Here is a 51227-nt window from a genome sequence, read left to right on the forward strand (position 1 = left end):
ATGTACGCGAAGCAGGCCGAGGAGGTGCGGGACATGACACGTGTGGTCAGTCCCAGCCGCCGTACCGTCCTGCACTCCCGGCCGCACATCGACCTGCTGCGCGTGGCCGGCGCGCTCTGTTGTTCCTGACTCTCCTCCGCCGCGCCCCACCTCCGGCGCGCCCTCGTACGGACCTCAGGAAGGCACCACTGTGTCCTCATCTCCCGCTTCCCACCTGCACCTCGCCGTCGCCCTGGACGGCACCGGCTGGCACCCCGCGTCCTGGCGCGAGCCGGTCGCCCGCCCCGGCGGCCTGTTCACCGCCGGCTACTGGGCCGACCTCGTCGCCGAGGCCGAGCGCGGTCTCCTCGACTTCGTCACCATCGAGGACGGCCTGGGCCTGCAGTCCTCGCACTACGGCGAACCGGACGACCGCACCGACCAGGTCCGCGGCCGCCTGGACGCCGTCCTGATCGCGTCCCGGATCGCGCCCCTGTCCCGCCACATCGGCCTGGTGCCGACGGTGATCGCCACCCACACCGAGCCGTTCCACATCTCCAAGGCGATCGCCACCCTGGACTACGTCAGCACCGGCCGAGCCGGGCTGCGGGTGCAGATCTCCGCCCGCCCGCACGAGGCGGCCCACTTCGGCCGACGTGTCTTCCCGCCGATCGACCTGGCGGACCTGCGGTCCCCGGCCGGTCAGGAACGGCTCGCCGAGCACTTCGACGAGGCCGCCGACTACGTCGAGGTGGTGCGCCGGCTCTGGGACAGCTGGGAGGACGACGCCGAGATCCGGGACGCCGCCACCGGCCGCTTCATCGACCGCGACAAGCTGCACTACATCGACTTCGAGGGCAGGCGGTTCAGCGTCAAGGGCCCCTCCATCACCCCGCGCCCGCCGCAGGGCCAGCCGCTGGTCACCGCCCTCGGCCACCAGACCGTCCCCTACCGGCTGATCGCCCGCCAGGCCGACGTCGGCTACATCACCCCGCGGGACGGCGCCGACGCCCGCGCGATCCTCGCCGAGATCCGCACCGAGCAGGCGGCCGCTGGGCGCGCCGACGACACCGTGCACGTCTTCGGTGACCTCGTGGTCTTCCTCGACGACGACCGGGCGGCGGCCGAGGCCCGCAAGGACCGCCTCGACGCCCTCGACGGCGGCACGTACACCAGCGACGCGCGGATCTTCACCGGTACGGCGGCCGAACTCGCCGACCTTCTGGAGGAGTTCGCCGCGGCGGGCCTCACCGGCTTCCGGCTCCGCCCCGCCGTCCTCGGCCACGACCTGCCGCGCATCACCGCGGACCTGGTCCCCGAACTCCAGCGCCGCGACCGCTTCCGCACCGCCTACGAGGCCGACACCCTGCGCGGCCTGCTCGGGCTCGCCCGCCCCGCCAACCGCTACGCCGCTGCCACCGCCTGAGCCGGAAGGACCGCACCTCTCATGAGCAAGCCGCTGAAGCAGATCCACCTGGCCGCGCACTTCCCCGGTGTCAACAACACCACGGTGTGGAGCGACCCGGCCGCCGGCAGCCACATCGAGTTCAGCTCCTTCGCGCACTTCGCGAGGACCGCCGAACGCGCCAGGTTCGACTTCCTGTTCCTCGCCGAGGGCCTCCGACTGCGCGAACAGGGCGGCAAGATATACGACCTGGACGTCGTCGGCCGCCCCGACACCTTCACGATCCTCGCCGCGCTGGCCGCCGTCACCGAACACCTCGGCCTGACCGGCACCATCAACTCCACCTTCAACGAGCCCTACGAGGTGGCCCGCCAGTTCGCCAGCCTCGACCACCTCTCCGGCGGCCGGGCCGCCTGGAACGTGGTCACCTCCTGGGACGCCTTCACCGGCGAGAACTTCCGCCGCGGCGGCTTCCTCCCGCAGGAGGAGCGCTACTCCCGCGCCAAGGAGTTCCTCGCCACCGCGGGCGAGCTCTTCGACTCCTGGCACGGCGACGAGATCATCGCCGACCAGGCCACCGGCACCTTCCTCCGGGACGCGAGCGCGGGCTCCTTCGTCCACAAGGGCCCCCAGTTCGACATCCACGGCCAGTTCAACGTGCCCCGTTCCCCGCAGGGCCGCCCGGTGATCTTCCAGGCCGGCGAGTCCGACGAGGGCCGCGAGTTCGCCGCGTCCAGCGCCGACGCGATCTTCAGCCGGTACGCCACCCTCGACGCCGGCCAGGCCTTCTACACCGACGTGAAGTCCCGCCTCGCCAAGTACGGCCGAAGCCACGACGAGCTCCTGATCCTGCCCGCCGCCAGCTTCGTCCTCGGCGACACCGACGCGGAGGCCGAGGAGATCGCCCACCAGGTGCGCCGCCAGCAGGTCAGCGGGGCGACGGCCCTCAAGCACCTGGAGTTCGTCTGGAACCGGGACCTGTCGTCGTACGACCCGGAGGGCCCGCTGCCCGACGTCGACCCCCTGGTGAGCGAGGACCACATCTCCCGGGGCCGTGCCCAGGTCCGGATGTACCGGGACCCGCTCGCCATCGCCCGTGAGTGGCGCGAGCTCGCCGAGGCCAACAAGTGGTCCATCCGCGACCTGGTGATCAACACCGGCAACCGGCAGACCTTCGTCGGCTCCCCGGCCACGGTCGCCAGGACCATCAACGACTTCGTGCAGGCGGACGTCTCCGACGGCTTCATCCTCGTCCCGCACATCACCCCCGGCGGCCTCGACGGCTTCGCCGACACGGTCGTCCCGCTCCTCCAGGAGCAGGGCGTCTTCCGCACCGAGTACGAGGGCACCACCCTGCGCGACCACCTCGGCCTCGCCCACCCCGACGAGCCCCGGTCCGAACGGGCCGCGTCGTGAGGTTCCCGGCGATCGTCTTCGCCACCAGCTCCAGCAGCCGGTTGCCCGCGCCGTGCGCGCACCGCTCGGCATGGCCGACGTAGTACTCGCGACCGGGATCGCCTGCGAGGCGGGCAGGAGCGGGTCAAGGCCCGGCGGGCGGGAGGGGGGAGCGGGGCGGTCAGGCCCGGCACGGATGTCCGGTCGGCGACATCGTCAGCCGGGTGCCGGGTGCCGGGTGCCGGGTGCCGGGTGCCGGGTGGCTCGGCTGTGGGGCTCCTGTGCTGCCCTTTCGGCGTGGTCGCGGCACGTATCCCTCCCCCGAAGGCTACGTGCCGCGACCGCTTCCCCCCGCCGGTGCCGGACAGTGGTCCGACCTCCGCGCCGCGGTCCGTGCCGGTGTCACCAGCACATGACCGCTGTCTCCCCCGACCCCCACGTGGAATGGAGACGGACGCGGACGAAATAGCGGCGGCCCTTGACGAGCCGGACCCTGATCTCGGCGTTGTGCGGGGTGCCCCCGTCGTCCTGGCCGGCGAGGTAGCGCGGTTCCCCGTCGCGCTCCTCGAAGACCACCACGACGGAGTCGCTCGCTCCGAAGGTGCCCACGCTGTAGAGGCGGGTCTCCGGCGGCTCCACGGTGAAGTCGGCCTGCTCGCCCGGCCCCAGGCTGAGCGGCGCCGAGCGGAACGGCACCAGCGTGGCCGGCGGATCGGCGGGCGGGTACCAGCGGAGCACGAACTCCTTGTCGGCCGGTGACAGCGAACCCGGCGGGTGGAGACCGTTGTGGTACTGCTCCGGCTCCAGGATCAGCCCCGGCCCGAAGGGGAACTGCATCACGGACTGGGGGTCCCACACCGAGCCGTTGGCCTCGCACGGGTCCAGCCGGCGCAGGATGTTCCGGCGCGTCCGCTCCCTGCTCCAGTGGTTCGGCGGTCCGGCGAGGTCGGCGTAGACCGCCTCGTCGTCCCAGTGGACGCCCGCGAACGGGCTCTGGTGCTCGTGCCGCATCCCGAGCGCGTGCCCGATCTCGTGCAGGGCCGTCCAGCGGCCGTCCGGCCCGGTCAGGTCCCAGCCCAGGTTCATGGTGCGCTCGCCGGCCCCCACCGCGAGCGCGTCCCGGCCCACCGCCGACCAGGAGCCGTTCCCCCGCTGGAACCCGATCCGCAGCTCCGCCTCGCACCGGTCGAGGACCTCGGCGAACCGCACCCCGATGCCGAGGTCCTGCCACTCCCGGAAGCAGTCGCGCACCACGTCCCGCTGCTCCCCGGCACCGGCCCACGGCACCCTGCGCAGCTCCCCGGTTCCCGGGACCGGGATCACCGAGGCGTCCGTGTCGGCGTCGAGGAAGCAGTAGTGCAGCACCGTGCCGTTGACCCACATCCGCCGCCCGCCGACCAGCGCGCCGAGCCGCTCGGCGGCCAGTCCCGGCGCGAACGCCGGGGCCGACTGCCGCGGAAGCGAGCAGTAGCGTCGGGTCATGGGCCCAGACTGCCGTCCGGCCCGGCCGGGCGCCTGAGTCGGAAGCTACTCAAGTCCCCCTGTATCAGAGCTGAGCAACGCGACTCATACTCACGTGACGAGTTGCGAACAGGACGCACGGACCCTCGGACCGCCCTGGCCCTTCACCGGCCGGGAGGACGAACTGGAGCTGGTCAGGCGGTCGTCGGTGGCCGGACGGCAGGGTGTGGTGGTGACCGGCCCGGCCGGCATCGGCAAGACCCGGCTGCTCAGGGAGGCCGTACGGGGCACCGACAGCGCCCTGGTGACCGGCACTCCGGAGACCAGCGCGCTGCCCTTCGCCGCGTTCGCGCACCTGCTCCCCGACCGCGTCTCGCTGCCCGGCGCGGTCCGTCAGCTGTCCGGGGTACGGCTCCTGGTCGTCGACGACGCCCACCTCCTCGACGAGGCCTCGGCCGCCCTCGTCCACCAGCTCGCCGTGCACGGCCGGACCCGGCTCGTGGTGGCCGCCGCCGATCCGGCACCGGTGCCCGGCGCGATCGCCCGGCTGTGGACCGGGGAACTCCTCACCCACCTCAGCCTGGCACCGCTGCCGTACGACGAGACCGCCGCGCTGCTGGCAGACGGCGGGCTGGAACCGCTCACCGTGCGCCGGCTGCACCGGTTGTGCCGGGGAGACCTGCGGCTGCTGCGCGAACTGCTCGGCGCGCTGCGCGAGTCCGGCCCGCTGACCCGCGTCCCGGACACCGGCGAGTGGGCCTGGCGCGGTCCGCTGCCGCTCACCGCGACCGTGCGGGACCGCGTCGCATCCCTGCTGGACCGGCGCGGTCCCGGGGAGCGCGACACCCTCGAACGCCTCGCCTTCGCCGAGCCGTTGCCACCCCACTGCGACGAGGACCTCGACCTGGCCGTCCTCGAACGGCTGGAGGCCGAGGGCCTGATCCAGGTCGACGACGGGGGCCGGGTCCGCCTCGCGCATCCCCTGCACGGCCCGGCGCTGCGCGCCGCGGCGGGCCGGCTGCGTGCCCGCCGGCTGGCCCGCACCCCGGACCAGTGCGAGCCCGCTCTGAAGGACGAACAGGAACAACTGGCGGAACACGTAGAGGCGTTGGACGTACGGGAGGTGCCGGCCCCGGTGGGGGAGTGGCTGGCGGCGGGGGGCCTGCCCGTACCGGCCGGGTACGCGGCCGTGCGTGCCCGGTACTCGTGGCTTCGGGGGGAGCTGCGAGAGGCGGCGGCGTGGGCGAGGGAGGGACTGCGGGCGGCGCCGGGGGATGCCGCCTGCCGTACCGAACTCGCCCGCGCCGCCGCCGAGTCGGGGGAGGGCGCCGTAGTGCGCGGGGACGGGGGTCTCGCGCACTACGGCGCCGTACGGCTGGGTGAGCCGGCAGGCGCCGCGAAGGCCGTGCGGCGGCTGGACGGCGTGCTCGCCCGGCACGCGCAGGCCCTCGCCCGCGGCGACGGACCCGCCCTCGACCGGGTGGCCGCGGCGCTGGCGGAGCGCGGCCTGCTGCTGTTCGCGGCGGAGGCCCACGCCCAGGCCGCCGGCGCCCACCGCGACCCGCGCGCCGCCCGGATGTCCCGCACCCGCGCGGTCGCCCTCGCCCGCCGCTGCCAGGGCGCCCGCACCCCGGCCCTGGCCGGCCTGGTGCTGGGCGAACTCACCTCCCGCCAGCGGCAGATCGTCACCCTCGCCGCCGCGGGCCTGAGCAACCGGCAGATCGCCGAGCGGCTGACCCTGTCCGTACGGACGGTGGGCAACCACCTCTACAGCGCCTACACCCGGCTCGGCGCCAGCGACCGCACGTCGCTGCCCTGGCTGCTGGACCAGCCGGACCGGCGGTCCGCGTAGCGGATCCCGGCTCAGGCCGCCCCGAACGCGGCGAACGCCCAGCCCGTCGCCTGGTGGAGCGCGTCGTTCGGCAGGGCGGCCCGGGCGTCGCGCAGCGCCTCCGCCAGCGACAGCCCGGCGCCCAGCCCCTTGTGCAGAGCCAGCATCAGCGGCACCACGGCCGCGTCGTTGACGGGCGCGCTGCTCGCCACCACGCCGGCGGTGCCCAGCGGCAGCAACGCCGTGACCAGGCCGAGGAGTTCGTCGGCGCCGACCGAGGCGAGCCGGGCCGTGTCGCAGCTGGAGAGGATGATCCGGTAGGGGCTGCGGGCGAGGCGTTCGAAGTCGTGCACGATCAGCGGGCCGTCGGCCATCCGCAGCGAGGAGAAGAGCGGGCTGTCCGCGCGGAAGGTGCCGTGCGCGGCGATGTGGGCCAGCGCGGCACCGTCCAGCTCCTCCAGGACGCGGGGGACCTGGGCCTCGTCGTGTTCCAGGATCCGCGCGGTCGCGTACTGGCCCGCCACCTCGGGCACCTCCGCGCCGCCGGTCGCCAGCCCCGGCCCGCGGACCAGCACATGGCGGCCGCCCGGCGGCGGCTCGGTCTCCCGGGCCCGCAGCCAGCTCGACGCCGACGGCGACACGCTGAGCACCCGCTCCCTGAGGGCGGGGAGCAGCGCCCAGGGCACCTGGTGCAGCGCGCCCGGCGGGACGATCACCACGGGGCCGGAGCCGAGCTGGTCGGCCGCCGGGCCCAGCAGCAGCTCCTGGAGCCGCCGCCCGGCGGCCTCCACCAGCGGCAGCCGTGCCTCCGCACCGGGGTGGGCGAGCCGGCGCAACCCCGCCTGGACGTGCTCCGCCTCGGCGACCGCCTCCGCCAGCGGGCCGCCCGTGAACCGCCGCACCCGGCCCTGACCGCACAGCAGGATGTGCACCCGCCCGTCCAGGACGGCGAGTTCGACCAGCCGCGCGTCGCCGAGCCGGTCCAGGAGCCGGGCCGGTTCGAAACGGTCGCCGCCGCCGGGCGCGTCACCGCGGGTGTGGTGGGTGCGGGCGCGGATCTCCCGTTCCAGGCGCCGCTGTTCCCGCTCCAGGGCGGGCACCGGACGCCTTTCCCGGCGGGCCTCCTCCGCGCGGGAGGCGATCTCCCGGAACGCGGTGAGCGAGGCGAGCAGAGCGGGGTCGGCGGGTGGCCGGGCCGGGGGAGTGGACAGGACCGTGGCCCGCCACCGCTCGCTCCACTCCAGCAGCCGGCGCGGGCCGCCGTGCGCGAGGCTCGCCTCCTGGGCCAGCGCGGCCAGTTCGGCGCCCTGTGCGGTGGCCCGGGCCCGCAGCTCCGAGGCGCCCAGCGTCATCCGGTGGTCGTCCAGGACGTCGAGGCCCCGTCGGCAGGCCTCCAGGACGCCCCGGCCCGAACCGGCGGCCCGCGCGCGCAGCGCCTGTGCGGCCCAGCCGGTCATCCGGGCCAGCGGGGGCCCGAGGTGCCTGCTGCGCGCGGCCACCGCGAGATGCCGTTCCGCGTCCGCCGTCCAGCCCAGCGCCAGCGCGATCCGCCCGGCCAGCAGCGAGGCCTCCGGTGCGGCCGGCGCGCCGAAGGACGCCAACTGGTCGGCGACCGCCGCCGCGTCCTGCACCAGCCGCCCGGACGCGGCCCCGCCCGCCACCCGTGCCTCGATCAGCACCAGCCGGGCATGCGTCTGCCACCAGCTGCGCCGCTGACCCGAGAACAGCCGTACGGCGACGGCGGCGCGGGCGACCGCGGTCCGCGCGTCCCCGGTCGACAGCGCGGACCGGGCGGCGGTCAGCAGCAGTTCGGCCTTGCGGGTGGACTGTCCGCCGATCCGGTCCAGGGTCGCGATCGCCGCGTCCGCCTCGGCCAGCGCCTCCGGGGCCAGCCCGGCCGCCATCAGCACGTCGCAACGCGCGATGTACAGCATGAACGAGGGCGTGTCCAGCTCGTCGTAGCGCTCCTTGGCCTCGGCCAGCAGCCGCAGCGCCGCCGGGATGTCGCCGGACCGGTACGCGGCCAGGCCCCGGTTCTCCACGGCGACCGCCTTGTCGTGCTCCTGGCCCGTGGTCTCCCACAGCAGCTCCGCCGCGGTGAAGTCCGCGTCCGCCCGCTCCACCGCGCCCATCGCCAGATGCACGGTGGCCCGCACGCTCAGCGCCCGCGCGGTCCAGATGACGTCCCCGGCCTGCCGCAGCACGGGAATCGCCCGGCGCAGGTCCTCCAGGGACTCCTTGTGCCGGCCCAGGACCCACGAGGCGTACGCCCGCCGGTACAGCACCCGCGCCCGGGTGTGCCCGTTGCCCCGGGCCACCCCGCGGTCCAGCGCGGCCAGGCCCTGTCGGGTGCGCCCCGCGTGCACCAGGGCGACGCCGAGGGTGGCGAGGACGTCCGCCTCCCGCTCCGCCGAGTCGGCCCGCGCCGCGAAGTCCCGGGCGCGCCGCAGATGGTCGAGGGCGACGGTGAGATCGCCGAAGTCCCGCTGCCAGATGCCGATGACCTGGTGGGCGACGGACGCGTCAAGCGGCGGCGGATCGGACCGCAGGACGCGCTCCGCCCGCGCCAGGGCCTCGCCGGGGGCGGCGAACACCATCGGCAGCAGTTCGGTAACCGAGTCGCTTCGCGCAGTCACCCCTCGCATGGTAGTGGCCTGGGCATACCTGCCCACAGGTTTGACGCTGTATCAAGCGGCGACCGTGCGACTCTGACTGGAGTACGCCGTTGTCGGGGGAAGGACAGGCCATGGCACCCCAGCGATTCCATGAGCAGTTCGATCAGATCCAGCGCTCCATGCCGGACGTACCGCTGGCGATGGGACCGGACGACGCCGCCGAGTTCCTGTACGAGAAGGGGGTCGTCCTCGCCCGCGACGGCCGGGAGGCGCGGATCGTCGAGGACGCCGTGCGCGCCCACTTCACCGCCACCGCGGACCTGACCGCCGACCAGGTGCACCGGGCCGGTCCGGAGACCAACCGCACCGGCGTCACCCGCATCCGGGTCGGCGACCCGAACCACGGCGACCGCACCGGGGACCGCGCCGTCCGGCACGCCCTGCGCGCCTTGCGGGAGGCCGAGGGCCGCGCCGGACGCCGCCTGGTCAGCCGCAACCACATCGTCTCCACCACCGGGAACGCCAACTCCTGCAACCCCTGCGAACCGCTCCCCGCCCTGCTCACCGAGACACCCAACCCGCAGGCGGTCGACGGGAGTTACGACCCCGAGACGGCCGTCAGCGTCCTGGTGATGGACACCGGCCTGGTGCACGACTACCGCTCCTACCCGCTCCTGGACCGCGTCCGGGGCGACCTGCAGATCAGCGAGACCGACGCCGACGGGATCCTCCAGCAGTACGTCGGCCACGGCACGTTCATCGCCGGCCTCGTCGCCGCCCTCGCACCGAACACGGACATCACCGTCACCAACACCCTGAACGACGCGGGCGCCATCCTGGAGTCCGAGTTCGGCGCGAAACTCTTCGAGGCGGTCGACCAGCACGGCTGGCCGGACGTCATCAGCCTCTCCGCCGGCACCTCGAACGGCAGCGCCGACGGACTGCTCGCCGTCGAGGCCTTCATGGACGCCCTGCGCGCCCAGCGCACCCTGCTGGTCGCCGCCGCCGGCAACAACGGCAGCGCCACCCACTTCTGGCCCGCCGCCTGCGCCGACCTGCCCGGCTACGAGAACACCGTCCTCTCGGTCGGCGCGCTGCGCAGCGACGGCGACTACGGGGCCTGCTTCACCAACTACGGCGGCTGGGTCAAGGTCTACGCGCCTGGCGAGCACCTCGTCGGCGCCATGGCCGGCTTCGACGCCCCCGTGCCGTACGTCTACCAGCACACCACCTACGACGCCTGCCGGTTCGGCTTCAGCTACGCCTGCACCTGCCAGTACCCGCGCCACACCGGCGTATTGACCGACACCGGGACGACCGGCCCCGGAAAACCGGACCAAGTGATGTTCGAAGGGTTCGCACAGTGGAGCGGAACATCGTTCGCCACCCCCATCGTGGCCGGCCTCGTCGCCGACCGGATGACCACGCACCAGGAGAGCGACCCGCGTACCGCGGGCGCCCGGCTCCTGCAGGGCATCTCGGACCACGCCGAGGTGCGGGGCATCCCGGTGCCGGCGCTCCGCCCGGCGAGCTGGCAGCCGGTCCCGGTCGTCGGGCTCGCCCCGACCGCCTGAGTTCCGGAACACTCCCCTCCGCGGCGTACGATGACTTGCCGTACACGAGGGGTGGGACCGTGGACCGAGCAGAGGTCGGCGCGCTGGTCCAGGCAGCCGTCGACGGTGACGCGGCCGCCTGGAAGGCACTCGTCGAAGGGCTGAGCCCGCTGGTGTGGTCGGTGGTGCGCGCACACCGGCTCTCCGACGCCGACGGGCACGAGGTGTACCAGACCGTGTGGTTCCGGTTCGCCCAGCACCTGGGCCGCATCCGGGAGCCCGACAAGGCGGGCTCCTGGCTGGCCAGCACGGCACGCAACGAGTGCCTGAAGGTGATCCGGGGCCTGACCCGGCTGCTGCCGACCGACGACCCGCAGGTCCTCGACCGGGTCAGCGAGGACCGTACGCCCGAACAGTCCCTGATCGACGCGGAGGACCAGGCGGACGAGGCCCGGCTGATCCGTCTGCTGTGGCAGGAGTTCGAGGAACTCGGCGACCGCTGCAGGCAGTTGCTGCGGGTGCTGATGGCCTCGCCGCCGCCCAGCTATGTCGAGGTGTCCGTCGCGCTGGGCATCGCCGTGGGCAGCATCGGCCCGCTGCGCCAGCGCTGTCTGCGCCGGCTGCGGGCCCGGCTCGACGCGAGGGGTGCGAAGTGAGCGACGAAGAGTTCCCGGCCGCCGAGGCCACCGACGACACCTCCGCCTATGTCTCGGGCGGCATCTCCGCCGACGCCTCCGCCGGCGACGGCCGCGACGCGGACCTCCTGGAGGAGGAGCTGCGCCGCGCGGCCGCCGTCCTCGACCCGCTCCCGGCCGAACTGCTCCAACTGGCCATGGACGCCTACGTGCTGCACGACCTGGACGCCCGGGTCGCCGAGCTGACCTTCGACTCCCTGATCGACGCGCTCCCCGTCAGAGGAGCCGAGGACCCGCCGCGGATGCTCACCTTCCAGGCGGGCGAGCTGACCGTGGACGTCGAGGTCACCGCCGACGGGCTGCTCGGCCAGCTGCTTCCCCCGCAGCCCGCCGGCATCGAGGTGCTCGACGGCCCGGCCGCGGCCCGCCCCCTCACCGTCGACTCCATGGGCCGCTTCGCGAGCACCACCCCACCCGTCGGCCCGTTCGCCCTCCGCCTGCGCACCGGCACCGACGTGATCCTGACGGAGTGGCTGCGGGCCTGAGCGGCTCACCAGGTGACCGGCAGCGTCAGCGGGCCCCGGATCATGGTCCTGCGGCGCCACCGCACGTCCTCGGCCGGCACCGCGAGCCGCAGCGCCGGCAGCCGGTCGAGCAGGGTGCCGACCAGCAGCTCGGTCTGCAGCCGGGCCAGGATCGCGCCCGTGCAGTAGTGCACACCGTTGCCGAAGGCGAGGTGCGGGTGCGGATCGCGGTCCGGGAGGATCCGGTCGGGGTCGGGGAAGACGGCGGGGTCGCGGTTGGCGGCCAGGTAGGAGACGTACACCGGATCGCCGGCCGGGATCCGGGTGCCGTCGCTCAGCTCGACGTCCTCCAGGGCGATCCGGGCGAGCCCGACCGTGCTGCGGTGCGGGATCCAGCGCAGCAGCTCGTCCAGGACCGGCCCGCGCTCGGCCGGCCGTTCCCGCAGCCGCGCCATCAGCTCCGGCCGGGTCAGCATCAGGAAGAGCATCTGCCCGCAGTTGTGGGTCACCGCCTCGCCGCCGATCTGCAGCGGACCGGCCAGCCCGACGGCCTCCTCCTCGCCGATCTCGCCGCGGGCCACGGCGCCCCCGAGCAGGGCGTACACGTCCTCCCCCGGGCTGTCCGCACGGGCGCGCACCGTCTCGGTGATCCACCCGTACAGCCCTTGTTTGGCCGCCTCGGCCGCCTCGACCCCGCCCGAGGTGGAGATGATCTGCCGGGTCCAGGCGTGCACCCGCTCCCGGTCCGCCTCCGGCACCCCCATCACCTCGCTGACCACGGTGATCGGGAACGGCTCCAGCACCCGCTCGACCAGATCGACGGGCGGTCCGTCCCGCACCACCCCGGCCACCAGCCCGTCGAGGATCTCCTGCGCCCGCGGCCGCAGCCGCTTCATCGCGCCGACCGTGAAGGCACCGGCGAGCGGCTTGCGCAGCCGGTTGTGGTCGGGCTGGTCGGCCCAGGCCAGCGAGCCCGGCCGGGGTCTGAAGTGCGGGGCCAGCCGGGTCACCTGGCGCCGGGTGACCTCGGCGCGGCTGAACCGGGGGTCGTTGGTGACGGTCCTGACGTCCTCGTACCGGGTGGCGAGCCACGCCCAGCCCTCGCCGTACGGCAGCCGGATCCGGGTCACCGGCCCTTCCGCCATCAGGGCGGCGAGGACCGGGTCGAAGTCCGTGCCCTCCAGGTCGTTGGCGGGCCAGTCGCGCACCGGCGGCGCGGTGTCGCGGACCGGCGGCAGCGGCTCGGCCGCCGCGGGCGTGGCCGTCTCCGGGGTGGTGGGCGCGGTCGTCTCCGTGGTCATGCCTCCACGGTGGTACGGCCCTCACCCGGTGTCCTGCCGGAGTGCTCCAGCCGGAGGGTGCCGGCTGATCAGCGGCCGGCGGCGTCCACCAGCGCGGCGAGGGCGGTGGCGAGCCGGTCCGCTCCCGCGCCCGCCGGACCGCCGGGCTCGGTCATGTACAGGTCCCGCCGGATCTCCACCATCAGCGCGCCGACCCGCGCGTCGGTCCCGTAGAACTCCAGCGGCACGTACGTGCCGCCGAACGGACTGTCCAGCCCCGTCCCGCCGCACCGCGCGAACGCCTCGCGGGCCGCCTCGGTCAGCGAGGCCGGGGTGTGGAAGGCGTCCGTGCCCAGGCACACCGCGGGCCGCGGCCCCGCCCCGTGCAGCTCGTAGGGCAGCGCCTGGCTCGGATAGGAGTGCACGTCGATGACGACGGCCCGCCCGGTCGCGGCCAGCCGCCCGGCGACGGCCTCCGTCATCGCCCGCGCGTAGGGCCGGAAGTACCGCTCGACCAGCGGCCCCGGATCGAACCCCGCGTGCCGCAGCGCCGCCCGGTGCGTGGTCCGCGTGTACACGGCGCCCATGCCGACGGCGAGCATCTCCTCCCGCTCGTCCGGGAACCGCTCCGGATCCACCACCAGCCGCGAGAGCCGGTTGACGAACCGCCAGGGGGTCACCTCGGCGCGTTCCGCCGCCGTCCGGGCCAACTCGGCGGTGTGCGCGTCCGTGATGTGGTCCAGTTCCCGCTCCAGCGCGGCGTCGTCGAGCACGATCCCGGCCCGTACTCCGGCCGGGATCGACCGCGCCGAGTGCGGCACGTGCAGGATCACCGGCGACTCGGCGGCGCCGGGCAGCAGGTCGTACGACGGCTGGGACACGGGCGGCTCCCGGGGGTGTCGGCGGTGGCAGGGTGCGGGATCAAGGTAGCGCCGGGAGCGGCGAGTTCTCAGGCCAGCAGTTCCCGTACCAGTGCGCCCACCTGTTCCGTCTCGATCAGGAAGCCGTCGTGGCCGTACGGCGACTCGATCACCCGGAGCCGGTCGGCGGCCGGGATCAGCGCCGCCAACTCGGCCTGCTGGGACAGCGGATAGAGGCGGTCCGAGGCCACGCCGGCCACCAGGGCACGGGCCGTGACCCGGCCGAGGGCGGCGCGCACCCCGCCCCGGCCGCGTCCGACGTCATGGGCGTTCATCGCCTCCGACAGCACCACGTAGCTGCCCGCGTCGAACCGCCGTACCAGCTTGGCGGCCTGGTGGTCGAGGTAGGACTCCACCTGGTAGCGGCCGCCGCCGAGGGGGTTCTCGGCGCCCTGCGGGGTCCGGCCGAAGCGGATCGCGAGCTCGGGTTCGCTGCGGTAGGTGACATGGGCGATCCGGCGGGCCAGGCCCAGGCCGGTGTGCGGGGCGCGTCCGGTGCCGTGGTAGTCGCCGCCCCGCCAGTCGGGGTCGGCACGGATCGCGGCGAGCTGGGCGGCGGTCCACGCGATCTGCTCCGCGCTCGCCGCCGCCGTGGTGGCGAGCAGCAGCAGGGCCCCGACCCGCTCCGGGTACGACACCGCCCACTCCACGGCCCGCATCCCGCCCATCGAGCCGCCGACGACCAGCGCCCACCGCTCGACACCGAGGGCGTCGGCCAGCCCCGCCTCGGCGGCGACCTGGTCGCGCTGGGTCAGGAAGGGGAAGGCACCGCCCCAGGGCCCGCGCCCGTCGGCGCGCGGCGCGGCCGGTCCGGTGCTGCCCTGGCAGCCGCCCAGGACGTTCGGGGCGACGACGAACCAGCGGTCGGTGTCCAGTGCGAGCCCCGGCCCGACCAGCCCGTCCCACCAGCCCGGGGTCGGGTGCCCCGGACCGGCGGCCCCGGCGACATGGCTGTCGCCGGTGAGCGCGTGCAGCACCAGCACGGCGTTGGAGGCATCGGGGGTGAGCCGGCCCCAGGTCTCGAACGCCAGCCGCGCGCCGGAGAGTTCGCCGCCGGTCTCCAGCCGCAGCGGGTGCTCCGCGAGATACCACCGGCGCCGGCCGACCGGATCCCCCTCCCGCCAGCCCCCGCCACCGGGCGGCAGGACCACGGGCTCCGCGGGACCCACCGGACCCATGGGGCCCGTGGGGCCCACAGGAAGGGGACTCTGCGGATGCGGTACGGCGTTCAGGACGCCGCGCCCTTGGCGGCGCGGAACCCGGCCTCCAGGTCCGCCTTGAGGTCGGCGAGGTTCTCGATGCCGACCGACAGGCGTACCAGGCCCGGCGTGGTCCCGGTCGCCGCCAGCTGCTCCTCGTCCAGCTGGCTGTGGGTGGTGGACGCCGGGTGGATGATCAGACTGCGCACGTCGCCGATGTTGGCGAGATGGCTGAACAGCTCGACCGCGTCCACGAACCGCTTGCCCGCCTCGATCCCGTCCCGCAGCTCGAAGGAGACGATGGCGCCGGCGCCGCGCGGCAGGTACTTCTGCCCCGCCTCGTACCAGCGGCTGGACGGCAGGCCCGGATAGTGGACGGCGGCGACCTCGTCGCGCTGCTCCAGCCACTCCGCCAGCGCCTGCGCGTTGGCAGAGTGCCGCTCCAGCCGCAGACTCAGCGTCTCCACGCCCTGCAGCAGCAGGAACGCCGAGTGCGGGGAGAGCGCCGGGCCGAGGTCGCGCAGCAGCTGCACCCGCAGCTTGATCGCGAAGGCGCCCGGCCCGAGCGCCGGCCAGTAGCGCAGGCCGTGGTAGCTGGGGTCGGGCTCGGTGAAGTCGGGGAAGCGGTCGGCGTGCGCGCCGAAGTCGAAGCTGCCGCCGTCGACGACCACGCCCGCGATCGCCGTGCCGTGCCCGCCGAGGAACTTGGTCGCCGAGTGCACCACGATGTCCGCGCCGTGCTCGAGGGGCCGCAGCAGGTACGGGGTCGGGACCGTGTTGTCCACGATCAGCGGTACGCCCGCCGCGTGCGCCACGTCCGCGACCGCCCGTACGTCCAGCACGTTGCCGCGCGGGTTGCCCAACGTCTCCGCGAACAGCGCCTTGGTGTTCGGGCGGATCGCCGCCCGCCAGGCCTCCGCGTCGTCCGGGTCGTCCACGAAGGACACCTCGATGCCGAACCTGGGCAGCGTGTGCCGCAGCAGGTTGTACGTGCCGCCGTACAGGGACGTGCTGGACACGATGTGGTCGCCCGCGCCCGCCAGCGTCAGGATCGCCAGCGTCTCCGCGGCCTGCCCGGAGGACAGCGCGACCGCGGCGACGCCGCCCTCCAGGGCCGCGATCCGCTGCTCGAAGACGTCCTGCGTGGGGTTGTGGATGCGGGTGTAGATGTTGCCGGGCTCGGCGAGGGCGAAGAGGTCGGCGGCGTGCTGCGTGTCACGGAAGACGAACGACGTCGTCTGGTAGATCGGCGTCGCGCGGGCGCCGGTCGTCGGGTCCGGCACGGCTCCGGCGTGGATCTGCCGGGTCTCGAACGACCAGGCCGAGGTGTCGGGCCCGGCGGGCTGCTCCTCGGGCGTGTGACCGGCGGTGACGGAGTCGATGGGCTGGCTCATGGTGCTGCTCCTCGTGCGGGAAGGCATGACGGCGTGCGCGTACGGTCACGCGTCGGCAGAACGGGGGAAGGGGGCGGGGCCGGAGCGTCAGCTCACGGCGGGACACCCCATGGTGGTGACACGCACGAGATCCACGTGGCGTCGGCTCACAAGCACCGTCATGCGCCGAGCGAACCACAGCGGATCCGGACGGACCAGACACCTGGCGCGCGTGACATGCAGACTTCACGAACGGGACACACACCGCCGGCCGGGGCGGCGCGGGACGGGGCCGGACACGGCTCCGCCCCGGCGGGCGGTGTGCCTGCCGGGGCGGAGACCTCGGGACTTCAGGAGTCGGCTGCGGCTCAGAGGGCCGCGAGCGCCGCGTTCCAGGTGGCCGACGGGCGCATCACCGCGTCCGCCTTGGCCTTCTCGGGCTGGTAGTAGCCACCGATGTCGGCCGGGGAGCCCTGCACGGCGAGCAGCTCGTCGACGATCTGCTGCTCACTCGCGGCGAGCGTCTCGGCGAGCGACGCGAACGCCTTGGCGAGCTCGGCGTCGTCGGTCTGCTTCGCCAGCTCCTGCGCCCAGTACAGGGACAGGTAGAAGTGGCTGCCGCGGTTGTCGATGCCGCCGACGCGACGGGTCGGGGACTTGTCCTCGTTGAGGAAGGTCGCCGTGGCCCGGTCGAGGGTGTCGGCCAGCACCTTGGCGCGGGCGTTGCCGGTGAACTCGGCGTACTGCTCGAAGGCCGGCACCAGGGCGAAGAACTCGCCGAGGGAGTCCCAGCGCAGGTAGTTCTCCTTGACCAGCTGCTGGACGTGCTTGGGCGCGGAGCCGCCGGCGCCCGTCTCGAACAGGCCGCCGCCCGCCATCAGCGGGACGACCGACAGCATCTTGGCGCTGGTGCCCAGCTCCAGGATCGGGAACAGGTCGGTCAGGTAGTCACGGAGCACGTTGCCGGTGACGGAGATGGTGTTCTCGCCGCGGCGGATGCGCTCCACGGACAGCTTGGTGGCCTCGACGGGCGACAGGATCCGGATGTCCAGGCCCTCGGTGTCGTGCTCGGTCAGGTACTGCTGGACCTTGGCGATCAGCTGCGCGTCGTGCGCGCGGCCCTCGTCCAGCCAGAAGACGGCCGGGTCGCCGGTGGCGCGGGCGCGGGTGACGGCCAGCTTCACCCAGTCCTTGATCGGCGCGTCCTTGGTCTGGCAGGCGCGGAAGATGTCACCGGCGGCGACCGGCTGCTCGATCACGACGTTGCCGGCCGCGTCGACCAGACGGACCGTGCCCGCGGTGGCGATCTCGAAGGTCTTGTCGTGGGAGCCGTACTCCTCGGCCTTCTGCGCCATCAGGCCTACGTTCGGGACCGAGCCCATGGTGGACGGGTCGAAGGCGCCGTGGGCCCGGCAGTCCTCGATCACGGCCTGGTAGACACCGGCGTAGGAGGAGTCCGGGATGACCGCGAGGGTGTCGGCCTCCTGGCCGTCCGGCCCCCACATGTGGCCGGAGGTGCGGATCATGGCGGGCATCGAGGCGTCGATGATGACGTCGGAGGGCACGTGCAGGTTGGTGATGCCCTTGTCGGAGTCGACCATCGCCAGGGCCGGGCCCGCGGCGAGCTCGGCCTCGAAGGAGGCCTTGATCTCGGCGCCGTCGGGCAGGTTCTCCAGGCCCTTGAGGATGCCGCCGAGACCGTCGTTGGCGCTGAGACCGGCGGCCTTGAGGGTCTGCCCGTACTTCGCGAACGTCTGCGGGAAGAACGTGCGCACCACGTGACCGAAGATGATCGGGTCGGAGACCTTCATCATCGTGGCCTTCAGGTGCACCGAGAAGAGCACGCCCTCCTCCTTGGCGCGCGCGATCTGCGCCGCCAGGAAGTCGTTGAGCTGCGCGACGTGCAGCACGGAGGCGTCGACGACCTCGCCCGCGAGGACCGGCACGGACTCCTTGAGGACCGTGGTGGTGCCGTCCTCGGCGACCAGCTCGATCCGCAGCTCGCCGGCCTCGGGGATCACGACGGACTTCTCGGTGGAACGGAAGTCGTTCTCGCCCATGGTCGCCACATCGGTCCTGGACTCCGAGGTCCAGGCACCCATGCGGTGCGGGTGGGTCTTGGCGTAGTTCTTGACCGAGGCGGGGGCGCGGCGGTCCGAGTTGCCCTCGCGCAGGACCGGGTTCACGGCGGAGCCCTTGACCTTGTCGTAGCGGGCGCGGATCTCGCGCTCCTCGTCGGTCTTGGGGTCGTCCGGGTAGTCCGGCAGTGCGTAGCCCTTGCCCTGCAGCTCGGCCACGGCGGCCTTCAGCTGCGGGATCGACGCCGAGATGTTCGGCAGCTTGACGATGTTCGCCTCGGGCGTCTTGGCCAGCTCGCCCAGCTCGGCGAGCGCGTCCGCGATGCGCTGGTCCTCGTTCAGGTACTCCGGGAAGACGGCGATGATGCGCCCGGCCAGCGAGATGTCCCGGGTGTCCACGGCGACACCGGCCTGCGCGGCGTACGCCTGGATCACCGGCAGGAACGAGTGCGTCGCGAGGGCCGGGGCCTCGTCTGTGTAGGTGTAGATGATGGTCGAGTCAGTCACCGGGTGCTCCGCTCCACGTCTGCAACATTGCTCGACATCAAGATATCTCGTGACCGACCCATGCTCGACAGGGGTCCGCGACTCGGAAGATCCGCTCGTCCGGTTGTCATGTGAGAGGCAACCGGATCGGTCAAAAGGGTGGTCAGGAAGAACGAGCCCCCTCGACCGGCTGCCGGACCGGCCACCCGGCGCGTACGGCCCCGGCCGTCCGGCCCGGCGCGGGGACCGTACCGGCCACGGGGCCCCCGGCCCTCGCCCGTCCCTTCTCCGCGGGGGAGAAAAGCGGCGGCGTGAGGACCGGGGGCGACACGCCGGCCCCGGCGGCCTTCGGCGACCCCGTCCACCCGGCTCGATCAGGAGCCGATGCGTGCCCTAGGAGCAGCCGGGGACGGTGCTGGGGCTTCCGCAGTTGTCGGGCTGGTTGCCGGCGACGAGGCTGGCGATCAGCGTCACCGTGCCGCTGGCCCTGAAGATGCCGCCACCGGCCGCACCTGTTCCCAGCGCCTGGTTGTCGGTCACCTGGCTGCTCGTGAGAACCACCGTGCCGGCAGCCGTGTTGAAGATGCCGCCGCCGTGGGAGTTCGTGCCGTTGACGGTGTTGCCGGTGACCGGGCTGCTGGTGCTCCGCACCGTACCGGAGAGGTTGTAGATGCCGCCGCCCTGCGCGTTGGTACCGGTGGCGGTGTTGCCCGTGACCCTGCTCGCGTTCACCGTCATCGTTCCGGCCTGCGCGATGCCGGCGCCCAGTGCGTTGAAACCGGTGACGTCGTTGCCGGTGACCGGGGTGGTGTTCACTGTCACCGTCGTGCCCACGGCGGCGGCGATCCCGCCACCCAGGGTGGTCACGTGGTTGCCGGTGATCCTGCTCGTGTTGAAGGTCGCCCTGCCGGAACCTCCGAACGGGCTGACGAACACGCCCCCGCCGGCACGCGCCTGGTTGCCGGAGAGCGTGCTGGTGTTGACGGTCACCGTGCCGTTGTCGTTGTCGATGGCCCCGCCGAAGGTGTCGGCGGTGTTGCCGGTGAGACTGCTGGTGTTCAGCGTCACTGCCGAACCGACTCCCGCGAGCCAGATGGCGCCACCCCGGCCGTTGCCCAGGCCGCCGGACGCGTGACCGTTGCTGAGGGTCAGGATGTTCAGAGTGAGGTTTCCATTGGGGCCGTCGATTTCGAAGAAACGGAAATCGGCGGCGGTTGCGGCTCGGGTGATGGTGTCGCCGTTTCCGTTGATCGTGACGTTGTTCGTGATGACCGGCAGTCCGTTGTCGCCATTGGGCGGTGTGGCGTCGGTGAGGGTGTAGGTGCAGCCGGGCTTGAGGTTGACCGTGCCGCCCACTGCGGCGACAGCGCCGATCGCGCTCTGCAGGTCGCTCTCGCTGCAGCTGGGCACGTTCACGACCAGTGCCCGGCTGGTGGCACGAGGGGGTCTGCCTGCCTCGGTGGAGGGAGCGCCGGCCGCCGGGCCGGCGGGCGCCTTGGCCGACTGCGACACGCCGAGCAGGTCAGGCCCGGGTGGGTTGCCTTGTGCGGCAGCGGACGGCGTGACCACGCCGAAAGGGGCGAGGGTCACTCCCATGAGAAGGGGGATGGCACGACAGATGCTCGGACGCATCGGGGCTCCTTCGGGCGGGGCGCGAATGTCGTTCCCGTAAGTGCTACCGGAACATAAGCGGAAGTAATTCATGTCGGATTAATCGACGAGATGGCAACACGCTCATCCGCTGTCGCAATTCGACCGAGAGGCCCGCACTCGAACAGCCGCTGGTGACGCGCCGCACGCGCACCAATGGGGCGGCCGGCTCCCTGCCGACACCATTCGGTGGCGCTGAGCGCGATGCGCAGGGGTAGCCCCGCGGTCAATGAGGTGGACGGTGGAGACCGTGTTCCGGCCGCCCGACTCGCCCTGAATCGCCGGTGAACGTCAACCACGGTGAAGCAGGGCAGGACGGGCGCGGTCTCGAGATCTTCAGGACGCTCCTATTCGGTGTGCGGCAGACCCGCGGGCATCTCGTCCGGGACGCGCTGCTGCGGGATCACCACGGCCCCCTGCTGGAGCGCCACCGTGCGGGCGGGGGCCGGGATGCGGATGCCCTCCTCGCGGTAGCGGCGGTGCAGGCGCTTGATGAACTCATGTTTGACGCGGAACTGGTCGCTGAACTCGCCGACGCCCAGGATCACCGTGAAACCGATCCGCGAGTCGCCGAAGGTGTGGAAGCGGATGGCGGGCTCGTGGTCCGGGACCGCGCCGGCGATCTCGGTCATGGTCTCGGCGATGACCTCGTGCGTGACCCGCTCGACGTGGTCGAGGTCGCTGTCGTAGCCGACACCCACCTGCACCAGGACCGTCAACTGCTGCTCGGGCCGCGTGTAGTTGGTCATGTTGGTCTTCGCCAGCTGGCCGTTGGGGACGACCACCAGGTTGTTGGAGAGCTGGCGGACGGTCGTCTGCCGCCAGTTGATGTCCACGACATAGCCCTCCTCGCCGCTGCTCAGCTGGATGTAGTCACCCGGCTGGACGGTCTTGGAGGCGAGGATGTGGATGCCGGCGAAGAGGTTGGCCAGGGTGTCCTGGAGGGCCAGCGCGACCGCCAGACCGCCCACGCCCAGGGCGGTGAGCAGCGGCGCTATCGAGATGCCCAGCGTCTGCAGCATCACCAGGAAGCCGATCGCCAGCACCAGCACCCGGGTGATGTTCACGAAGATCGTGGCCGAACCGGCGACCCCGGAGCGGGACTGGGTGACCGACTGCACCAGTCCGGCGATCACCCGCGCCGCCGACACCGTCGCCGCGAAGATGAGCAGCACCTGCAGAGCCTGGTCGGTGTGGTGCTGGACGGTCCTCGTCAGCGGCAGGACCGCCGCCGCGGCCGCCGCGCCGCCCGACAGCGCGGCCCACGGGACCACCGTGCGCAGCGCGTCCACGATGACGTCGTCACCGCTCCAGCGGGTCCGCTTGGCGTGCCGGGCCAGCCAGCGCAGCAGGCCGCGCGACAGGAACGCCAGCAACAGGCCCGCCGCCAGGGCGATTCCGGCCAGGACCAGGTCATCGACGGTGAGCGCTCGGTTCACCGGTTACCTCCCTCTCGGTTGTGCAACCGCTCATCCTGCCGTATCCGCACGGAGGTTCGTGCCGGTCGCACCCGTGTGCGCTTGTGCTGTCCCTCGCCCCTGCGACAGGCTGTCGCGCAGTGATCGTCAGGGAGGCTCGATGACAGGTCCGGTGGTACGGGCTGTCCGCCGAACGCCTCCCCGAGATCGTCGACAACTCCCGACTCGTGGGCACCACAGCGGAGTTCGGCGACAGAATCCCGCTCACCGGCCTCGCCCCGGACCAGCAGGCCGCCCTGCTCGCCCACCGGGTCACCGGTCCCGGCACCGCCCAGTGCACCTACGGCGACGGGGCCTTCCTGCTCGCCCACACCGGTGACACCCCCTGGCGCAGCACCTCCGGACTGGTCAGCTGTGTCGCCTGGCGCTTCGCCGGCGAGCCCGGGTACTGCCTGGACGGCCAGGTCTCCACCGCGGCCTCCGCCGTCCGCTGGCTCACCGACCTCGGTGTGATCTCGGGCGCCGCCGACCTGGACCGGGTGGGCGGCGCCGTTCCCGACTCCGGCGGGGTCACCTTCGTCCCCGCGCTGGCCGGGCTCGCCGCCCCCTGGTGGCGCGCAGAACTGCGCGGCTCACTCACCGGGCTCGGCCTCGACACCGGTCCCGGGCATCTGGTGCGGGCCCTGTGCGAGGGCATCGCCGCACAGGTGGTGGAGCTCGCCGAGGCCGCCGAACGCCTCGGCGTCTTCCGGGCCGCCGTCGCCACCCTGCTGGACGGGCCGGTGGCCGGAGCGAGTTCGGGCGCGCCGCGCTGACGGTCCCGCCGCAGGGCTTCCTGCCCGCCGCGCCGTACGACGGGACGGACGACGGTCGCCGGCGCCGGGTCCGTCGGCCGCGCCCACCGAGGAGGCGGCCGCCGGCAGGCCCCGCACCGCCACCGGCAGCCGATCGGCGGGCCGGACCGCGGGGTCGGGGCGCGGAGCCGGCACGGCGGGTCAGTCTTCCGTGAAGGAGCCGTGCCGGCCCGCCCCCGCGGTGAACCGCGCCGCCCCTTCCAGGCCCTGCGCCAACACCCCCATGCCGTGCCGGATCTCGGCGGCCAGCGCCGCCGGTTCGGCCAGCCCCTCCTGGTCCAGCACCGAGGTACGGTCGCTGCGCAGGCAGGCCTGCGGGAAACCCGCGAGGGACGCGGCCAGTTCCTCCGCCGCCTCGCGGCAGCGGCCGGTGGGGACGAGCCGGTTGGCCAGGCCCATCTCGTGGGCCTCCCGGGCCGGGACGGGGCGGCCGGTGAGGATCAGGTCCATCGCCCGGCTGGTGCCGATCAGCCGGGGGAGCCGTACCGTGCCACCGTCGATCAGCGGCACGCCCCAGCGGCGGCAGAAGACGCCGAACACCGCGTTCTCCTCGGCGACCCGCAGGTCACACCAGAGGGCCAGCTCCAGGCCGCCCGCCACGGCGTGCCCGGCGATCGCCGCGATCACCGGCTTGGACAGGCGCAGCCGGGTCGGGCCCATCGGGCCGTCGCCGTCGACCGCCACCCGGTTGCCGCGCCCGCCGCCCATCGCCTTCAGGTCCGCCCCCGCACAGAACGTGCCGCCCTCGCCCCACAGCACCGCCACCCGGGCCTCGTCGTCCGCCTCGAACTCCCGGAACGCATCCGTCAGCGCCGTTGCCGTCGGCCCGTCCACCGCGTTGCGCGCCTCGGGGCGGGAGAGGACGACCGTGGTGACAGGACCCTTGCGTTCGAGACGGACCGGCATGCGCTTCCCTCCGCGGGGAAGGCCGTCCCGCGTCGGACGGCCCTCGTCAGATGACCTTCAGTCGTACCAGCGCTCCCAGTGTCAGTGCTCCCGGCAGCAACGGCACCCACACGGTGATGATCCGGTACGCCAGCACCACGGCCGTGGCCACCGCCACCGGGCCCCCGGCGGCCACCAGCGCCACGATCAGCGCCGCCTCCACCGAGCCCAGACCGCCCGGCGTGGGGATCAACGCGACGGCCACCGTGGCCGCCAGGTACGCCAGCGCCATGTGCGCGGGCGGCACGTCGAGGCCGAGCGCCTGCCCCACCGCCACCAGGCCGCCCGCCTGGAGCGCGGGGAAGGCGAGCGAACCGCCCCACAGCGCCAGCGCCCGGGACGGACGCGTGTGCACCGAGCGGGCCTCGCCCAGGGCGGCGCGCACGAAGCGGAACACCGGCTCGCGCACCCGCCGTACCAGGAGCAGCGCGGCCAGTGCCGCCGCCACCAGCGCGCCCGCTACGGCCAGGACCGGACCGGCCTCCCCGTCGGGGAGCAGGCCGTCCAGCCGGAGCGCGTCCGGGAAGGCGAAGAAGAGCGCGGCCATCAGGCCCACCCGGGCGATCGACTCGGCGAGCAGGTACAGGGCCAGCGCGGCCGAGGAGGTGGCGAGCGGCACCCCGCACACCGTCATGAACCGCAGGTTGACCGCGCCCGAGCCGAGACCCGTGGGCAGCAGGTGGTTGGCCGAGCCCGCCGCGAGCTGGGTGGCCAGCAGCCGCCACCGGGGCAGCGGCTGGACGACCGCACCCTGCCGGGTGAAGGCGGCGGCCACCCAGGTCAGACAGGTGGCACCGCCGGCCGCCAGCAGCCAGGGCCAGGAGGCGTCACGCAGCCGGCCGAAGCCCTCGACGAGGACCTGCCGGTGCTGCACCGCGATGACCGCGACCAGGACGAGCGGGATCAGAGTGAGGATGTGCCGCACGGGGATGCGGCGGACGAGCCCGGGGAGACGGCTCTCACGGAAGTCGGGGATTCTTACCGCTGTCACACCGGGAGAGGTTCTCCGCGCCGCCCCAACTGCGGGTGGCGGAAGAGGAGACACCGGATGACGGCCCGGAAGCAGGTGAGGGCGCATCGGGTCCTTCGTACGGGGGGACGGCGAACGCACATTGACCTCAACGGAGCTTGAGGTCGTACGTTCTCCTCCATGAGCATGGAGACCACCGCCTGGATGCAGTTGCACAGCGTGATGACCGCCCAGCAGGAGCGGCGCCCGTTCGAACGGGCCACGCTGCGCCGCATCGCCGCCTTCGCCCGCCCGCACCGCGGCGGCATAGTCCGTTTCGTCCTGCTCGGGGTGGTGACCGCGCTGCTCGCGGTCGCCACCCCTGTGCTCGCCGGACATGTCGTCGACGCGATCGTGTCGGGGCACGACACCGGTGCGGTCGTCCGGCTGTCGCTGCTGATCGCGCTGGTCGCGGTCGTGGAGGCGGCGCTCGGGGTGCTCGGGCGGCGGCTCTCGGCCACGCTCGGGGAGGGACTCATCCTCGACCTGCGCACGGCTGTGTTCGATCATGTGCAGCGCATGCCCGTCGCGTTCTTCACGCGTACTCGTACGGGAGCGCTGGTCAGCCGTCTCAACAACGACGTGATCGGCGCCCAGCGCGCCTTCGCCGGCACCCTCTCCGGCGTGGTCAGCAACCTGGTCACGCTGCTGCTCACGCTCGCGGTGATGCTCACCCTGTCCTGGCAGATCACGCTGCTCGCACTGGTGCTGCTGCCGCTGTTCGTGGTGCCCGCCCGCCGGATGGGCGGCCGGATGGCCCGCATGCAGCGCGAGGCGGCCGCCCTCAACGCGGACATGGGCACCCGCATGACCGAACGGTTCTCCGCCCCCGGCGCCACCCTGATCAAGCTCTTCGGCCGGCCGGAGGAGGAGTCGGCCGAGTTCACCGCCCGCGCCGCCCGGGTCCGGGACATCGGGGTGCGCACCGCCACCGCCCAGTCGGTGTTCATGACCGCGCTGACCCTGGTCTCCTCCCTGGCCCTGGCCCTCGTCTACGGCCTCGGCGGCTGGTTCGCGCTGCGCGGCACCCTGGAGCCGGGCGCGGTGGTCTCCCTCGCCCTGCTGCTGACCCGCCTCTACGCCCCGCTCACCGCGCTCGCCGGGGCCCGCGTCGAGGTGATGAGCGCGCTGGTCAGCTTCGAGCGGGTCTTCGAAGTGCTGGACCTGAAACCCCTGATCGAGGAGGCACCGGACGCCCGCGAGGTCCCCGAGGGCCCGGTCGCGGTGGAGTTCGACGACGTCCGCTTCGCCTACCCGGCCGCCGACCAGGTCTCCCTCGCCTCGCTGGAAGAGGTCGCGGTGCTCGACTCGCGCGGCGGCAGCGAGGTCCTGCACGGCATCTCCTTCCGTGCCGAACCCGGCCAGACCGTCGCCCTCGTCGGCTCCTCCGGCGCCGGCAAGTCCACCATCGCCCAGCTGCTGCCGCGCCTGTACGACGTCGACGAGGGCGCCGTCCGCATCGGCGGCGTCGACGTCCGCGACCTGACCGCGGGCTCCCTGCGCGCCACCCTCGGCATGGTCACCCAGGACGGCCACCTCTTCCACGACACCGTCCGCGCCAACCTGCTGCTCGCCCGGCCGGCGGCCACCGACGAGGAGTTGTGGGACGCCCTCGGCCGGGCCCGCCTGGACGAGGTCGTGCGGGCGCTGCCCGACGGCCTCGACACCGTGGTCGGGGAACGCGGCTACCGGTTCTCCGGCGGCGAGCGACAGCGGATGACCATCGCCCGGCTGCTGCTGGCGCGACAGCGCGTGGTGATCCTCGACGAGGCCACCGCGCACCTCGACAACAGCTCTGAGGCGGCCGTCCAGGAGGCGCTCACCGAGGCCCTGGAGGGCCGTACGGCCGTGGTCATCGCCCACCGGCTCTCCACGGTCCGGGCCGCCGACCAGATCCTGGTGGTGGAGGCGGGGCGGATCGTGGAGCGCGGCACCCATGCTGCGCTGCTGGCGGCCGACGGGCGGTACGCGGAGCTTTACCGGACCCAGTTCGCGGAGGCACCGATGGTCTGAGAGAGCGGGAGCCGGCCGTCGGGCTGCGGGCCGTTGCCGGGCGCGGGTGCACCGTGGCAGGTCGCGCGGTTCCCCGCGGCACCCCCTGCTGTCGGCGGACCGGTCCTCAGCGCTCCGACCGCACGGTGGCCTTGGCGGCGGGGGCCTGCTGTCCGTCCGGCGGACGGTGGCTGCCGCGCAGGGCGGAGGCCACCGCGGAGACGAGGGCCATGCCGGCGGCCACGCCGAAGACGATGGCCAGGCCGTGGTGGAAGGGACCGGAGACCAGTCGCGGGAAGAAGGTGTGCCCGGTGAGGACGGACCGCTGGGCCCGCGTGACATGGCCCAGGGCGCCCTCGGAGGCGAGCAGGTGCTCGATCGGGTTGTTGCCGAGGAACGTCGCGAGCAGCGTGCTCACCGGCGGCAGGGACGCGGCGTGCGCGGCGGAGGCGGCCGGCACCCCGTGCGCCATGAGGCCGCTCTTCAGCGTCGCCGGGAGCGAGGCGGCGAGGCCGGACACCATCAGCGAGAAGAAGACACCGATGGACAGCGCCGTGCCGGAGTTCTGGAAGATGAGCATGAACTGCAGTCCGCCACGCGCGATCGCGGTCAGCAGGGCGGCTGCCCGGCGTGAGCGGGTCGAGGCCGATGCCGCGGAAGATCGCCGGCAGCGAGATGATCACGATCGACGCGTCCATCGTGGCGATCAGCACGCCGAGCGTGGTGTTCGACAACGCGACCCACTTGTAGCCGGACCCGGCCGGGGTCTGCTTGTGGCGGGCCGACCGCAGGGCGGCGGACCACCCGCGCCCGCTCACAGCCGCTCCGACAGCCGGTCGAGGAGCGGCAGGGCCGCCCCGAGCGTCGCGCGCTCCTGCTCGGAGAAGGTGTCGAGGACCGCCGCGAGCCGCTGGACGGACTCCGAGCGCCGCTCGGCGAGCACCGCCCGTCCCTCCTCGGTGACGGCCACGATGCTCCGCCGCCCGTCCGCCGCGTCGGGCCTGCGGCGGACCAGCCCGCGCTGTTCCAGCCGGGCGAGGGTGCCGGCCATGGCCTGCGGCCGCGCGCGTTCGGCCTCGGCGAGGGCGGTCGGGGAGTCCGGGCCCTCGCCCGCCAGCCGCGCCAGCACGGACACGCCCGACAGCGACAGGTCCCCCACGGCGTGCGCCTGCCGCAGCCGCCGCGTCACCCGGCCCACCGCCAGCCGGAGATCGGACGCCAGGCCGGTGGCGTCGCTCAGATCACGTATGCGAGGGGCCGACGGGTCGACGGGTCAGCGGGCGATGTGGTGGTGCCGGCCGCCGCGCCGCAGCCGGGAGCCGGCGAAGACAAGGTCGGCGATCAGCACGACGGCGCCGATGATCAGCAGATAGAACAACCCGTGCACGGCGAATCCGACGATGCCGAGCACGACGGCCACGAGGATCAGGAGCAGGAACAGACTCATCGGCTCTCCCGGACGGACTCGGTGGGTCTCGGTGGGTCAGCGGCGGGCCAGGCGGCGTTCGCCGCCCGCGCCCGGGACGTACTCGAGTTCGTAGTGCGCGAAGACCGCGGGCTCGCGGGCGGCGGGCAGCTCGCCGTCGGTGTCGATCGACGGGGCTTTCTTCACCACGTCCTTGCGGTAGGCGACCTTCAGATACGCCGGACCGACGCTCGCCTCGTCGAGCGGCACGAACACCAGGCGGCGCCGGGTGGGCAGCCCGACCGTCACCGTGACGAAGCAGGGTGTGTCGGTCGTGGTGTCCACGTACACCGACTCCAGGACGCCGATCTTGTGCCCGGCGACGTCGACGACGTCGTGACCGCGCCACTCTCGGATGTCGGTTGCTTCGAACATCGGGACCTCCCGTCGTGCGGGTACCCGGTGCCGCCGCCGACAGTCATGGAGTCACGCGGATCCCCACGATGCAGGTGTCGTCGTCGGTGTCGGACCGGCTGTGCGTCAGCAGGCGGTCCACCTGCTGATCCAGGGCCGGCGGCACCGAGCGCGCGGCCTTCAGCAACTGCGCGAGGGACTCCTCCACGGACCGGTCCCGGCGCTCGATCAGACCGTCCGTGTACATCAGCAGGGTGTCGCCGACCGCGAGCTGCACCTCGTGCTCCTCGTACCCGGCCTCCGGCACGGCGCCCAGCAGCAGGCCCTGCACCAGGGGCAGCGGCTCCGCCGCCGCGCCCCGCACCAGGACGGGCGGCAGGTGCCCGGCCCGCGCCCAGCGCAGGGTGCGGCGGTCCGGGTCGTAGAGACCGCACACCGCGGTCGCGGTGACGGAGCCGGTCAGGCGGTGCGTCACCATGTTGAGCCAGCTGAGCAGCTGCCCCGGGCCGGCGCCGGTCACCGCGAGCCCGCGCAGCGCGTTGCGCAGGACGACCATGCTGGTGGCCGCGTCTATGCCGTGCCCGGCGACGTCCCCCACGCACAGCAGCACCAGCCGGGACGGCAGCAGGACCGCGTCGTACCAGTCGCCGCCGATCAGATGCTGGGTCTCCGCGGGCCGGTAGCGCACGGCGAGGTCCAGCCCGGGGACCTCCAGCGGGGTGTGCGTGGGCGGCATGATGGCGTGCTGGAGCTGGAGCGCCAGCCGGTTGCGCTCACTGGCCTGCTGCTCGGTGTGGGCGAGCTGGTCGCGGGTGGCGGCGAGGGCGACCTCGGTCCAGTGGTGGGCGGAGATGTCCTGGTAGGCGCCGCGGACGACGTACAGCTGGCCGTCGGAGTCCAGGACCGGCTCGGCCACCACCCGGATGTGCCGGGTGACCCCGTCGGGCCGCTGGAGGCGGAAGGCGGTGGACGCGGCCCGCCGGTGGTGCAGCAGGGTGCGCAGGAACCGTCCGATGGCCACCGCGTCGTCCGGATGGGCGTGCGCGGGCAGGTCCTCCAGCGCCACCGGGCTGGCGGAGTCGGGCCTGCCGTAGAGCTGGTACAGCTGACCGTTCCAGGTGATCTCGCCGGTGAGCAGGTTCTCCTCGAAGCCGCCGATGCGGCCCAGCCGCTGGGCGTGCTGGAGCAGGCTGGCCAGGCGGGCCGTCTCGTCCTCGATGCGCCAGACCAGCAGGACACAGCTGCCGTGCCGGCTGATGTTGATGTCGGCGACCGCCGCCAGCGCGACGTCGCCGACCAGCGCGGTCAGCCGCATGCGGTGCGCCCGGTACGGCTCGCCGGTGGCGTGGACCCGCTCTATCCGCTCGAAGAGCTCGCTGTGACCGGCTGCCATCGGGTACGTCTCCAGCAGCAGGGCACCGTTCACGACGCCCCGGGGCCGGCCGGCCGGGTCCAGGAAGCGGGCGTTCGCGTGATGGATGCGGAAGTCGGCGAGTTCCCCGTCGGCGTCCAGCACGGGCACGAGCACCAGCGCGGGGTCGTGCAGCCCGTCGGCCAGGTCCATGAGTTCCGTGACGTCGGGCAGGAGACGGGGGCCCTCGGCACCGCCCGGCGCGTCCGGGTCGTAGCCCTCCAGAGTGTGCGCGCAGAGTTCGGCCAGCGCCTCGATCTGGCGGACGACGGGCGGGGGAGGGGAGTCCAGCGGGGTGGGCCAGGCGATCTCCAGAACACCGTGGATCCGCCCGCCGGTCCCGGCCGGCAGGGCGACCCGGCCGCCCTCCGGGTGGTCGTGCTGGCCGATGGAGGGCATGCCGGTCTCGGCCAGGCTGCGGATCCAATGGCCCGTGCGCTCCGCCAGCCCCCGGCGGGCCACGGTCGTCACGCCCGGCGGCACGTGCCGCCAGCGACCCGCCTCGGCGGCGGAGAATCCCGCGGTGCCGGCCAGGGAGAGGGAACCGTCGGCACCCAGCGCCCAGATGGCCACCGCCCGCGCACCCAGCGGCGTCAGGGCGTGTTCCAGCAGGGAGTCGGCGACGGCCTGGGTGTCGTGGGCGGCCAGCACGCCGCTCTCGGCCTCTCGGAGCCGCACGGCCGACGAGCGGCCGTGCGCCGACGACCGCCCGGCCCCGGCCTCGGCGCGGGCCGCGGTGGCCGCGAGGAACGCCTCCGTCACTTCCGAGAGCCGGTCGCGGGCCGCCTGGTTGATGACGTCGACCGCGAATTCGAGGGGGGTGACCCCGGCCTGCCCTGCCAGCTCGGCCAACTGGCGTGCCGCCTGGGCCGGACCGCAGCGCAGCCGTTCGACCAGGATGCCCTTCGCCAGCTCGATCAGCGCCCGTCCGTCGGCCTCCGCCTGCGCCGCCCGCACCTCCTGGCGCAGCCGCGCCACGGTGGCGGTGAGCCTCCCGACAGGCGACGGCTTACCGCCACCGCCCGCCACCGCCGCACCAAGCGCCTCGGCCCCGGCGGCGTCCCCGCTCGCCCCGCCGGCAGCCACCGCCGACGCGACCGCCGCATCAAGGGACCCCGCCTCTGGCTCGGCCGGGCCCTCGCCCCTCTCGCCGGCAGCCACCGCCGACGCGACCGCCGCATCAAGGGACCCCGCCTCTGGCTCGGCCGCGTCCCCGCTCGCCCCGCCGGCAGCCACCGCCGACGCGACCGCCGCATCGACGGACCCAGCCTCGGCCCCCACGACGCCCCCGTCCGCCACGGCATCGACGAAACCAGGCCCGCCTCGGGCGGCGTCGGCGGCACCGTCGGGCGTGGTCTGGGCGGCGTCAGTGGCCTCGACCCGGTTGGTGTCGGCGGAGGTGGGGGCTTCGCCCCCGGTGGCCGGGGGACGGGTGCCCTCTGGGTCGGGCGGGCGACGGAGATCACTCACGGTCAGTCTGTTCCTCGGCAGGGACGCCCCGGGGCGTCAGGCGGTCGGCTGATGGCGGTCGCGGCCGTACCGCCTGGTCACCCGGGCAGCCAGCGCCGGACGCGGGCGATGAGGTCGCCCGTGTCCACCGGCTTGGTGACGTAGTCGTTGGCGCCCGACGCGAGGCTCTTCTCCTGGTCGCCCGGCATGGCCTTCGCGGTGACGGCGATGATGGGCAGCTCGGCGTACTGCGGCATGGCGCGGATCTCCGCGGTGGCGGTGTAGCCGTCCATCTCGGGCATCATCACGTCCATCAGGACCAGGCAGATGTCGGGGTGCGCGAGCAGCATCTCGATGCCCTTGCGGCCGTTGTCGGCGTGCAGCACCTGGAAGCCGTGCAGTTCCAGCACCCCGCTGAGGGCGAAGAGGTTGCGGGCGTCGTCGTCCACGACCAGGATCGTCCGGCCCCGGAAGGCGTCGTCCACCACCTGCGCGGCCGCGTGGTGGGACTCCTCGGCGCGCACCAGGGACAGCACGTCGCCGGGCTGTTCGGCCGACAGGTGCAGCGTGATGCGCTCCCGCAGGTCGTCCAGGCTGGCCAGGAAGTCCAGCGGGCGGTCACCGGCGAGTGCCCGCAGCCCCTGCTCCTGGGCGAGATCCACCCGGTGCCCGGTGTGCACCAGGACCGGCACGCTGGCCAGCGCCGAGTCACCGCGCATGGCCTCCAGGAAGCCCGCGCCCTCCTGGCCGGGCATGCCGAGTTCCAGCACCACGCAGTGGCAGGCCTGGGCCGCCAGGGTGCTCGCCGCCTCCTGCGCCCCGACCGCGGTGATGATGTCGATCGGCCCGTGCGGATCGTCGGGCCCCTGCGCGATGTCCGCCACGGCCCGTTCCGCGACCAGCGTGAGCAGCCCGCGCGGCCGTTCCTCGATCACCAGCAGACGGCGTCTGCGCGGCTCGGCCGCCGCCGGAGCGGACAGCGCACGCGGCACCGGCAGTTCCTCGGCGTCGGCCTCGTGGTGGGTCTGCTCCACCGGCCGGCCCCCGGCCTCCAACAGCTCCTCGAAGTCGGCACGGGCGACCGGCAGATACAGCGTGAACGTGCTGCCCTGCCCCGGGGTGCTGTCGACCGTGACCGCACCGCCGAGCAGGTGGGCGATCTCCCGGGTGATGGACAGGCCGAGCCCGGTGCCGCCGTACTTGCGGCTGGTGGTGCCGTCGGCCTGCTGGAACGCGCCGAAGATCGTCTCCAGTTGCTGCTGGGGGATGCCGATGCCGGTGTCGATGACCCGGAAGGCCACCACGGGCCCGCCGCGGTGGACCTCCGGCGGCACCTCGCGGTCGGCGGCCGGTTCGATCCGCAGCCGCACTCCGCCCTGCTCGGTGAACTTCACCGCGTTCGACAGCAGGTTGCGCAGGATCTGCCGCAGCCGCGAGTCGTCGGTGAGCAGGTCGGCGGGGGTTCCCGGAGCGGTGGCCACCGCGAAGTCCAGGCTCTTCTGGGAGGTCATCGGACGGAACGTCGCCTCGACGTACTCCAACAGCTGGCGCAGCGGGACCCGCTCCGGAGCGACGTCCATCTTGCCGGCCTCCACCTTGGACAGGTCGAGGATGTCGTTGATGAGCTGGAGCAGGTCCGAGCCCGCCGAGTGGATGATGCCCGCGTACTCGACCTGCTTGGGCGTGAGGTTGCGCGACGGGTTCTGGGCCAGCAACTGGGCGAGGATCAGCAGGCTGTTGAGCGGGGTGCGCAGCTCGTGGCTCATGTTGGCCAGGAACTCCGACTTGTACTTGGAGGCCAGCGCGAGCTGCTGCGCCCGGGTCTCCAGCTCCTGCCTGGCCTGCTCGATCTGCAGGTTCTTCGCCTCGATGTCGCGGTTCTGGTCGACCAGCAGGGACGCCTTCTCCTCCAGCTCCGCGTTGGAGCGCTGCAGTTCCTCCTGCTGCACCTGCAACTCCTCCGACCGGGACTGCAGTTCGGCGGTCAGGCGCTGCGACTCCTCCAGCAGCTCGTCGGTGCGGGCGTTGGCCACGATGGTGTTCAGGTTGACGCCGATGGTCGGCATGAGCTGCGCCAGGAAGTCCTGGTGGATCTGGGTGAACCGGGTCAGCGAGGCCAGCTCGATGACGCCCAGGACCTGCTCCTCGACCACGATGGGCAGTACCACCAGGGCGCGGGGCAGCGCCTGCCCGAGACCGGAGGAGATGGTGACATAGCCCTCCGGGAGCTCCTCCACGGTGATCGGACGCCGGTTGCGCGCGGCCTGCCCGACCAGCGAGCGGCCCACCGGGATCCGGGTCGGCCGCTCCGCGTCGTCCGGAGCTCCGTACGAGCCCACCAGCCGCAGTTCAGGTCCGCGCTCGGTGTCCTCCGCGAGGTAGAACGCGCCGTACTGGGCCGCCACCAGGGGGGTCAGCTCGTCCATGATCAGCTCGGCCACGACGGGCAGCTCGCGGTGGCCCTGCATCAGGCCGGAGATACGGGCCAGGTTGGTCTTGAGCCAGTCCTGCTCCTGGTTGGCCCGGGTGGTCTCGCGCAGCGACCCCACCATGGCGTTGATGTTGTCCTTCAGCTCCGCGACCTCGCCGGAGGCCTCCACGGTGATCGAGCGGGTCAGATCGCCCTCGGCGACGGCGCTGGCGACCTCCGCGATCGCGCGGACCTGCCGGGTCAGGTTCCCGGCCAGCTCGTTGACGTTCTCCGTCAGCCGCTTCCAGGTGCCCTCGACGCCCTCCACCTCGGCCTGGCCGCCCAGGCGTCCCTCGCTGCCGACCTCGCGGGCGACGCGGGTGACCTCGGCGGCGAACGAGGACAGCTGGTCCACCATCGTGTTGATGGTGGTCTTCAGCTCCAGGATCTCGCCCCGGGCGTCCACGTCGATCTTCTTCGACAGGTCGCCGCCCGCCACCGCGGTCGTCACCAGGGCGATGTTGCGCACCTGCCCGGTGAGGTTGTTGGCCATCGAGTTGACGTTGTCGGTCAGGTCCTTCCAGGTGCCGGCCACGTTCGGCACGTGCGCCTGGCCGCCCAGGCGGCCCTCGGTGCCGACCTCGCGGGCGACGCGGGTGACCTCGTCGGCGAACGCGGACAGCGTGTCGACCATGGTGTTGATGACGTCCGCCAGCGCGGCGACCTCGCCCTTGGCCTCCACGGTGATCTTCTGCGAGAGGTCGCCGCGCGCCACGGCCGTGGCGACCTGGGCGATGGAGCGGACCTGCCCGGTCAGGTTGGACGCCATCACGTTGACGTTGTCCGTGAGGTCCTTCCAGGTCCCGGAGACGCCCCGGGCGATGGCCTGCCCGCCGAGGTTGCCCTCGGTGCCGACCTCGCGGGCGACACGGGTGACCTCGTCGGCGAACGCGGAGAGCTGGCCGACCATCGTGTTGATGGTGTTCTTGAGTTCGAGGATCTCGCCGCGGGCGTCGACGGTGATCTTCTGGGAGAGGTCGCCCTGCGCGACCGCGGTGGCCACCTGGGCGACGTTGCGGACCTGCGCGGTGAGGTTGCCCGCCATGAAGTTCACGGAGTCCGTGAGATCCCGCCAGGTGCCTTTGACGCCCTTGACGTCGGCCTGCCCGCCGAGGCGCCCTTCGGTGCCGACCTCGCGGGCGACGCGGGTGACCTCGTCGGCGAACGCGGAGAGCTGGTCGACCATCGTGTTGATGGTGTTCTTGAGTTCGAGGATCTCGCCGCGGGCGTCGACGGTGATCTTCTGGGAGAGGTCGCCCTGCGCGACCGCGGTCGTCACCTGGGCGATGTTGCGGACCTGGGAGGTGAGGTTGCCGGCCATGAAGTTGACCGAATCGGTGAGGTCGCGCCAGACACCGGCGACCCCGGGCACCTGCGCCTGGCCGCCCAGGCGCCCTTCGCTGCCGACCTCTCGGGCGACGCGGGTGACCTCGTCGGCGAACGAGGACAGCTGGTCGACCATCGTGTTGACGGTCTCCTTCAGCTGCAGGATCTCGCCGCGCGCGGGCACGTCGATCTTCTGGGACAGGTCGCCCTTGGCCACCGCCGTGGCCACCTGGGCGATGTCGCGGACCTGCGTGGTCAGGTTGCCCGCCATGGCGTTGACCGAATCGGTCAGGTCCGCCCAGGTGCCGGAGACCCCGGGCACCTCGGCCTGACCGCCCAGCGTGCCCTCGGTGCCGACCTCGCGGGCGACCCGGGTCACCTCCGAGGTGAACACGGACAGCTGGTCGACCATGCCGTTGAACACCGTGGCGATGTCGCCGAGCAGACCCGGCCCGTCGGACGGCAGGCGGGTGCCGAAGTCGCCGTCGCGTACCGCCGTCAGCCCGGCGAGCAGTTGCCGGAGCTCCTGCTCGCCCGGGCCGCCCTGCACCTGGGCGTCCATCGCAGTGCCGGTCATCCCCACCCTCGTTCCGCTTCGCAGGGTCCCCACCCCGAGGACCCGGGCCGGGTCGGCGCCGTGCAGCCCCACCATGGGTGGCGACGCCCGTTCGACGGCTCCTGCCGACGAGAAAATCGATCGCAGACTAACTCAGTTGTCGTGCGGCAACAAAAGCCTGGCCGGAAAGCCGCGACCAGGCGAAAAGGCGCCAGAAACAAGCGGCATGACAAGGCCCGGACGGGGTACCCGACCGGTTTGTGCCTACCGGCGGGACGACACCAGTGGAGCGGGAGGAGCCGGTCGTGGGAGCTCGGGCGTCATGCCGCGAGGGCCTCCTCCACGGTCGGGTGGCAGGGGGTGACGGAGTCGAGTCCCACCAGCTGCATGGTGCGCAGCACCGCGCCGTGGGCGCCCGCCAGGCGCAGCCACCCCTGCGCGGCCCGGGTGGTGTGGTGGGCGGCGACGAGCGCGTTGACTCCGCTGGAGTCCATGAAGGTGACCCCGCTCAGATCGACGACCACCCGGGAGCCGGTGCCGGTCGCGGGATCCACGGGAGGCATCTCCCGGGTCAGCGCGCGCACGCTCTGGTGGTCGATCTCGCCGCGGAGGCCGAGCACGACGATGCCGTCGACCTCCGCACGGACCACGGACAACTGGCCGCGTCCCGCTGCTTCCTGGTTGCCTGCGTTGTCTGCCACTTCCGTCCTTCGCACCCTCGGTACGGGCTGAGCCCCCTTCCTGCAGCCAACGCTGCCCCGGATTCCCGGGGTGATGCGCCCGCCGCCCGACCGGCTTCCGGCAGCGCGGGCATACGATCGCCGAGACCGGGTAGACGCGCGCCCATGAACGGGGTATTGCATGTCAGTGGCAGGGCGGAGCCTGTCCCGCCCGAGGAGTGTTCCCGGATGCCGGAAGCCGCACCTGCCGACGTCACCATCGCCCTGGACGGGGCGGCCGGCTGCATCGCCGACGCGCGGGACCGCACATCCCGGTTCCTGGCCGGAGTCCAGGCCGAACACGGGCTGCCGGTCACCGACCGCACCATGGACCTGGCCCAGCTCGTGGTCAGTGAACTGGTCACCAACGCGCTGAAGTACGCGCCCGGACCCGTGCTGCTGCGCCTGCGGGTCGTCGACGGCGCGGTGGAGATCGAGGTCTGGGACACCGATCCCACCCTGCCGCTGGCCCGCGCCGCCGACGCCGGACGGGTGGGGCAGCACGGCCTGGAGATCGTGCTCGCGGTGGTGCAGGGTTTCGCGGCCCGGCGGGAGCCCGTGGGCAAGTGCGTCACCGCCCGGCTCGCGCTCTTCGACGATCCGCTGCTGGGTTTCGGCGGTCCGGCACAGGGCGGGAGCCGGCCGGCACCCGGGTACCGGCCGCCGCAGGAATGAAGTTCCGGGGCCGGGGCACGCGGCCGTTGCATGATCCAGGTGAACCCTCAGGCAGGAGGCTTGCGATGCTCATGGCACACCCCGCGGTGCTGACGGACCTGATCGAGCAGTACGAGGCGCTGCGCGTCCTGCACGCCGACCAGGGCGACGAAGCCGTACGCCGGCGGATGACCGACATCGCCTACACGCTGTGCGTGGCGACTGGTACCAGTGACGTCGACGCCGCCCTCGTCGTGGCGCGGTACCGCCTGCCCGGCGGCCGCGTCGAGGACGACTCGCTGCTCTCCGCCTGACCGCGCGCGGGCACGGGAGTGTCGCGAGGCCGTGCAGATGCTGTGGAGGCCGAGGGTGCCGGGGGCTGGTCCGGCCTCCGGCCGGGTACCGCGAGGAAGCAGAGGTGGTACCCGTATGCGGGCGATGTCGGAAAGCGATGCCGCGTGACTGGTCTGGAGGGTTCCGAAGACGGCCGCTCGGGCGGACCGCGGGACGGTCCCCTGGCAGTGGCCCGGACGATGGCCGACGCCGTGGACAGTCTCGCGGACCTGTGGTCGGGCGCCGCGCACAGCGCGAGTCCGCGGCTGTCGCCGCACCAACTGCGCGCCCTGCGCACGCTGGAGCGGGAGCCGGGAATCAACCTCACCGCCCTGGCCGTGGCCATGGACATAGGGCCGCCCACCGCCAGCCGGCTCTGCGACCGGCTGGAGGCGGCCGGTCTGCTGGAGCGGGAATCGCACCCGCGCAACCGGCGCGCGGTGCGACTGCGCCTGACACGGCAGGGCCGGCAGGCGCTCGACGACGTGACGTGGCGCAGATCGCGCAGGCTGGCCCTCGTGCTCGGCGCCATGCGGCCGGCCGAGCGCGAGGCCCTGGAACTAGGCCTCCGGGGGTTCCTCGCAGCGCGCAACGCCGGACCGGGTACAGAGGACAGCACGGAACCATGACGTACCTACCCACGCCGCCCGCACCGAGAAGGCGATCCGCACCGCCCACGCCGAGAGGGTTTTTCCGACCGGCCGCGGCGATAGGGTCGTCTGCGTCGGCCGCGCCGAGAAGGTGGTGCGCACCGCCCACGCCGAGAGGGTCGTTCCGACCGGCCGCGGCGATAGGGTCGTCTGCGTCGGCCGCGCCGAGAAGGTGGTGCGCACCGGCCGCGCCGAGAGGGTCGTTCCGACCGGCCGCGGCGATGCGGGCGTCTGCGTCGGCCGCGCCGAGGACGTCGTTCCCGGCGGCCGCGCCGAGACGGCCGTTCACCCGCGGCGCCACCCGGCAGTTGTTCACCTGCGGCGCCAGCCGGCGGTCGTTCCCCTGCGGCGCCGCCCCGCCCTGTCGGCCCGGGGCTCGTCGGGCCGCCGGATTCGGGTCACCGCGGTTGTCGGCCGCGCCAGTCCAGGCAGACGACCAGTGCGTCGTCCTCCGCGAGGACGGCCTCGCCGCGGTGCCCCGCGAGCTCGCGCAGGATCGCGCGCGGCACCTCGGCGGCGGGCAGCAGCCGGGTGGAGTGGATGGCCCGGGCGAGGGCCCGCTCGCCGTACGTCTCGCCCTTGGGCGAGTGCACCGCGTGGACGCCGTCGCTGACGAAGATGAGCCGGTCCCCGGGCGCGACCGCGAAGTCCTGGGCCACGTAGTCCGTCTCCTCGAACATGCCGAGCGGCAGCTGGGCCTCGAACGGCACGTGCTCGACGGTGCCGCCGCGCAGCCGCAGCAGCTGCGGGGAACCGGCGTCCACCACGCTCGCCCGGCCGGTCGCCAGGTCGACGTCCAGCATCAGGACGGACAGGTAGCGGTGGCCCTGGTAGTGGGCGTAGACGGCCTGGTCGGCCAGGGCCGCCTGGTCCGCGATGGGGATCCCGGCGCGCCGGGCGTTGCGCAGGGCGTTGACGGCGAGGCTGGTCAGCAGGGCCGCCTCTATGCCCTCGCCCATGCCGTTGGTGACGTACACCATCAGCCGGTCGGCCGTGGCGGACCAGTCGAAGTTGTCCCCGAAGACGGCGTAGGCGGGCTCCAGCTGGCAGGCCAGGTCGTACTCCGGCCGGGAACAGGACCGGCCGGGCAGCAGGTGCCACTGCATCTCCGCGGCCAGGGTGAGCCGGTCCTTGCGCCGGGCCTGGAGGTACAGGTCCGTGTCCCGCTCGGCGACGATCACCTCGTGCGCCAGCGCGTCGGCGATCTCGGCGAGTTCCGCGACGCACTCCGGTGCCGCCGCCGCGCCGTCCCGCAGCGTCACGGTGAGCACGCCGAGCCGGTCGCCGCGCACGCTGACCGGCAGATGGACCCGGGCTCCCCGGCCCCGGCCCTCCTCGCAGTACGGCACCTGGGAGCCGAAGGCCCGGCCGGCCGGGCTGCCGTGCACGGGAAGCGGCTCCAGGTTGTGCGGCGCCACCGACACCGGCTGAAGCACGGTCAGGCCGTAGTCGGCCATGAACAGCTCGACGTCCTTCGCGTCGTACTGCTCGGCCAGTACGACACGGACGGCGTCCAGCAATTCGTGGGGAGCCGCTGTGCGCAGGGCGCGTTCAGCGGTTTCGAATCTGTTCACGACGGTGAGTGCACCATTCCTTCTCCTGGCGTCGCGCGGCCCCGGCCGAGGCCGGGCTCCGCGACGAGCCGCGTCTGTCATCCGAGGGGTCCCTGGCCGGCGTCGGCTGCTAGTACGCTGAGAGACGCCCCAGTGCCTGCGAGAGTGTGACCGTGACTGCCTTCCGCCGCCGCCCCGAGCCCGACGAGGTCGCACGCGTGACCACGCGGGCCGTCGAGCTGCTGGAGGTCGTCTGGGGACGGGCCTCGACCGCGCCCACCTCTGCTTCCCAGCTTCGCGTGCTGCACGTCCTCGAGCACCATGACGGCATCAACCTTCGCACCCTTGCCGAGTTCCTCGCCTCCACCCCTCCGTCAACGAGCCGGCTGTGCGACCGGTTGCAGGCCGCGGGATTCGTCGAACGCCTGGTGAGCCCGGAGGACCGGCGCGAGGTACGGCTCCATCTCAGCGCCCGGGGGCGCTTCTTCCTCGCGGATCTGCGTGCCCGCCGGGAGAGCGAGTTGCAGAAGGTGCTGGCCGACATGCCCGCGGCCAAGCGCGTTGCCCTGCTGGAGGGACTGGAGGCGTTCTGTGCGACCGCGGCCGCGCAGATAACCGACGAGGCTCCGGACGAGGGCAGCCGCACCGCCTGAGAGAGCCTTCACCGCACCGGTGCCCCCACCGCTGGTCGACGGTGGGCGGTGCCCGGAGCGGTCTCCGTCCACCGGATCATTCCAGGTCCTTCCCCGCGTACGTCCGACGCGGCTACTCTCTTGCCTCATGGCTATTATTGTCAAACGGCAACTGTTCTTCGGATCACCCTCACATCCTTCGGCTGCCTCCCGTCGGCACGGTCGGCGGTGACCGTGCCCTGTGTCCCGCACGCCGCGGGCCCGCCGGAGAGACCCGCAGCCATCCGTGTACCCGCCGAGGCGGGCCGCATGACGGTGAACCGGTGACGTGAGGACAGCGCCATGCCTGCTTCCTGCTGCCTGAGCACCCGTGTCGACCGCCGTGAGCAGGCCTTCGTGCTCACCGTGCGCGGCGAGGTCGACTACGAGGACGCCGGTGAGTTCGAGCGCGCCTGGGAGGCGGCCGACCGGGCGGCGATGCCGGTCACGGTGGTGGACCTCGCCGAGGTCACCTTCGCCGACAGCATGCTCCTCAACGCGCTGATCCGGGCCCGCCACCGCCACCAGGCCGACGGCAGGGCCCTGGTGCTGGCCGGGCCCCTGCGGAGCGCGGTCAGCCGGGTCCTGGAGATCAGCGGCACCCTGGAGCTGTTCACCGTCACCGACGGCCGCCCGGTCACGGACGGCGCGGACCCGTCGTGAAGACCGTCGGCCCGTGGCCCTCATGAAGACCGCTCTCACGGGTACCTGAACCCGGAATCACCAGCACACGGTGTGCACACACGACACGGACCACACCTGCCGGAGACACACCCATGGCCGTCCCGATCAGGAAGCAGGCAGCGGATGAGGAACCCCTCGCGCCACCGGGGCGGTGCGGTGTGGCCTGGGGCGGAGCCCGCTCGTCCATCGCCGAGGCCCGCTGCGCGGTACGCGCGTTCCTCGCCCGTCAGGGACACCGGCCCGAGAGCCGGACGAGCCAGGACGCCCAGCTCGTGGTCAGTGAACTCGTCACCAACGCGATCCGGCACGCCCCCGGCCCGGGGGAACTGGTCCTGGAACTGCAACCCCGCGCGGGACACCTGCTGATCGCCGTCCGGGACTGCTCACCGGCCCCGCCCGAACTGCGCGAGGACGACCCGGCACGGGTGGGCGGCCACGGCCTGCGTCTGGTCCGGCGGCTGTGCAGCCACGTGTGGACCGTTCCCGCGCCACCGGGAAAACGGGTCATGGCCGTCCTGGACCTCCGCGCCGGGGGATAGCGGCCGGTCACCGCACCGGATACGGGGATAGGCTGGAAACAGCATTCGGGGCCGCCGGTCCGTCGCGGCTCAGCCGCTCCGGGCGGTGCGCGATGACGGCTTCTCCTCCCGCGTCCCGCTCCCCGTAGGCCGGCTCTCATGGACCTCACCACCATCACCGAAGTCATCAGGCGGCCGTCCGAGCGGCCGGGCCCCGAGTGGCACGAGGGCGACGCCTGGCTGGCGGGCGGCACCTGGCTCTACTCCGTGGAGCAGCCCCACCTGCGACGGCTGATCGACCTGACCGCGTTGCCCTGGGAGCCCCTGCTGCGGACGGACCAGGGGCTGGAGATCAGCGCCACCTGCACCGTCCGCGACCTGTACGCCTTTGCCTGGCCGACGCACTGGACCTCCGGGAACCTCTTCCGGAAGAGCTGTGAGGCCTTCCTGTCCTCGTTCAAGGTCTGGAACGCGGCCACCGTCGGCGGCAACATCTGCCTGTCCCTGCCCGCCGGCCCGATGATCACGCTGGCGGCCGCCCTGGACGCGCGGTACGAACTGTGGGCGCCCGACGGCTCCGTGCGCTTCGTCGACGCCCTCGACTTCGTCACCGGCGACCACCGCAACATCCTCGCCCCGGGAGAACTCCTCCGGCGTGTCACCGTCCCCGAGCACGCACTGCGCGCCCGCACGGCGCACCGCCGCTTCGCGCTGACCCGGCTCGGCCGTTCGACGGTGTTCGTCGTCGGCACCCAACGGGCGGGGGCGAACAACCTGGCGCTCACCATCACGGCCGGCACCACCCGGCCGGTCCGTCTCGCCTTCGACTCCCTGCCGGACGCCCGCACCCTGCGGCAGTGCGTCGACGACGTGCCGGACGGTCTCTGGTTCGCCGATCCCAACGGAACCCCTGACCACCGACGGCACCTGACCCGCTACTTCGCCGAGGAGATCCGCCGCGAACTCACAGCTGGGAACCTGCCATGACCTATCTCGTGAACGGGCGGAAGTTCGACCGGGAGCCGGCCCCCGGCCAGTGCCTGCGCACCTTCCTGCGCGAACTCGGCCATCTCGGCGTCAAGAAGGGCTGCGACGCCGGCGACTGCGGCGCCTGCACCGTGTGGCTGGACGGCACCCCGGTGCACAGCTGCATCACCCCCGCGTTCCGCGCGGAGGACCGTGAGGTGACCACGATCGAGGGCCTCGGCCGGCCCGGCGCACCGCACCCGGTGCAGCAGCGGTTCGAGGAGACCCCCGGCTTCCAGTGCGGCTTCTGCACCGCCGGGATGATCATGACGGTGGCGGCCCTCACCGAGGAGCAGAAGGCGGACCTGCCCAGGGCGCTGAAGGGCAACCTGTGCCGCTGCACCGGATACCGCGCGATCGAGGACGCCGTGAAGGGCATAGGAGCGGTGGAGACGGCGGCCCCGGGCAAGGCCGTCGGAACGAGCGTCGGCGCGCCCGCGGCCCACGACGTGGTGACCGGACACGCCGAGTTCACCATGGACACGCACATCGACGGCATGCTGCACCTCAAGGTGCTGCACTCGCCCCGCGCGCACGCCCGGATCCTCTCCGTCGACCGCGACGCCGCCCTCGCGGTGCCCGGCGTGCGGCGGGTCTACACCTGGGCGGACGTACCCCGCAGACGCTTCACCACGGCCATCCACACCGACCACCTCGTCGACCCGGACGACACGTACATCCTCGACGACACGGTCCGCTTCACCGGCCAGCGTGTCGCCGCGGTCCTGGCCGACACCGTCGCGGCGGCGGAAGAGGGCTGCCGCCGGCTCACCGTCGAGTACGAGGTGCTGCCGGCGGTGTTCGACCCGGAGACCGCCATGGCCGACGGCGCCCCCCAACTGCACGGCTCCCACGACCCGTTCGTCCGCGATCCCGTCCACAACATCCTGCTCGAACTCCACTCGCACATCGGCGACGTCGACGCCGGATTCGCCGCGGCCGACGTGATCCACGAGGGCACGTACGTCTCGCCGCGGGTGCAGCACGCCCATCTGGAGACCCACGGCTCGATCGCCTGGCTGGAGAACGGCCGGCTGAACGTCCGCACCAGTTCGCAGTCACCGTCGATCGCGAAGGTCAAACTGGAGTACCTGTTCGCGCTGCGCCCGGACCAGGTGAGGGTGTTCTGCAAGCGGGTCGGCGGCGGGTTCGGCGGCAAGCAGGAGGTGATCACCGAGGACCTGGTCGCGCTCGCCGCTCTGGACACCGGGCGGCCCGTCTGTCTGGAGTTCACCCGTGAGGAGGAGTTCACCACGGCCTCGCCGCGGCACCCGATGACCCTGACGGTCAGGCTCGGTGCGAAGGCCGACGGAACGCTCACCGCCATCCAGGTGCGCAACGTCTCGAACACCGGCGCCTACGGCAACCACGGCGGCGAGACGTTGTACGCGGGCGGAGCCGCCGTCATGATCTACCGCTGCCCCAACAAGAAGTACGACGCGTACTCCGTCTACACGAACACCGTGCCGAGCGGCGCGTTGCGGGGTTACGGGATGACGCAACCGGCGTTCGCCGTGGAGTCGGCGATGGACGAACTGGCCCGCGCCCTGCACCTCGATCCGCTGGAACTGCGACGGCGCAACATCGTGCGGCCGGGGGAGCCCCTGGTCGCTCTGGACGACGGCCCCGACGACGTGGTCTTCGCCGAGGACGGACTGGCCAGGTGCCTCGACCTGGTGGGCGAGGCCCTCGCCCGTACCGCCGACCGGCCACCGCCCGGACCTCAGTGGCTGGTCGGAGCCGGTGTGGCGAGTTCCCTGCACGAGACCGCGCCCCCGACGGAACACCTCTCCGAGGCCTGGGTGACCCTGGGCGACGACCTCGTCTACGAAGTGGCCGTGGGAACCGTCGAGTTCGGGGAGGGCACCTCCACGGCCCACGTCCAGATCGCCGCCCAGCAGCTGGGCACGACCCCGTCCCGGATCCGGCTGGTGCAGTCCGACACCGACCGCACCGGATTCGACACCGGTGCCTTCGCGAGCGCCGGCCTCTTCGTCGCGGGCAACGCCGTGCTGCGGGCGGCCGGTGCCGTACGCGACCGCATCCTGGCGTTCGCGGCCGCGTACACCGGCGTCCATGTCGTCCTGTGCTCGATGGACGACGACGGTGTCCGCTGCGGGGACCGCCGGCTGACGCTGGCCGAACTCGTCGCCTCGGCCCGCACCCGCGGCATCCGGTTCACCGCCGCGCGCAAGGCGTACGGCTCGCCCCGGAGCGTCACTTCCAACACCCAGGGATTCCGGGTCGCCGTGCACCGCGTGACGGGCGAGATCCGGATCCTGTACAGCGTGCAGGCGGCGGACGCCGGGGTGATCGTCAACCCGGCCCAGGTCCGGGGACAGATAGAGGGCGGTGTCGCCCAGGGGATCGGCTTCGTGCTGACCGAGAACCACCACCTCGACGACCACGGCGCCATGGTCAACCCCAACCTCAGGAACTACCGCATCCCCACCTGCGCGGACATCCCCCGCACCGAGGTCCTGCTGGTCGGCTCGGCGGACTCGGTGGGGCCGGTGCGGGCCAAGGGGATGGCGGAGTGCTGCATCAACCCGGTGGCCCCCGCACTCGCGAACGCGGTGCACGACGCGACGGGCGTCCGCTACCGCGCGCTGCCGCTGACCCCGGAACGCGTCTACGGCCGGCTCCCCGCGGGCCGCTCGGTGCCGGCGGGTCGATCCGCATGAACACCGAGAAGAACGTGGCCGCCGCGGCGACGGCGATCATCGGCCAGAAGGTCCTGCCGGGCCTGGACGAGGAGTTCCAGGCCTGGCAGGAGAGCCTCAACACCGCGGCCGCCCACTACCCGGGCTTCCTCGGCGCCGAGGTCTCCCCGCCGACACCGCTGCAGCCCGACTGGGTCGTCGTCTACCGGTTCGACTCGGTGGCGCATCTGCAGGCGTGGATCAACAGCGGGACCAGGCAGACCTATCTCGACGTCGGCGCCAGGTACTTCGACGGCCCGGCGACCCAGCAGGTGGTCAGCAGCGGCAGCCGGTCCCTGGACCCGCTGGTCACCGTGGTGGTCACCCACCGCGTCCATCCGAAGCAGGTCGACGACTTCCTCGACTGGCAGCGGCACATGGTCGAGGCGGAGAGCAGGTTCGAGGGGTTTCGGGGGACCGAGCTCTTCCGCCCCATCGAGGGACTCCAGGAGGAATGGACCACGCTGTACCGCTACGACAGCGCCGAGCACCTCGACGCCTGGCTGACGTCGCCCGAGCGGCGGGAGGTGCTGGCCGAGGGCGAGAAGTTCAGCGACTTCCGGCTCCGGACGATCGACAACTCCTTCGGCAGCTGGTTCGCCTTCGAGGGCAGCGGAAAGCACACACCGCCACCGCCCTCCGAGACCAGGACCTCGCTCGCCGTCTGGGTCGGCCTGTACCCGACCGTCGTGCTGCTGACGCTCGCGCTGTCCCCCCTGCACCTGCGGCTCTGGATCGGCCTGCTGGTGGGCAACCTGCTGTCCAGTTTCCTCATGAGCTTCCTGACCATGCCCTACTACGTGAACCCGCTCCTCGGGCGCTGGCTGCGGCCACCCCCCGGCGATCCGGCGGTACGCACCAACCTCCGCGGCCTCGGTATCGTCGCCGCGGCGATGGTCTTCTGGGCCGCCGTCTTCTACCTCGTCACGGTCCGCTGGTGGACCCTGCCCTGACCGGGCGGTCGGCCGGACCCGCCGGCCGTGGTGAGCAGCCCGGCGGTGGCGCAGGCCCGGTGCGCCGAGGGCTGGCCGGCCTGGCCGCCGCGACTCCGCCGACCCGGTCCTACCGGGCACAAACACTCCGGCCGCCGGGCGGGGTGCGCGGAGCGTTTCCCCGGAACGGCCGACGATGGGTTCCGGCCCGGTCGGCCCGGTCGGCCCGGTCGGCCCGCTCGGCCTGGCCGGCGCGGACAGGGGCCGACAGCAGAGGGCAGGGACCATGGGCACAGCGGCTCACGGCGGTTTCGCGGAACGTCCGCGGCGAGGACTGCGGCGTACCGGGCGTGCGTACGCGGCGGGGGAGGAGCGTCCGCTGCGCGGCTACACGGCCGCCATGGCTGCCTTCGGCGCGTACGCCGCGGCCTGGGGGGTGGCGGTCGGGATGCGCGGGCGCCCGTTGCCGGAGCGGCCCGAGCCCTGGGACGTGGCGCTGACCGCGGTGGCGACGTTCCGGCTGAGCCGGCTGCTGAGCAAGGCGCCGGTGACCAGTCCGCTCAGGGCGCCCTTCACCACGTTCCAGGGCCCGCAGGGTCCGGCCGAGCTGCACGAGGAGGCACGGTCCGAGGGCGGCGGGGGGACGGTCGGCGAGCTGGTCAGCTGCCCGTACTGCGTGAGCGTCTGGGTGGCCTCGACCCTCACCGCCGGACAGCTGCTCTGGCCGCGCGCCACCCGCACCGTCATGGGGGCGCTCGCCGCACTGGCCGGCGCGGACGCGTTGCAGCTCACGTACAGCTCGCTGGCGGACAAGGTCACCGGTGGCTGACCGCGGCGGACGGCTCAGGACATCGCGCTCACGCCCATGATCATGTCGGTGACCGCGGCGACACCGCCCTGGGCCAGCGCCTGCCGTTGCCGGTCCGCTCCGGTGCCCTCCTGAAGCAGCCGGTGCACCAGCGCCCGGACCTCGCGGGCGTCACTCGCGTGGTCCAGTGCCGGGCCGACGTGGCGCATCAGCCGGCACACCGCGTCCCCGGCCCGATGCCGGTGGCCGGCAGGGTCGATCAGGTCCGCGGACAGGCCGTGGCGGGCGGCCTGCCACATGGCCGCTTCCAGCAGCTCCGGATCCGACTCGGGTCTCGGCGCGCCGTCGGCGGCGTCCCATATCGCGCGCTGCACCAGGGCCCGCACGAGACCGGCGAACATCACGGCCTCGTCCGTGCGCAGCTGGACGTCGCAGCAGCGTACCTCGATGGTGGGATAGCGTTCGGAGAGCCTGGCCTGCCAGTACAGCTGGCCGGTGTCGGCGATGATCCCGCTGGTCACCAGGCGGCGCACACGCTGGTCGTAGTCGGCGTCGTCGGCGAAGTACGGGGGGATGCCGCTGACCGGCCAGCGGTCGAAGATCAGCGTGCGCCAGGTGGCGAAGCCGGTGTCCTCGCCCTCCCACAGCGGAGAGTTGGCCGACATGGCGGTCAGCTCGGGCAGCCAGGGCCGGATGCGGTCGAGTACCTCCACGCCGGTGCGCCGGTCGGGTACGGCGGCGTGGATGTGCATGCCGTTGACCAGTTGTTCGGCCACGAGTTGCGGAGCCTGCCGCTGCATCGCCCGGTAGCGGGGGCGGTCCGTGACCGGAACGGACTGATCGCACCGCGGTGGCGTGCCGCTGGCCAGGATGCGGCAGCCGAGTGCCTCCGCCGCCGCGGTGACGGCGTGCCGCAGCCGCAGCAGATGTCCACCGACCTCCTCCAGTGTGCGGCAGATGGGGGTGACCGCTTCCACCTGGGCCTGCAGCAGCTCCGTCTGGATCTCCTCGGCGGCGACGAAGGGCTCCAGCCCCGCCGCCGCGCGGACCTTCTCCCCCTGCGCGGCCAGCCGGCCGGTGGCCGTGTCGACCAGCACGTATTCCTCTTCGACACCAACAGTGATCACTTGCCGTGGCACCTTCCGTCCGCAGACGCCCCGCAGACCAAGTGGCCGCGGCGACCGCAGCGCAAACGTCACCGGCACCGGCCGGCGCGGCGAGGGGCAGCCGCGGGACCGAACCGGCAGGTGCACGTCCGGGCCTTGGCGGCAGCCGCCCCTGGCGCCGCGGCCGGGATTCCGGCCGACGCCGCCGGACCCGCGGGAGATGACGCGCCGGACCGTTCCTGGTGGGCCCAGGCCGGCACGGTTGATCCGGCCTCGGCCGCGGACCACGCCGTCCGCGGCCAGTCGTCTCCGCAGCGCGTCGGGTGCCAGAGGGGTCTCGAAGCCCTCACGGACGCCGCGCCCCGTGTCCGCGTACTCGTACCGGACCGCGTACGTCCTTCCTCCGTGGTGCCACTCGCAGCGGACCAGAGGTCGCGCGAGGACTGCCTCGAACCACTCCGCCGTCCTGTTCGCCAGCTCCGCGGGGCTGCCCGTGGCTTCGAAGGCGAGATCACTCGCGGTCTGCCGGATGGTGAAGTCCTGGTTGTGGAGTTCGCCGCCACGGACGGCGGAGCCGTCGAAGCGGGCGCCCACCGTCAGGTCGTCCAGAACGGTGACGGCGACCTGGTCCAGTCGGCAGTCTCCCCGCTTGATGAGGTCCCTGATGCGGCGTATCGGGGAATTCCGTCCAGCGGCGATGGCCGCACGAGGATTCGCAAGAATGAGCCGGAGGAAAAAGAGCCGGGCCTCGTGACGCTGGAGCGGGGAGGGTCGGCAGTCCGGAAATCCGGGAAATCCGGAAACAGGAACATCAATGGGCTGGGGCCCGTACCCCAAGAGCACGGGCCCCAGCCACATGATGAGCGAGCCGCTGGCTCGCGACGTGTCGCGTCAGCGTCAGGCGGGAACGATGTTCTCGGCCTGGGGGCCCTTCTGGCCCTGCGTGACGTCGTAGCTGACCTTCTGGCCTTCCTGAAGCTCGCGGAAGCCACCATTGCTGATGATGTTCGAGTAGTGGGCGAACACGTCAGCGCCGCCGCCATCCTGCTCGATGAAGCCGAAGCCCTTTTCCGCGTTGAACCACTTCACAGTGCCAGATGCCATATTGAATCTCCCTTGGGGGGCAGTGCCGGACTCCACTTTTTGCGGAGCCGAGTCGCCGCGATGATCACCCCTCCGGAAAGATCCGGAAAGCTCTGCAAAGAAAAAATCTCTGGTAACCAAAACTGCAACTGGTCTCACGCTAGCACAGGCCGGTGGAGACGGGCATGCGTTTTCGTGAGTGTCCGGTGATTATCCTTCCGCGCCGGGGTGAATTTCTGTAGTGGCGGCACTAGATATCGGCGTTGTGCTCGTCCGGCTTCCGGCGTATTTTCCATGGGGGATGCGGTGCGGTCACGCGGGTCGTCGGGCGGATCCGCTGCCCGGGGTCGGCCATTCGGCTCTCCTGGGCGTCCTGCGTGCCGGCGCCGGCCTGCCTCATTCCGCCGCCCCGCTCGTGCCTCCGAGGCGATCGGTCTCGGCGAGGGCCAGCATGCGCGCGGCGGTCAGCGGGTTCTCGGGGTCGGCCGCGGCTGCCAGCAGCCGGGCGGCCGTTCCGGCCGGCTCATCCGGCGGGACGACCAGGAGCACCCAGCGTCCCACGGAACCGCAGTCCAGGGAGATGACGTGCGTCTCGCCGCCGGGGCCGGCCGGCTCCACGGAGATCACCCGGCCGGGCGCCATGACGGTGCGAGGGGTGTCGGGCCATTCCGCGGGATCCACGGTGACCGACACCGTCGTGTCCGGGTCCGGCTCCAACGAGCTGACGAGCGAGGGAAGTTCGAGCTCCAGTGCATCGCAGCGCGGCCACCAGGCCCCGTCCAGCGGGCCGTGGCTGACCTCCGGGGTGAGAGTCAGGCGAGGCATGGGCATGCGGTAGGTGTGCGCGTCGGCCGAGGACATGCCTTCGGCTGGTGTTCCGCCGGGTTCCATCGTGCGATCCCGTCCCGGGAGCCGTCGGACGACTGCCCGTTTCGTACACTCGCCGGGAACGGCACCGCTGGTCGCGCTGCGCGAAAAGCTCTCGGTGCGGTCAGGTTACCTCTGAACGAGGAGAACGAGGGCGGGTCAGTCGTCCTGCTGCGCCCCCTCCGGCTTCATCCGGTCCTCCTGTTCGAAAGCAGTGCCGCCGGAACGCCCGCCCGAGCAGCCGACCCCTCCGAACGAAGGTGCCCCCCGGTGCGAAATACTCTCCCGATGAGTTCACGCACTGCCCCGGCCGGTCAGCCGATCACCATACGGAGGGCCGTCGCGCGGGATGCCAAACGGCTCACACGGCTCGTGCGTGGCTCAGGCGCCTACGAGGGCAAGTACGCGGCCGCAGTCGCGGGCTACCGGGTCGGTCCTGACTACATCGAGGCCCATCGCGTCTTCGTGGCCGTCGGCCCCGACGAGCAGGGGGGCCGGGTCCTCGGGTTCTACTCGCTCGTCCTCGCTCCACCGGAGCTCGACCTGCTGTTCGTCGCCGACGACGTGCAAGGGCGGGGCATTGGACGACTGCTCGTCGCGCACATGCGATCCGAGGCCCGTGCCGCCGGGCTCGACCGTGTCATGGTCGTGTCGCACCTTCCCGCCGAGGACTTCTACCACCGCGTCGGTGCCGTTCGGACCGGGACCGCCCGCGCGAACCCGCCCGCCGTCCCGTGGGACCGTCCCGAATTCGAGATCCACACTTCCTCGGAGTGACGCGGTGCGCCGGTTCGCAGGGCTCCGGCTTCCGCCTCTGTGGCGAGTTCCGCGTGTGCCGTCGTCTCTGCCCTGATGAGGACGCCTGCCCCGAACTCTTCCTCGTGCACCTGCGCCAGGATCAGACGCACAGGGCATGGAGAAAAACTGTCCTGGCCGTAGTAGACATTCCACCGCCGTAGGGCTAGCGTTGTTGCTGTACCCAGAAGTCGAAGTGGGCGCAGCAGGTACGAACTGCTGCGCAGGCAGACGAGAACGACACGGCCGCACGGCGCCGTGAGCATCACCTGCGGTATCCGCGTAATCGAAAGGTAAGGAGCAGAACGCCATCAGGATCGCCCGGGCGAGGAAGCAGTCCGCTCGGGTACCGCAAGACCCCGGATTGGAAGGTGGTCCCCGGTCACGCATCCGCGATCTGCCGGCGGCGGACGGCAACGGGGTCGCGCTCCGGGTCGTCGTCCTGGTGGTGTGGCGGGTGCGGGACACCGCGCGGGCGGCGCTCGGCGTCGAG

The 51227-nt window shown here is 72.7% G+C and carries 41 protein-coding genes and 1 pseudogene; 20 read left to right on the forward strand and 22 right to left on the reverse strand.

Translation table 11 applies throughout. The annotated features are described in order from the left end of the window. Positions 1 to 33: 33 nt before the first annotated feature. The 3 genes from AB0M11_RS15715 to AB0M11_RS15725 all read left to right on the forward strand — a co-directional run bounded on the left by AB0M11_RS15715 (position 34) and on the right by AB0M11_RS15725 (position 2800). Positions 34 to 129 (forward strand): putative leader peptide, encoded by a 96-nt coding sequence (locus tag AB0M11_RS15715; RefSeq protein WP_365705535.1) that lies wholly within the window; start codon positions 34 to 36, stop codon positions 127 to 129. 61 nt (positions 130 to 190) lie between these two features. Continuing rightward, the gene (locus AB0M11_RS15720; RefSeq protein WP_365705537.1) at positions 191 to 1405 is read left to right on the forward strand and encodes an LLM class flavin-dependent oxidoreductase; all 1215 of its coding nucleotides are present in this window, start codon (positions 191 to 193) and stop codon (positions 1403 to 1405) included. Positions 1406 to 1426: 21 nt separating this feature from the next. Continuing rightward, a complete protein-coding gene (locus tag AB0M11_RS15725; RefSeq protein WP_365705539.1) occupies positions 1427 to 2800 on the forward strand; it encodes an NtaA/DmoA family FMN-dependent monooxygenase in 1374 nt (457 codons plus the stop codon). A 381-nt stretch (positions 2801 to 3181) separates the two neighbouring features. Here the strand turns inward: AB0M11_RS15725 and AB0M11_RS15730 are convergent, their stop codons facing one another. Beyond that, the gene (locus tag AB0M11_RS15730; RefSeq protein WP_365705541.1) at positions 3182 to 4261 is read right to left on the reverse strand and encodes a M12 family metallopeptidase; all 1080 of its coding nucleotides are present in this window, start codon (positions 4259 to 4261) and stop codon (positions 3182 to 3184) included. A 94-nt stretch (positions 4262 to 4355) separates the two neighbouring features. On the opposite strand from AB0M11_RS15730, the gene AB0M11_RS15735 reads away from it, so the two are divergent. Beyond that, a complete protein-coding gene (locus tag AB0M11_RS15735) occupies positions 4356 to 6092 on the forward strand; it encodes a LuxR C-terminal-related transcriptional regulator (protein ID WP_365705543.1) in 1737 nt (578 codons plus the stop codon). Positions 6093 to 6103: 11 nt separating this feature from the next. Here the strand turns inward: AB0M11_RS15735 and AB0M11_RS15740 are convergent, their stop codons facing one another. Next, positions 6104 to 8716: a CHAT domain-containing tetratricopeptide repeat protein gene (locus AB0M11_RS15740; protein WP_365705545.1), complete on the reverse strand. Its 2613-nt coding sequence runs from the start codon at positions 8714 to 8716 to the stop codon at positions 6104 to 6106. A gap of 101 nt (positions 8717 to 8817) precedes the next feature. On the opposite strand from AB0M11_RS15740, the gene AB0M11_RS15745 reads away from it, so the two are divergent. From AB0M11_RS15745 to AB0M11_RS15755, 3 genes are all read left to right on the forward strand, one after another. Further along, positions 8818 to 10260, forward strand: a complete 1443-nt coding sequence (locus tag AB0M11_RS15745) for a S8/S53 family peptidase (protein ID WP_365705547.1) — start codon at positions 8818 to 8820, stop codon at positions 10258 to 10260. Beyond that, on the forward strand, positions 10257 to 10895 hold the full coding sequence (locus tag AB0M11_RS15750; RefSeq protein ID WP_365705616.1) for a sigma-70 family RNA polymerase sigma factor: 639 nt from the start codon (positions 10257 to 10259) through the stop codon (positions 10893 to 10895). Before AB0M11_RS15745 ends, AB0M11_RS15750 begins: the two co-directional genes overlap by 4 nt. Before the next feature lie 62 nt (positions 10896 to 10957). After that, on the forward strand, positions 10958 to 11419 hold the full coding sequence (locus AB0M11_RS15755; protein WP_365705618.1) for a hypothetical protein: 462 nt from the start codon (positions 10958 to 10960) through the stop codon (positions 11417 to 11419). Positions 11420 to 11424: 5 nt separating this feature from the next. Here the strand turns inward: AB0M11_RS15755 and AB0M11_RS15760 are convergent, their stop codons facing one another. The 7 genes from AB0M11_RS15760 to AB0M11_RS15790 all read right to left on the reverse strand — a co-directional run bounded on the left by AB0M11_RS15760 (position 11425) and on the right by AB0M11_RS15790 (position 21823). Then, positions 11425 to 12699 (reverse strand): cytochrome P450, encoded by a 1275-nt coding sequence (locus tag AB0M11_RS15760; RefSeq protein WP_365705549.1) that lies wholly within the window; start codon positions 12697 to 12699, stop codon positions 11425 to 11427. 68 nt (positions 12700 to 12767) lie between these two features. Further along, the gene (locus AB0M11_RS15765) at positions 12768 to 13559 is read right to left on the reverse strand and encodes an N-formylglutamate amidohydrolase (RefSeq protein WP_365705551.1); all 792 of its coding nucleotides are present in this window, start codon (positions 13557 to 13559) and stop codon (positions 12768 to 12770) included. 68 nt (positions 13560 to 13627) lie between these two features. Further along, positions 13628 to 14776: a homoserine O-acetyltransferase gene (locus tag AB0M11_RS15770; protein WP_365705553.1), complete on the reverse strand. Its 1149-nt coding sequence runs from the start codon at positions 14774 to 14776 to the stop codon at positions 13628 to 13630. A 50-nt stretch (positions 14777 to 14826) separates the two neighbouring features. Beyond that, positions 14827 to 16191, reverse strand: a complete 1365-nt coding sequence (locus tag AB0M11_RS15775; RefSeq protein ID WP_365705555.1) for a bifunctional o-acetylhomoserine/o-acetylserine sulfhydrylase — start codon at positions 16189 to 16191, stop codon at positions 14827 to 14829. Between the two features lie 347 nt (positions 16192 to 16538). Continuing rightward, positions 16539 to 18755, reverse strand: a complete 2217-nt coding sequence (locus AB0M11_RS15780; RefSeq protein WP_365705557.1) for an NADP-dependent isocitrate dehydrogenase — start codon at positions 18753 to 18755, stop codon at positions 16539 to 16541. Positions 18756 to 19127: 372 nt separating this feature from the next. Next, entirely contained in the window at positions 19128 to 20438 is a 1311-nt protein-coding gene (locus tag AB0M11_RS15785) for a right-handed parallel beta-helix repeat-containing protein (RefSeq protein WP_365705559.1), read from the reverse strand. Positions 20439 to 20731: 293 nt separating this feature from the next. Then, entirely contained in the window at positions 20732 to 21823 is a 1092-nt protein-coding gene (locus AB0M11_RS15790) for a mechanosensitive ion channel family protein (RefSeq protein ID WP_365705561.1), read from the reverse strand. A 155-nt stretch (positions 21824 to 21978) separates the two neighbouring features. Between AB0M11_RS15790 and AB0M11_RS15795 the strand changes: the two are divergent. Next, positions 21979 to 22533: pseudogene (locus tag AB0M11_RS15795) on the forward strand (FGGY-family carbohydrate kinase); the annotation flags it as partial. A gap of 264 nt (positions 22534 to 22797) precedes the next feature. On the opposite strand, the gene AB0M11_RS15800 reads toward AB0M11_RS15795, so the two are convergent. Then, the gene (locus tag AB0M11_RS15800; RefSeq protein ID WP_365705563.1) at positions 22798 to 23562 is read right to left on the reverse strand and encodes a crotonase/enoyl-CoA hydratase family protein; all 765 of its coding nucleotides are present in this window, start codon (positions 23560 to 23562) and stop codon (positions 22798 to 22800) included. Positions 23563 to 23608: 46 nt separating this feature from the next. Next, positions 23609 to 24592 (reverse strand): lysylphosphatidylglycerol synthase transmembrane domain-containing protein, encoded by a 984-nt coding sequence (locus AB0M11_RS15805; RefSeq protein ID WP_365705565.1) that lies wholly within the window; start codon positions 24590 to 24592, stop codon positions 23609 to 23611. Between the two features lie 165 nt (positions 24593 to 24757). On the opposite strand from AB0M11_RS15805, the gene AB0M11_RS15810 reads away from it, so the two are divergent. Next, on the forward strand, positions 24758 to 26623 hold the full coding sequence (locus tag AB0M11_RS15810) for an ABC transporter ATP-binding protein (RefSeq protein WP_365705620.1): 1866 nt from the start codon (positions 24758 to 24760) through the stop codon (positions 26621 to 26623). Positions 26624 to 26729: 106 nt separating this feature from the next. Here AB0M11_RS15810 and AB0M11_RS15815 read toward each other — a convergent pair whose 3' ends face one another. The 7 genes from AB0M11_RS15815 to AB0M11_RS15845 form a co-directional block, all read right to left on the reverse strand. Beyond that, positions 26730 to 27182, reverse strand: coding sequence for a hypothetical protein (locus tag AB0M11_RS15815; RefSeq protein WP_365705567.1), 453 nt, complete (start codon positions 27180 to 27182; stop codon positions 26730 to 26732). 234 nt (positions 27183 to 27416) lie between these two features. After that, positions 27417 to 27791: a MarR family transcriptional regulator gene (locus tag AB0M11_RS15820; RefSeq protein WP_365705569.1), complete on the reverse strand. Its 375-nt coding sequence runs from the start codon at positions 27789 to 27791 to the stop codon at positions 27417 to 27419. Between the two features lie 84 nt (positions 27792 to 27875). Continuing rightward, the gene (locus AB0M11_RS15825; protein ID WP_365705571.1) at positions 27876 to 28049 is read right to left on the reverse strand and encodes a hypothetical protein; all 174 of its coding nucleotides are present in this window, start codon (positions 28047 to 28049) and stop codon (positions 27876 to 27878) included. A gap of 36 nt (positions 28050 to 28085) precedes the next feature. Next, positions 28086 to 28442, reverse strand: a complete 357-nt coding sequence (locus AB0M11_RS15830; protein ID WP_365705573.1) for a PRC-barrel domain-containing protein — start codon at positions 28440 to 28442, stop codon at positions 28086 to 28088. A 43-nt stretch (positions 28443 to 28485) separates the two neighbouring features. Continuing rightward, positions 28486 to 31302 (reverse strand): SpoIIE family protein phosphatase, encoded by a 2817-nt coding sequence (locus AB0M11_RS15835; protein ID WP_365705575.1) that lies wholly within the window; start codon positions 31300 to 31302, stop codon positions 28486 to 28488. Between the two features lie 77 nt (positions 31303 to 31379). After that, positions 31380 to 35654 (reverse strand): HAMP domain-containing protein, encoded by a 4275-nt coding sequence (locus tag AB0M11_RS15840; protein ID WP_365705577.1) that lies wholly within the window; start codon positions 35652 to 35654, stop codon positions 31380 to 31382. Between the two features lie 299 nt (positions 35655 to 35953). Further along, entirely contained in the window at positions 35954 to 36334 is a 381-nt protein-coding gene (locus tag AB0M11_RS15845; protein WP_365705579.1) for an STAS domain-containing protein, read from the reverse strand. Positions 36335 to 36541: 207 nt separating this feature from the next. On the opposite strand from AB0M11_RS15845, the gene AB0M11_RS15850 reads away from it, so the two are divergent. The 3 genes from AB0M11_RS15850 (at position 36542) to AB0M11_RS15860 (ending at position 37968) form a co-directional block, all read left to right on the forward strand. Further along, the gene (locus tag AB0M11_RS15850; protein ID WP_365705581.1) at positions 36542 to 37027 is read left to right on the forward strand and encodes an ATP-binding protein; all 486 of its coding nucleotides are present in this window, start codon (positions 36542 to 36544) and stop codon (positions 37025 to 37027) included. A 65-nt stretch (positions 37028 to 37092) separates the two neighbouring features. Then, positions 37093 to 37320 (forward strand): DUF5133 domain-containing protein, encoded by a 228-nt coding sequence (locus AB0M11_RS15855; RefSeq protein ID WP_365705583.1) that lies wholly within the window; start codon positions 37093 to 37095, stop codon positions 37318 to 37320. A 144-nt stretch (positions 37321 to 37464) separates the two neighbouring features. Continuing rightward, positions 37465 to 37968 (forward strand): MarR family transcriptional regulator, encoded by a 504-nt coding sequence (locus tag AB0M11_RS15860; protein WP_365705585.1) that lies wholly within the window; start codon positions 37465 to 37467, stop codon positions 37966 to 37968. 419 nt (positions 37969 to 38387) lie between these two features. Here AB0M11_RS15860 and AB0M11_RS15865 read toward each other — a convergent pair whose 3' ends face one another. Further along, entirely contained in the window at positions 38388 to 39563 is a 1176-nt protein-coding gene (locus AB0M11_RS15865; RefSeq protein WP_365705588.1) for a PP2C family protein-serine/threonine phosphatase, read from the reverse strand. Between the two features lie 146 nt (positions 39564 to 39709). On the opposite strand from AB0M11_RS15865, the gene AB0M11_RS15870 reads away from it, so the two are divergent. From AB0M11_RS15870 to AB0M11_RS15900, 7 genes are all read left to right on the forward strand, one after another. Further along, positions 39710 to 40195, forward strand: a complete 486-nt coding sequence (locus tag AB0M11_RS15870; RefSeq protein ID WP_365705590.1) for a MarR family transcriptional regulator — start codon at positions 39710 to 39712, stop codon at positions 40193 to 40195. 321 nt (positions 40196 to 40516) lie between these two features. Further along, the gene (locus AB0M11_RS15875) at positions 40517 to 40876 is read left to right on the forward strand and encodes an STAS domain-containing protein (RefSeq protein ID WP_365705592.1); all 360 of its coding nucleotides are present in this window, start codon (positions 40517 to 40519) and stop codon (positions 40874 to 40876) included. A 113-nt stretch (positions 40877 to 40989) separates the two neighbouring features. Then, positions 40990 to 41436, forward strand: coding sequence for an ATP-binding protein (locus AB0M11_RS15880; RefSeq protein ID WP_365705595.1), 447 nt, complete (start codon positions 40990 to 40992; stop codon positions 41434 to 41436). A gap of 138 nt (positions 41437 to 41574) precedes the next feature. Then, positions 41575 to 42402, forward strand: coding sequence for an FAD binding domain-containing protein (locus AB0M11_RS15885; RefSeq protein ID WP_365705597.1), 828 nt, complete (start codon positions 41575 to 41577; stop codon positions 42400 to 42402). Continuing rightward, on the forward strand, positions 42399 to 45125 hold the full coding sequence (locus tag AB0M11_RS15890) for a molybdopterin cofactor-binding domain-containing protein (RefSeq protein ID WP_365705599.1): 2727 nt from the start codon (positions 42399 to 42401) through the stop codon (positions 45123 to 45125). The genes AB0M11_RS15885 and AB0M11_RS15890 overlap by 4 nt, the downstream gene beginning before the upstream one ends. Further along, positions 45122 to 46096, forward strand: a complete 975-nt coding sequence (locus AB0M11_RS15895) for an antibiotic biosynthesis monooxygenase (protein WP_365705601.1) — start codon at positions 45122 to 45124, stop codon at positions 46094 to 46096. The genes AB0M11_RS15890 and AB0M11_RS15895 overlap by 4 nt, the downstream gene beginning before the upstream one ends. 265 nt (positions 46097 to 46361) lie before the next feature. Next, a complete protein-coding gene (locus AB0M11_RS15900; protein WP_365705602.1) occupies positions 46362 to 46904 on the forward strand; it encodes a DUF1360 domain-containing protein in 543 nt (180 codons plus the stop codon). Positions 46905 to 46918: 14 nt separating this feature from the next. Here the strand turns inward: AB0M11_RS15900 and AB0M11_RS15905 are convergent, their stop codons facing one another. The 3 genes from AB0M11_RS15905 to AB0M11_RS15915 form a co-directional block, all read right to left on the reverse strand. Then, positions 46919 to 48010, reverse strand: a complete 1092-nt coding sequence (locus AB0M11_RS15905) for a glutamate--cysteine ligase (protein WP_365705622.1) — start codon at positions 48008 to 48010, stop codon at positions 46919 to 46921. Positions 48011 to 48886: 876 nt separating this feature from the next. Continuing rightward, complete coding sequence (locus AB0M11_RS15910; RefSeq protein ID WP_360154462.1) at positions 48887 to 49093, reverse strand: cold-shock protein; 207 nt, start codon at positions 49091 to 49093, stop codon at positions 48887 to 48889. Between the two features lie 375 nt (positions 49094 to 49468). Further along, positions 49469 to 49897: a DUF5994 family protein gene (locus AB0M11_RS15915; protein ID WP_365705605.1), complete on the reverse strand. Its 429-nt coding sequence runs from the start codon at positions 49895 to 49897 to the stop codon at positions 49469 to 49471. 330 nt (positions 49898 to 50227) lie between these two features. On the opposite strand from AB0M11_RS15915, the gene AB0M11_RS15920 reads away from it, so the two are divergent. Next, positions 50228 to 50716 (forward strand): GNAT family N-acetyltransferase, encoded by a 489-nt coding sequence (locus tag AB0M11_RS15920; RefSeq protein ID WP_365705608.1) that lies wholly within the window; start codon positions 50228 to 50230, stop codon positions 50714 to 50716. Positions 50717 to 51227 lie beyond the last annotated feature (511 nt).

It is taken from the genome of Streptomyces sp. NPDC051987, from assembly GCF_040680735.1.
GTDB lineage: Bacteria > Actinomycetota > Actinomycetes > Streptomycetales > Streptomycetaceae > Streptomyces.

Coding starts and splice junctions, on each gene's coding strand:
- AB0M11_RS15715 (WP_365705535.1), top strand. CDS start 34: ATGACACGTGTGGTCAGTCCCAGCCGCCGTACCGTCCTGCACTCCCGG.
- AB0M11_RS15725 (WP_365705539.1), top strand. CDS start 1,427: ATGAGCAAGCCGCTGAAGCAGATCCACCTGGCCGCGCACTTCCCCGGT.
- AB0M11_RS15730 (WP_365705541.1), bottom strand. CDS start 4,261: ATGACCCGACGCTACTGCTCGCTTCCGCGGCAGTCGGCCCCGGCGTTC.
- AB0M11_RS15740 (WP_365705545.1), bottom strand. CDS start 8,716: ATGCGAGGGGTGACTGCGCGAAGCGACTCGGTTACCGAACTGCTGCCG.
- AB0M11_RS15745 (WP_365705547.1), top strand. CDS start 8,818: ATGGCACCCCAGCGATTCCATGAGCAGTTCGATCAGATCCAGCGCTCC.
- AB0M11_RS15760 (WP_365705549.1), bottom strand. CDS start 12,699: ATGACCACGGAGACGACCGCGCCCACCACCCCGGAGACGGCCACGCCC.
- AB0M11_RS15770 (WP_365705553.1), bottom strand. CDS start 14,776: ATGGGTCCGGTGGGTCCCGCGGAGCCCGTGGTCCTGCCGCCCGGTGGC.
- AB0M11_RS15775 (WP_365705555.1), bottom strand. CDS start 16,191: ATGAGCCAGCCCATCGACTCCGTCACCGCCGGTCACACGCCCGAGGAG.
- AB0M11_RS15785 (WP_365705559.1), bottom strand. CDS start 20,438: ATGAATTACTTCCGCTTATGTTCCGGTAGCACTTACGGGAACGACATT.
- AB0M11_RS15800 (WP_365705563.1), bottom strand. CDS start 23,562: ATGCCGGTCCGTCTCGAACGCAAGGGTCCTGTCACCACGGTCGTCCTC.
- AB0M11_RS15810 (WP_365705620.1), top strand. CDS start 24,758: ATGGAGACCACCGCCTGGATGCAGTTGCACAGCGTGATGACCGCCCAG.
- AB0M11_RS15815 (WP_365705567.1), bottom strand. CDS start 27,182: ATGCTCATCTTCCAGAACTCCGGCACGGCGCTGTCCATCGGTGTCTTC.
- AB0M11_RS15825 (WP_365705571.1), bottom strand. CDS start 28,049: ATGAGTCTGTTCCTGCTCCTGATCCTCGTGGCCGTCGTGCTCGGCATC.
- AB0M11_RS15830 (WP_365705573.1), bottom strand. CDS start 28,442: ATGTTCGAAGCAACCGACATCCGAGAGTGGCGCGGTCACGACGTCGTC.
- AB0M11_RS15840 (WP_365705577.1), bottom strand. CDS start 35,654: ATGACCGGCACTGCGATGGACGCCCAGGTGCAGGGCGGCCCGGGCGAG.
- AB0M11_RS15850 (WP_365705581.1), top strand. CDS start 36,542: ATGCCGGAAGCCGCACCTGCCGACGTCACCATCGCCCTGGACGGGGCG.
- AB0M11_RS15855 (WP_365705583.1), top strand. CDS start 37,093: ATGCTCATGGCACACCCCGCGGTGCTGACGGACCTGATCGAGCAGTAC.
- AB0M11_RS15875 (WP_365705592.1), top strand. CDS start 40,517: ATGCCTGCTTCCTGCTGCCTGAGCACCCGTGTCGACCGCCGTGAGCAG.
- AB0M11_RS15880 (WP_365705595.1), top strand. CDS start 40,990: ATGGCCGTCCCGATCAGGAAGCAGGCAGCGGATGAGGAACCCCTCGCG.
- AB0M11_RS15885 (WP_365705597.1), top strand. CDS start 41,575: ATGGACCTCACCACCATCACCGAAGTCATCAGGCGGCCGTCCGAGCGG.
- AB0M11_RS15890 (WP_365705599.1), top strand. CDS start 42,399: ATGACCTATCTCGTGAACGGGCGGAAGTTCGACCGGGAGCCGGCCCCC.
- AB0M11_RS15895 (WP_365705601.1), top strand. CDS start 45,122: ATGAACACCGAGAAGAACGTGGCCGCCGCGGCGACGGCGATCATCGGC.
- AB0M11_RS15900 (WP_365705602.1), top strand. CDS start 46,362: ATGGGCACAGCGGCTCACGGCGGTTTCGCGGAACGTCCGCGGCGAGGA.
- AB0M11_RS15910 (WP_360154462.1), bottom strand. CDS start 49,093: ATGGCATCTGGCACTGTGAAGTGGTTCAACGCGGAAAAGGGCTTCGGC.
- AB0M11_RS15915 (WP_365705605.1), bottom strand. CDS start 49,897: ATGCCTCGCCTGACTCTCACCCCGGAGGTCAGCCACGGCCCGCTGGAC.
- AB0M11_RS15920 (WP_365705608.1), top strand. CDS start 50,228: ATGAGTTCACGCACTGCCCCGGCCGGTCAGCCGATCACCATACGGAGG.